We start from the raw sequence: 54,309 nt of genomic DNA on the forward strand, positions 1-54,309 counted from the left end.
TCGACTTGCATGTGTAAGGCATGCCGCCAGCGTTCAATCTGAGCCAGGATCAAACTCTTCAGTTCAAACCTGTTACTGTTTTTCGGTTCTGTTACGAACCGGTCGCTCACTCAACGTACTGACGAATGATCATCCTGCCAGCGTGTTTCCACCCCAGCAGGAAAACCTTCCTTTAATACTAGTGTGAGACTTGATACTTTCGCTTCCAGCAGACCCCGAAGAGTCCACTGCGCGTCGCGCATCAAGCGCCCACACTTATCGGCTGTTAATTTTTAAAGATCGATTACGCATTCACCACCAAAACCGCACCGCGCACTGCAGGCATCAACCGCCCGCCTCGCAACCACCGGTACCGCTTCGTTCTGCGTCGCTGCATCAGAAGCAGAGAAACGAGATTATGAAGATCGACCGACAGGTCGTCAACCCCCTTCTGTGAATTTTCTTTTGGGTAAGTGCGAATCAACGCCAGAACTTGCATCCCTCCTCAGCGCCCCTATATATAGTAAGGCAGCAGAATGCGAGCACGCCGTGTGAGGGTGCGCGACTTCATCTATAGTAGGAAGCCTGTCGTTAGGCGCGGCGAGCTGTCGACGCGCCGCCTGTGACAAGCATCCGCCCTATGACTAGCGGGGCGCGAACAGGCCGTCGACAGGAGCGCACGACGAAATCGTGTGCTCACAATGAGCGCGAAGGCGCAAGTTCGGATATACTACGAGCCGCGCGAATTTCGCACATTTCTATCGGCCCGCTTCGCGCGGGCTCATCTTTTTTGCTCCCCAAGAGCACAGCCAAACAACCGCGTTGAGTCACTCAGGTGATGTTGAGCCATGCTCGAAACGCCTGACGGTAGCGTCTTGCGTCTCATAGCGAAGCCTCTAGAGGAGAATACGTGAACCCTTTTGATCGCGAAGATTCGCAACACGAAACTGCCGGATACGCCGCCAAAGCGCCCGCTGGCCGTACAGCCAAGGGCAAGGGCGCAGGCAAAGCGATCCCCGTAGCGGCTGAACTGCCGCCGCAACAAGCCGAAGAGCGTCAACGCCAGATGCGCGCGCTGATCCAGCTGGGCAAGGAGCAAGGCTACCTGACCCACGCGCAGATCAACGACCACCTGCCCGACAACTTCGCGCAGACGGCGGCAATCGACAGCATCGTCAGCGCCTTCAACGACATGGGCGTGTCGGTCTACGAGCAGGCTCCGGATGCGGAAACCCTGCTGCTCAACTCGAACGCCCCCGCCGTGGTGTCGGACGATCAGGCAGACGAGGAAACCGAAGTCGCGTTGTCGACCGTCGATTCCGAGTTCGGCCGTACGACCGACCCCGTGCGTATGTACATGCGCGAAATGGGTGCAACCGAGCTGCTGACCCGCGCGGGCGAAATCGCGATTGCGAAGCGCATCGAAGACGGTCTTCACGAAATGGTGCAGGCGATTGCCGCGTGCCCGCTCGCGATCTCCGCCATTCTGGCGAGCGCCCAACAGGTAGCGGACGGCGAACTGCGGATCGACGAACTGGTCGACGGTCTGAATGAAGACACGCTCGCCGCGGAAGACGCCAACGCGAGCGCGGACGCCGCAGCAGACGTCGACGCCGACGCGACCGACGATGACGACAGCGATAGCGAAGACGACGACGACGCCGGTCCGGCCGACTCCTCGGCAGCGGACGAAGCACGTCTGAAGCAGCTCACCAGCGATTGTCTGGAAATCTTCGCGCAAGTCGGCATTCTGTCCGACCAGCAGAACGCCTCGCACACGCGCGGCGACGTCACGTCGAAAGCCTATCAGCGCGCCCGCGAAGAGATCCAGCAGCACCTCGCGAAGATTCGCTTCACGGCCCGCACGATCGACCGCCTGTGCGGCGACGTGCAAAGCCAGGTCGCGCAGGTTCGCGCGATCGAGCGCAACATTCTGCAAATCGTCGTGACGAAGAGCGGCATGCCGCGCGAGCAGTTCATCGAGTCGTTCAAGGGTCACGAAGCCGACCTCGGCTGGACGGAGCGCGCCGCGCGCGGTTCGTCGTCGTTCGGTGCGGCGCTGGAGCGCCATCTGCCGGCAATCCAATCGGAACAGCAAAAGCTGATCGACATCGAAGCGACCGTTTCGCTGCCGCTCAAGCATCTGAAAGAGATCAATCGTCAGATGGTTGCGGCCGAGTCGAAGATGCGCAAGGCCAAGAGCGAGATGATCGAGGCGAATCTGCGTCTCGTGATCTCGATCGCGAAGAAGTACGTCAACCGCGGCATGCTGTTCCTCGACCTGATCCAGGAAGGCAACATCGGTTTGATGAAGGCGGTGGACAAGTTCGAATACCGCCGCGGCTGGAAGTTTTCGACGTATGCAACCTGGTGGGTTCGCCAGGCCGTGACGCGCTCGCTCGCCGACCAGGCGCGCACGATTCGCGTGCCGGTGCACATGATCGAAACGATCAACAAGCTCAACCGCATTTCGCGCGAGATCCTGCAGCAGACCGGTCAGGAAGCCCATCCGTCAGTACTGGCAGAACGCATGGAACTGTCGGAAGAGAAGGTGCGCGGCATTCTGAAGATCGCCAAGCAGCCGGTGTCGATGGAAACGCCGGTTGGCGACGACGGCGACGCCACGCTCGGCGACATGATCGAAGATTCGGCAGCTTCCTCGCCGGCTGACGCAGCGATGCAAGCCGACTTGCGCGCCGCCATCGACGACGCGCTCGACTCGCTGTCGCCGCGCGAAGCGAAGGTGCTGCGTATGCGCTACGGCATCAACACGAAGTCGGACCATACGCTCGAAGAAGTCGGCAAGCAATTCGACGTCACGCGCGAGCGGATTCGTCAGATCGAGAGCAAGGCGATGCGTAAGCTGATGCATCCGAGCCGCGCAGACCGCCTGAAGTCGTTCCTCGACCGCTAAGCCGGTCGTTGCGCTTGTCGTGCATCATGCACGGCAAGTGCATGCCGTACACAACGCGCGGTTCAATCGCGAACCGTGTCGATCAGTTGGGCCGCGCCAGGCTTATCAAAAGCGAGGTGCGTCCAACTTACGCCGCTCTGGCGATTGGCAATTCCGGGCATCGTTCCGTCCGCCCTGCTCCCCCATCCGAAAAAGCACATACCAATAGCGGCATAGCAACTGCGTCCTGGCTACGGGCATAACCGTCGGGACATCGTCCTTCCATGGGTTACGGCTGATTGGTGCCGGGCTAAATGGAGTACCGCCCGAGTGCCGTCGGCAACCGCCGCATTTATCCACACAAATTGTTCGCAAGCCTGTGGATATCCTGCGCAAGACTCATGCAAGTCGTTGTGCGCGTTGAGATTTCATGCCCTGCTCGCACCGGGTCGCAAGCACCGGAGCGAGCGGCTCCGCAGGCAAAAAACGCACAGCGTTAGACTTAAGGCATCACAAACGTCTTCACGAGCGTCAGCTCGCCCGGCTTACGCATTGGCACCCGAATCGTTTCGCTCTTCTCGCAGGGCGTATTTTCGTTCGTGATGATCGTCACCTGCGCGACGGTCATATCGCTGCCGCTGTTTCCGTTGCCGTAGTAATTCACGTAGACGAGATACGTGCCCTTCAACGGCGCCGCCGACGAGTAAATCTCCGGCCCATAGCCGGTCGTCACATCCACGTCGAGCGCACCGCCATTCGGCGCAACGCGATCGCCATACCAGGTATGCACGCCGTCCGGCGAGACCACATGCAAGTCCAGATCGGTGCCGTCGGTGTCCCATGCGAGCACCACGCGCAACTTCGGTTGCGTTTTGCCGCTGTACGCGTCGTAAAACTGCACGCGCTTGCGCGAACCGTCCGGCGCCCGCAGTTCAACGCTGTTGCTGCCGGACGGAAACGCGTAAGGCCGCGAGAACTTGCCGTCCTCCTCAACGCGCTGCGGCAACGGCGTACCGTCGACCACCAGCGTGCCCACGGTGGTGCCCTTCTTCTTCGGCGCGTTACGGATTTGTCCCTCGATCAGCGCGAACTTCGACTGGCCTTCCGGCGTCGACACCGATACCGCCGGGTAATGCACATCCTGCGTATAGCGCTCGCTGTCGCCGCTGGTGTTGCGCCAGCCGTTCAACGGCGCGCCGAAGTCGATATCGCTCGCGTGCGCCGCCGTCGCAGCCTGCAAACAGGCGACGACGAGCATCATCCAGCCAGCCTTCACCCAACCCGTCGTCTTGACCTTCATCGTCACTGCTCCCATCGCGCTGTCAGAGTCGCTCGCTTTTCACGAGCAGCAGGTCGCCGATCTTGCGCAGCGGCACGACCATCGTTTCACGCCGCTCGTTCGGCGTGTTTTCATTGAAGACCAGCGTCAACGTCGCGGTAATCACGTCGCGCTCGTGCGCGGCGGCGTCGAAGTTGTAGCCGGTCGAATCGAAGTTGCCCCAGTAGTTCAGAAAGAACAGCCACGTCCCGTGCTCGGGCGCCGCCGACGAAAAAATCCCCGGCCCCGCGCCGTCCACCGAATCGACGTCGAAGCCGCTGCCGTCTTCGAGCGTGGGATTGGCGAAGAACGCGTGCAGACCATCCGGCGTGATCACGTGCAGATCCACCTGCGCTTTCGGATCATCCCACGTGACGATCGCGCGCAGCTTCGCTTGCGGCTTGCTGCGGTCGGCTTCGTAGAACTGCATGCGCTGGCGCTGCTTGCCGTCGGCGGAAATCAATTCGATGCTGTTCGAGCCTGCGCCGAATGCCCAAGGGCGCGCGAACGCGCCTTGGTCGTCGGTATAGAGCGGCGTCGGGTTGCCGTTGACGACCAGCGTCGGCGGCTTGCGCGCGTGTTTGTCGATGTGCTTCAGACGTCCTTCGATCAGCGTGCGATAGCGTTGCGCGCCACGGTCGACCGGCGGCCGGGGATACGCCGCGACGAAGTGCTCGCCTTCGTTCGTCAGTCCGCTGTGGCGCCAGCCGCCAAAAGCGCCGGTCAGATCGACAAGCGCGCCGCCACCGCCGCCGCCATCCGCGCCGGCAGCTTGTACATTCGTCGCCATACTTGCCGCCAGCGCAGCCGAGGCCACGGCAATTGCCATGTGCACTCGAACACCGCGCGTAAGAGATGGCAAGGTGACTTTCACGCGAACTCGAACGCACTGCATAAGCGGCGCCAAAGCAACGGCCGCAAGAATTCGAACCCGGCGCATCACAGGGAGCGCGCGGAGCATGGCGGAAAGCGAGCGCGAGACGGTATTCATTGGATCGGATTGTCGGTACGGATCAGCGTGCGGGCGGTACGTTCGACGAACGCTTCATCGAGGCCACGCGGATGATGCTGGAACGCGAGGTGAATATATTCATGCGCCAACGCAATGCGGTCCTCTTCGGTTTGCAAGCGATACACGTACACGCGATTGCGCTGCGCGTCCGCATAGGGCCGTCCTTCGCGCACTGCGCACACGGCCGGCAGATCAGGCGTCTCGTAGCCGGCCGCGCCGTCCATGCGCCGCGCCCACAACGGCGCGTTGCGCTGCAGCCATTGCTGCGCGCCGGCCACCTGGATGCAATCGCCAGACAGCGGGCTCTCGAACGACGTCAAGGTCGCTTGCGGCCAGGTGCGCGAGAGAATGGCATCGAAAGTGAGACCGGTTTGCGCGGACGCCTTCGCGGCAAGCCAGCTCATCTGACCGGGTGCGGCCTTGTCGTGGTGATACTGAACCGGCACGCCCGTGAGCACCAGCGCGTCGGTCAGATCGGCCGCACGGCGCGCGGCAGCGGTCGGGGCGCGCGGCAGGACGCGCTGCGTGCTGCTGCTGTCGTCGATACGGAAGCAGCCGTGATCGTGATTGCCATGCTGCACGACATAGGAGCGCGCCGCCACCGCCAAAGCTTTCGCCGCTTCCGGCTGGCTCGTGTCGCCTTCCCGCTCGACCACCCGCGCGACGTAGTCATTCATGCCGAAGCGGCCGACCACTTGCGGCGCACCTGCGGCGTCGCGATCGAGCCGCAGTTCGCCGCGGCTTTCCACACGCGCCCAGTTACCGTTGGCGAAGCCGATCCGGAAATCGCCACGCAGCGGACCCTCGGGCGCCGCTGCCGGCCCTTTGTCGCCGAGCACCTGACGAATCGGATAGCGGCTGAAGAAGTCGACCAGCACACAGGCGTTGTCGTCAGGCACGGTGACTTGTGTGAGCAACGGCGCGATGCGCGGCGCGGCCGCCGCCAGCACGCGCGCGCTGCCGCCGGGGCCGCCCAACCACACCGGCGTGCCGTCGGCCAGCCAGCCTGCCGCGCCGCCAATCGATGCCCCAGGCCGAGCCGGGTCTGGCATGGTCCAGGTTTTGGCGCGCAGCACGCTGCCGTATAGCGACACGGTGCCTTCGCCGCGCCCACTGGTCAGCACCGACACCAGCGTGCTCGCCGCCGCTTCGCGCGGCCGTGCCGGCATCGCCTGCAATGCGGCGAGCAAGCCGGTCACCGGCACGCGGTGCGTGGGCGTCATCGCGTGGAGGTCGCGCAACCAGACGGGCGCATGCGCGGCCGTCCAATACTTGCGCCAGTCGGCGGGATCGAGTTGCAGGCGTGCCGGCTCGAAAAAGCGTCCGCACGATTGCACCAGCGCATGTTCGCGGTCGACGTGGCCGCCCGTCATGCAGCAATACACTTCTTCAGGATCGCCGCCGCTGCAGGTGTAGTCCGGCGTGGCGATGTTGCGATCGACCAGATAACCGTAGACGAACAGCTTCCACACGCTGCCGAGCGGCGTTTCCAGTGTCGCCGGCAAGGGGCGCGCGGACTGCGGCGCGAGGCCGTCCGCGGCAGCGCCGGCGTTGAATTGCCAAAGCTGCAATTGACCGTCGCGCAACCAGGCGAAGTGCAGCATTTGCGCAGAGGACGCGGTTGACGGAGCGATCAGCGACGAGCTTGACGCCGACTCTGCCGATGAGCGTGGCGACGACGTTGGCGACGCATTTGGCAACGAGCTTGGTGCCAACCTTGACGACGCAATTGGCGATGGGCTTGACGGCGAAGTCAGCGGCACAATCGGCGCCGACATTGACGGCGCGGCTGACAATGCAGCCGCAGCAACCACGCCCCCATCACCCAAAACACATCCCGCTCCCACGGCGAGCGCAACCCGCAGCGCAGCTGCCAGACGATCGCGCGAGTGCCAAAGAGCGGAGAACATAGCGGTCTCGCTTACTGAATACGCAGGGTCGTCACGCGATCGCTCTTGCCGCCTTCGAACGCCTTGGCGTCCGGCTGATACATGCGGAAGTAGCGAGCCGGCGGCAACGCGAACGTGCCCGGTAACGCAAAGCGCACCAGTTGCCGCAACGTCACCGGACGATCGAGCAAGGGCACCGGCTGGTGATAAGCCAGCTCACCCATCTCGTACGACGCGGCGCGCGCGAACGGCTGCGGACCGCTTACCCCTTCCTTCTCGCCCGGCAAACCGTCGATCGACACGCCCCAGCTGGTCGCCTCGACATCGCCGCCCGGCGGCAGCGGCACGTCGAGCAGACCGTAGTGGTATGCGTTGCCGGAGCGCGGCGTGAGCGTGACTTCATCGACGTACAGCGCATTGCTGTCGATCGCATCGCCTGACTTGACCAGGCGCGCGGTGAACGCCGAGCGACCCAGCTGGCTCTCGGCGCCGCCCGCCTTCTTCGGATCGACCGTCACTTCGAGCGGCTCCAGCTTGTAGAAACGACGTTCGACCGTGATGTTCAGACGGCTGTCCTCGCTCGTATGGCTGCGGAACGAGACCAGCGCGTTCACGTCGGTGCGCGCGCCACCTGCATCGAGCGTGGCCGGCAAACCTCCCAGGGGGCTCCCTTCGGCGCGTGCGGCACCGGTCCACTTCCAGAGCGGCGTACCGGTCGGCGTCGCAGCGCGCGTCCAGCCTGCGACTTGCAGCGACGGCAGCGAAGCCGGCGTCGTGTCGCCGCCGAGCGCTTTGCGCACCCACAGCAACGTCAACGCACGATCGAGCGTCGGGTAGTCTGCGCTGCTCTTCGCGAGCAAGGCCGATGCATCGACGGCCGCGCCACTGTCTCCACCCGTCATGTAAAGCAGGCTCTGTACGAGCGGAGCGGGATCGTTAGCCAATGCCGCGCGTACAGCGCTCGCCGCAGCATCGAAACCGTCCGGCAGTTGAGCATTCGTGCTGCGCGCCATGTTGGCGATCAGCAGCGTTGCCATCTGCTTGCCGCGCGGCGAATCGGCTTGCGCGAACACGATGCTGTCCGACGCGCCATACGTGGCGTTACCAGACGGCGCCTTGCCGGTGGCCGCTGCATCGCTCATCAAGTCCGCCGCTACGCCCGAAACCGGCGTTGCGACCGGCAAGCCCATCTGCTGCATGAACCACAGCGCCAGCGCGCGATGCAACAGCGGTTCTTTCGCACCGGCATCGCGATAGACGTCCATCGCATGCTGCCAGTTGTCGGCGGGCAGCGTAATGCCGAGGCTGCGGCTCGCGAGCCAGTCCGCGTAGTACGCGTAAGCGGTAATCAGCGAACTGCCGCCAGTCGTATCGCCCCACCAGCCGAACGTGCCGCCAACACCCGCCAGCATCGCCAGACGTTGCCGCTGATTGCGCAACAGCGCTTCGAGCCCCTGCGTGGAACTCGCGCCGCCGTCACCGCCGAGGCCGCGGCCGATGGCGTCGTGGGCGAGCGCCAGCGGAATCAGGCGGCTCGACGTCTGCTCGGCGCATCCGTATGGGTAATTGATCAGATCGTCGGCGACGCGTGCGAATTGGCTCGCGGCACTGCCGACAAAACGCACGCTAATATCCTGCGCATCTTGCGGCAGATTGAGCGGCTTGTTCGAGCCGTCGAGCGCCACCGTGTTCTGATGCAGATCGAGCCAGCCGCTCGCATCGAGATGGATAGTGGTCTGCAAGCGATCCACGTCCTTACCCGTACGGCGCAAGCTCGCGTTGATCACACCCGCCTTCAGCGCGCCACTCGGCAGACGCAGATAGTTGGCGCCGCGCTTGAGCGTGACCTTCTGGTTCAACGAGAGGCCGCCACCGTCGACCACCCACTCGGCGTCCATATCCGCGTCGGTTTGATTGAAGGCGATCATGTCGATGGCCGGCTGATCGTTGACGCGGAAATGCGACGGCCCGCTCCACTTGAGATACAGCGCCTTGTCCGAGCGCACATACGCGGTACGTTGACCGACCATACCGTCCGGCGCCGCCGCGCGCACGGTGATGCGCCAGCGGGCCAGCGAGTCCGGCATCTTGAACGTCATGGTGGCGTGACCGTTCGCGTCGGTCTTCAGCGTGCCTTCCCACGCGGCGGTGTCCTGATCGTCACGACGCGGCCGTTCGAGCACCTTCACGCCGCGCTCGTTGTAGTTGGCGCGTTGCGGGCCGCCCGGCGCGCCCTTCAACGGCGAGCGCGCAAGGTCGTACGTAATGAACGACAGACTCGACGACGTCCGCACATTGTTGCGGCGCGGGTGATAGAAAAAGTCGACGATATTCGGCGCGATTTCCGGCTGCAACACGTAGACCATTTCATCGACCACGCTCACCGTCAGGTTCGCCGCTTCCGGCTTGCCGTTCAGCGTGCTATCGAAGTTCAGCGTGACCGTATCGCCCGGGCCGTACACCGGCTTGTCGCTCTTCACGTTCAATTCGAACTGCGGCTGCGCGACCACGATGCCCGCGTTCTGGAACACGTATTCGCCGGCATGCACGTACAGCACCGAAAACGTCATGTTCGGCGCGAATTCTTCGCCGACCTTGATGCGCGCTTTCCATTGCGACGGGGCCACACGTTGCAATTGCAGCCAGTCGCCGCCGGCTGTCAGCAACGCACGGTGTTCGACGTTGTCGCGCTCCAGCGTCAGGAGTGCATCGTCGACCGGCATCGGGAAGGTGATCAGCGCTTCGGCGGTATCGCCGATCTTGTACTTGTCGCGATCGAAGACGATCTCAACGCTGCCCGGAATCGCTTTCAGGCCATCGCCTGCAACCCAATGACTCGCGGCGGCGAGCAGGTTGCCCGTGTCGTCCTTGACGGACAGCATGTACGACCCCGGTTCGTCGAATTGCACCGGGAACGACAGCTTGCCGCCTGCCGTTGCGCCTTTGAGTGCGCCTTCGCCATGAGTTTGCGATTCGAGGCGCGTCCATTCCCACTTGGCCGGCGCGTGTGAAGACGGATCGATTGCACCGAGCGCTTGCAGATCGAAATTGACCGCTTCCTTCGGCTGCGAAAACGACTTGGCCGTCGACAAGCGATAAGGCGTCGCGCCGCGCGCGATCAGCACCTCACGCGTCACACGCACCTTGTACGCCGCGCCGTCCTGCGCGAACAGCGTCAACGCATAACGGCTCGGTTCTTTGGCGGCGGGCAGCGTGAGGCTCGCGTTGCCGTCGCTATCGGTCGTGAGTTCCTGCTGTTCCAGCTTGACCGGAAACAACCCCGCATAGCGCAGTTCACCGTCGACGATCGTCACTTTCTGCGCACGCAGCGTGACCGAAACCTTGCTGTCGCGCACAGGCTTGCCGTCCGGATAGCGCAACTGGATCTTGCCCTTCAGTTGCTCGCCGGTTGCATAGTCGGTTTTATCCATCGACAGGTTGACGTCGAAATGCGGCTTCACATATTCGGCGACGCGAAATGCGCTGCCGTATACATCGCCGTTGTAATCGAAGCGCAGCGTATAGCCGCCGGCGGTGGCATCGGCGGGCAGCGTGAACGAGGTATCCGCGCCCGTATCGGAAGCAAAATGCACCTTGCTGGTCGCCACCGGCGAGCCGTTCGGATCGAGTACGTCGAGCTTGATATCGGCATCGGCCGGCGCGGTCGATTGCGTCGCGTTCTGGAACGTGCGGCCGATGAACTTCACATGCACCGCGTCACCCGGCCGGTACATCGGACGGTCGGTCACCGCGTAGATCTTGGTGTTGTAGATCTCGCTGTCGTAATAGAAATTCTCCGAGACGAACACGCCGCCTTGCGGATCGGTGCCCAGAACATAGCTGCGCTCGGGGCTCACGTGTTGCAGCACCAGTGCGCCGTCGCTGCCGGTCGCGCCGCTTTGCAGCACGCCGACGCCGTCGGTCCAGCTCACGTCGGTATTCGGCACCGGCTTGCCGTTATCGCGCCGTGTGGTCCACACCAGCATGCCGCTCGACGCCGCTTTCACGACCGCGACCGTGTCCGACACGAACAGCAAGGTATGCGCGCGATAGTTGCCGATCACAGCCTCGACGATATACAGCCCCGGCGGCAGCTTGCCGACCGGAATCATCACGTTGCCTGAACTCGCTTCAATGAAGTTACTGCTGCTGCCTTCGAGATTCACTCCCTTCGGCGGCTCGATCACCTTCGCGTCCCAGATCGGATAGCGAAAGCGCGCGACCATGTCATAGCCTTTCAGCGGCGCGAACTGCGAGTTCTGCTGGAATTGCGTCTGCTTGCCGGTCTCTTCGCCGAGCTTGAATTGCGGCTCGGCTTGGGTCGCCTTGCTGCGCGTTGCGAACGACAGCACGCGCTGCCACGCGCGGCGTGCCTCGGTGAACCAGCGGTCCCACAAATAAGCCAACGTATTTGCCAGCCCTTCGCCCTGGTAATTCGGCGCGACATTCAGTCGATGCAGATTCTTCTGCGCCTTCAAAAAGTCCAACGGCTTCGGCACGCGATAGACGACGATGTCCGCGCCGCCGTACGCCTGCAACGCATCCTTAAACTCGCGGCCGGGTGCTTCCAGCCGCACCTGCGCCAACTGATCGCTGCCGAAGCTCGCATCCGACAGCAGGAAGAACGGCTGACCGTCGACCTTCTGCGAAGTGAAGTTGCTCGACGGCGCCGATTGCAGCGTCGGATTCGCGGCGATGTTGGTATCGGCGGCGGTGCTCGAGGCGTCGTCGTCGGCATAGGCCGTTGGTGCGATGACGAGCGTCATGGCCGCGAAGAGCGCGACCAGCGCGACGCCCGCACGACGATGTAAGTTGCCGAGCCAGGCGCGCGACGCGGTGACGGAATTCAATCGGGTCATGGTGTCAGAAAGTCCAAACGAAACACGCCAACGAAATTCGGATTGCCGTCGAGCGGCTGCCAGCGGGAATCTTTCCATTGCATCAAGTCGGAGACGGCGACGGCGCGCAGACCGGTATCGGTCGGCGTAACGGTGCCTGTGTGATAAGCGATGTAGCGATCCAGCCAGATCATCAGATGCTGGTCGTCGCCCTGGTCGAAGAACAGCAAGTCGCCGGGCAGCGCCTGATTCACGTCCTTCGAAACAAACCGGCTATTGCGTTGAATCAGCGCGATCGCCGACGCGTACGCGCCGGTGGAACCGTCGAGCTGGGTCCAGCGATTCGCGATTCCGCGTTGCGATGCGGACAACTGCAGTTCGGGCGGCATGCTGCTGGTGTCCGCGAGACTGGTCATGCCATTCGCGCGCAGCCATTTGCTGTCATGCGGCTTGAGCGTCTCGCCGACGGCAAAGCGCACGAGGCCCGCACAATCGCGTTGCGTCCAACGCGGTGTTGGGCCGCGGCGCATTTGCTGGTCGACGATCCGCACGAACCAGGCGCGAAATGCGGCGGATTGCTGAGGCGAGAGCGCGTCGGGGTCGGGCGATGCGGTTGCGGTGGTGAGCGCGTTTGCGTAGGGCGCAAGGCTGGCCATCGCGAACGCGGAAGCCGCCCGAGCGAGCCAGATGCGCCGCGTGACAGCGATGGTACGGAGCATCGGCGAAGAAGAAGTAGCAGTCGCGTCAGTGGTGGCGGATGCGTCGCCCGCGCCAGTGGCGAAATGCGCGGCTCGTGCGCGCTCACGCGTCGCACATTCACGCGCCTGCGCCTGCACGCGCGCATCCGCCGCGAACGCCACGTCGGAGACGTGAAGGCGGCGCATTCAATCGCCCTCGGTGCCGGGCTGATCCACCGGTGCATCAGCCGCACCGGCATCCGCATCGCCACCCGCACCCGCCTTCGCGCGATCGAACCACCACTCCACCGGCACCCAACCCGTCGAACCCGGCAAGTTCTGCGGCAGTGTCAACGAAACCGGCGGGTAGTGTGCAAGCGCATGCAGCTTCGGCACGAGATGGGTGCGCGACGCATTGCGGAACACCGCTTCCTGATCCGGCGGCAGCGCCGCGCCCGCTTCGCGTTCGATCAACGCAGCCGCGGACGACGGCGTCAGCGTCAGAATCGTGCGCGGCAGCCGCTGCGGCGCGAGCGTATCGGCGAGGGCCGGATAGCGCTTGTCGAGCACGGCGAGCGTATCGTCGACCAGACGTGAATCAGGGGAGAAAATCAGATAGCCGTGCGCCAGTGCGAGCGTCACCGGGAAATAGCGCTCCGCCGACAGCTGCGACGCGAACGACGCCTTGCTGGACAAAGCGGTACCCGAGCGCGCACTGACCGGCCGTTGCCACACGGTGACGCCGGCGCCCTGGTCGTGCTTCGTGACCGGCAAGCGGCGATAGCCCGAATCGGCGTCGCCGGATTTGGCGGCCTTCGCCTCGTACGCGCCGATCACGCCGCCAAAGGTCTTACCGAGCGAGGCCTTCAGCGCAGCGATGCCCGCCGCGTCCTGCGTCTTCACGCGAGCGACGAACACCGGCGCGACCAGCGCGGACTTCGCATACCAGCAGACGGCCGCAGGGCCGGCGAGCTGATCGCCGATCGCAGCAGCGCCATCCGCGCCAACATCCGCAACCTTGCCCAACAGGCCCGACGCCTCTTTCCAATCGGCCGGCAAGCTCGCGCACGCTGCCGGATTGGCCGGCAACGCGCGCCACAAGTCGGCGCTATTCCACTCCTCGGGCAACTTGCCTGGCTCGATCAAAGCGGACGTCTGCCAGTTCGCCGCCGAGTTGCCGGTCGGCGAAAAATCGAATCGCAGCGCGTCGATACCGGAGAAAAATGCCTGATAGCCAAACGACAAATAATTCGCCGACACCACCAGCCGATGTCCCTTCGGCGCATCGCCGGGCGCGTCCAGTTGATAGGCGCGCGCCGCATCGTCGCGGCCAGACGAGAGCATCTCGGACACGGCGTCGGCCCGCTCGCTCAGCAAGCTGCCTTTCGCGTCGAGCAGCACGCCGGGTGCGGACATCACAACAAGGCGGTCGTCCTTCGTCGCGAACAGAATCGTGCGGCCAACCGCCAGCTTCAACGCATAGACGGGCACGTCGCCGGAGAGTTTGGCGACCTGGCTCAGCTGCGAGTCGCTCGCGACAACGTTGCCGAAGCCTTGCAGCAGCTTCGCCAGACCGTTACGGTGCATTGACATCACCCAGTAACCGAGGCGGCCATCTGGCGAGCGCCACAGCAACACATGCGCGGGTTCGTCGAATACGCGGCGGATCAATTCATCGCGCCAGTCCAGTTGATGTTCGAATGCGAGACGCCGCAACGCGCCTTCTGTGGACAGCCGCGTGTCGTTCGATTCGTAATAGTCGACGAAGTCCTGAGTCAGCACGTCGTGCAACAGCGGCACACGCAAGATGTCGCGCGGCAAACGCGAGAGCGCTTCGCTGTCGATCACTGCGTCCGGGTGATGAATATCGAGCACGACTTCGCCGTTTTCAGCGGCTTTGCGATGCGCGAATGGACGCCACACCGCCTGAATGACGATGCCGGCCACGACCAGAAGACCGACTACCAGGATTGCAATCTTTTTACGCGACATCTTCATCTGATTTTTTCTGGTTCGATGCGACGGTATTAACGTGGATTGCCGATGAATTAACTCATCGGGATCATTCGCCGAAGGCAGCGATGATAACCGATATTTTTAGCTCAAAACCGGCGGCACTCTCCATTTAACAATTAGCCATGTTTCAGGAGTTTGACGGAAATACTGGGCGAATGGAATTAAATCATTAGAAAGCACGCCCATTCGAAGCAGCGGCTTGAGTTAAAACGGCGGGCCGAGCAGGCGATGGCATACAAGGTAGGAAGCGCTTACGCCTGCTGCCGCCCTGAACGGGACAGAGGAGAGCGTGCGAGCATAGTCTGGCCGCGCGTGGCCTTATGTCGCTTTACCGGACCTGGATGGTTACGCTAAATCTCCGCGATTTAGCGTCTGCATAAAAAACCCGGCTGCGCACCGCGTGCTCACCGGGTTATTTCAGGCATTGCTCTTACTGCTTTTCCGCAAATACAGCGTTAGCCGCCATCAAAAGAGTGTGAGCGCCTGCTTCATTCTCTGCACACCGGTTTCGATATCGGCCACGCCCGGCGCCGCAAATGACAAGCGCAACGCCGCCAGATCAATACTGTCTTTATAGAACGCAAGGCCCGGCACAAACATGACGTTGCGCTCGATACACGCGCGCAAATAATCGGACGCATTCTGCCCACCCTTCAATTGCGCCCACACGAACATGCCGCCGGCAGGACGATGAAACGCGATGGCGTCACCCAAATGCTCATCGAGCGCATTGCACAACGTGCGGCACTTCCCGGCATAGGCGTCGACGATCCGTGGCAGATGTCGCTCCAACGCGCCGCTCGCGAGATAGTCGGCGGCGATCGCCTGGGTCCACGGCGAGCTGCACAGGTCGACCGTTTGCTTGGCGATCACGCAACGGCGCAAGATTTCCGCATGCGCGATCATCCAGCCGACCCGCAAACCCGGTGCGACGATTTTGGACAGACTCGAAAAATGCACGACCCAGTCGCGCGAACCCGGCACCTGATCGCTCAACGCGAGCAGCGACGGCAACGCCGCGCCGCTGAAACGCAGGTCGCCATAGGGATCGTCTTCGACGATCAGAAAATGGTAGCGCGCCGCCAGCTTCAGCAACGCCATGCGGCGCTCGAGCGACAAGGTCGCGCCGGTCGGATTGGCAAAGGTCGGGACGGTGTAGAGCAGCTTCGGCGGCCGCGCGAATGTGCCCGCTGCGGTGCCCGCTTCCGTGTCCGCCTCGAGCAACGCGGCGAGCGCGGCGACATCGAGCCCGTCCTGGTCGACCGGCACCGTCACCACGTCGGCCCCTTGCAGCTTCAGTGCCTGCAAGGTCGCCGGATAGGCAGGCTGTTCGACCAGCACCACGTCGCCCGGCGCGACCATCACGCGCAGTAGCAGATCGAAGCCTTGCTGCGAACCAGTCGTGACGAGCAATTCCGGCGGCGTGCAAGGCGTACCGCGCCGTGTCATCAAATGCGCAAGTTGTTCCTTGAGGACGGCGAGGCCATCCGTCGGACCATATTGCAAACAGAGCGTGGGCTGCTGCGACGCACGCGCCGCGGCCGCGTCGAGACCTTCGCGGTCGAACAAATCGCTCGCCGGGTAGCCGCCGGCAAACGAAATCATGCCGGGCTGCGCCAGATACTTGAACAGCTCGCGGATCGGCGAACCGGTCGGCGCTTCGAATGCAGGATTGAACGTGAACATGGTGACGGGCCGTTTATCTTGTCGATGGAAGATCGGCGTCGATTGTGGCCATCGTCCGGGTAAGGGGCAAACGATATCTACGCACTACGTATTGCGTTTTCCGCATTACCTCGAACACGCCGGCTAAACCACGTTCTTCTCCACGATCGGCCGGTTTTCGAGTACGCGTGTAAAGCTCAGCGAACCCAGATCAAGCGTCGTGTAGCGGCCATGCAAAATCAATTCGCTGATGCCGCGGCCGGTTGCCGGGCCCTGTTGCAAACCGTGCCCGCTAAAGCCATTGGCGAAAATGCAGTTATCGACGTCCGGGTGATGTCCGATGATTGCGTTCTGATCGAGCACGTTGTATTCGTAGTAGCCCGACCAGCAGTTCTGCACGCGCAGCGCTTCGAATTGCGGCACGCGATGCGCGAGCGTTGGCCAGATCACGTCGTCGAATATCGCGTGATCGACTTCGTCGAGCGGCAAATCGTCGGGGTCGTTATCCGCGGACGGTGACGTACCGCAAATGAACGATGCGCCTTCAGGCCGGAAATACACGCCGCTCGGATCGATCAGCAACGGACAATGGTCGAGCCGCGCTGGCGATGTGACATTAAAAATACTGCGGCGTCGTGCGAACACCGGAAGGTCGATGCCGGCCATCTGCGCGACTTTGCGCGACCAGGCGCCCGCAGCGTTCACTACCACGTCGCAGGCGTAGACCTCGCCATTCGCGGTTTGAACTTGCGTGACGTGTTTGCCGTCGCGATGCAGCGCGGTGACGTCGGCGGCAACATAGCGTGCGCCGAGCGACTGTGCTTTTTTGCGCAGCGCCTGCACGAGACCATAGCCGTCAAACCAACCCTCGCCGCTTTCGCCGTAAGCGCCGGCAATGAGGTCTTCTGTGTTGAGCCAGGGAAAGCGTGCTTGCAACGCGCCTTTGTCGAGCAGACTGATATCGGCGCCGAGACTCTTTTGCAGCGCATGATTCTCACGCAGCGTCGCCTCACCGGCGGGAGTGGCGAGAAACAGATAGCCGCCTTCGTGCAGATCGATCGACGGTTTCGCACCATCAATCTCGAGCCGCTCGCCGATCGAGCGCAGAAACTCGATGCCGAATAGCGACATCTGAATGGAGAGCGGGGTAGAGAATTGCTGGCGAATAGATGCCGCCGATAATGCCGACGACGAACGCGCATACGTCGGATCGCGTTCGATCACCGTGACGCTGACCGTCGGGTCCGACGCCCGCAGAAAATACGCAATCGAGCTGCCGATCACCCCACCGCCGACGATCACGACTTTGGAACTCACGTCTTACTCCACGAGTAGCGTGGCCGCTCAGACACAGCGGGCGGCGCAAACGGATTGCTGAAAGAAGTTGTGAACAGCGGCGAGTGAATGCGCCGCTGTTTTCTACTGAATGCTCTACTGCTTTATGGCTACGTTGCGGTGCGGCTACTGACCGGATCAGTCGATATTGAAGTCGATGCCCTGCGCGAGCGGCAACGCCGACGAATAGTTAACCGTATTGGTCGCGCGGCGCATGTAGGCTTTCCACGCGTCCGAACCCGACTCACGACCGCCGCCGGTTTCCTTTTCGCCACCGAACGCGCCGCCGATTTCCGCGCCGCTCGGTCCAATGTTCACGTTAGCGATACCGCAATCGCTGCCCGAGTCGGACAGGAAGCGTTCGGCTTCGCGCAGATCGGTCGTGAACACGCACGACGATAAACCGTGAACCGCTGCATTGTTCGCCTCGACCGCATCCGCGAAATCCGAATAGCGCAGCACATAGAGAATCGGGGCGAAGGTTTCTTTCAGCACCACCGCCGTTTGCGACGGCATTTCAACGATGGCCGGACGCACGTAATAACCGCCTTCATGGCCCTTTACCTCGACACGCTCGCCGCCGAACACCTTGCCGCCTTCGGCCGTAGCCTGCTGCAGCGCTTCCTGCATGCGAGCGTACGATTGCTTGTCGATCAGCGGCCCCATCAGCGTGCCCTTTTCGAGCGGATTGCCGATCGGCACCTTGCTGTACAGCTGCTTCAGACGTTCGATAGTCTTGTCGTACACGCTTTCGTGCACGAACAGACGCCGCAGCGACGTGCAACGCTGCCCCGCCGTACCCACGGCCGAGAACAGGATGCCGCGCATCGCGAGCTCGTGATCCGCCGTTTGCGCGACGATCCCCGCGTTGTTGCCGCCGAGTTCGAGCAGCGAGCGGCCGAAGCGCTTCGCCACTTCAACGCCGACCGTGCGGCCCATTTCCGTGCTGCCCGTTGCGCTGACGATCGATGCGCGTGGGTCGGCCACCAGCTTCGCGCCGACATCGCGGCCACCGTTGATCAGTGCGGTCAGGCCGTCCGGCGCGTCGCCGAATTCCTTCAGCGCCTCGCTGAGAATCTGGTTGACGGCGAGCGCGGTCAACGGCGTCTTTTCGGACGGCTTCCAGATCACCGCATTGCCGCACACCAGCGCCAGCGCCGCATTCCACGACCACACCGCTGCCGGGAAGTTGAACGCCGAGATGACGACGCACGTACCCATCGGATGCCATGTTTCAGCCATACGATGACCAGGGCGTTCCGAGGCGATCGTCAGACCGTACAACTGGCGCGACAGACCGACCGCGAAGTCGCAGATGTCGATCATTTCCTGCACTTCGCCCATGCCTTCCTGCAGGATTTTGCCGGTTTCGAGCGTGATGATGCTGCCAAGTGCCTGCTTCTTTTCACGCAGACGGTTGCCAAGCAAACGGACCAGCTCGCCGCGGCGCGGCGCCGGGACGTTGCGCCAAGCCGTGTACGCGTCTTGCGCATTGGCGAGGGCCGCGTCGACTTCCGCCACCGTGTTGCTGGCCACGCGGCCGATGAGTTCACCGGTAATCGGCGAATGAACCGCGATGTCGCCGGCTTGCGCCGCGTGGGCGATGCCGAGGTCGGCGAGGATGGTGGAAGCGTCCATGAGAATCCCTTTAATTTCCGATGCGAAACAAGAGTAAGTTCGGAAACTATACACGCGGGATTTTACGGCGGCAAGGGTATTTGCCCGGAGCTGGGCGGCGGACGGGGGTGGAAGGGCTTGTGAGCTTGACGTTCTGGGGGGATGGTTGGCGTCAGGGCATGGTGCGGGTCGTTGCTGCTGAGGCGCCGGCGGGGCGGCGTAGCTCGCTCAATCGTTTCTTATTGGAAATTATTGGGCTCGGCTCACGCGGCGCTGCTCAGACGCCGGCGACCAGCTTGTCGACCAGCACGCGCGCGAACGGCTTGCGGAAGTACTCGCCGGAAAACCGCTGGCATAGATCGCGCACTGCTTCGCGAATGTCCAGGAAGGAAACCTGTTGCGAGGTTTGCATAGTCGAATCTCGTGGAGTTCAGGCGAACGCAGCCGTGGCGCGCATGGTCAGATAGCCTTCGTGGTCTTTGGCCCACAGGTCGATGTTTTTGCCGTCGACAGAGGGCTTGCCGCATACCGTGAACGGCTGGCCCGCGAAAGTGGGACGCAGCGCCTTGAACGCGAAACTTTGCAGCGTCGCATCCGGTTGTTCGCGGCGGACCAGATCGACCAGCAAGGTGGCGATTAGCGGACCGTGGACGATCAGGCCGGGGTAGCCCTCGACCTGCGTCACGTACGGGTAGTCGTAATGGATGCGATGGCCGTTGAAGGTTAGCGCGGAGTAGCGGAACAGCATGACGGCGTCGGCGTCGATGGTGCGCCGCCACGTTTCGCCTTCCGGCGCGAGCGCCGGTTGTGACGGACGGGCACCCTCTTGCGGCGCGTCGCGGTAGACGATGTCGTGCTCTTCTTCGAGCTTCAATTCACCACCGGCCTCGATCGCGTGCTGGACGGTCACGAACACGAGACGGCCTGAACGGCCGGTCTTGTCTTCGATATTGGCGATGGTCGACGTACGTTTCGCATGCTCACCGACTTTGAGCGGCGCATGAAACGTCAGACGCCCACCGGCCCACATGCGGCGCGGCAACGGCACCGGCGGCAGAAAACCACCGCGCTTCGGATGACCGTCAGGCCCGACCTCGGACATCGGCGCGATCGGCAGAAAGTACAGCCAGTGCCAAAGCGGGGGAACCGTATCGCCACTTCCTTCCCGGTCCAGGGTCGCGGCCATTGCCGTCAGCGGAAAAGCGGTGATGCCGTCTTCGGTCACTGCTTCCTTGTAAAGCCAGTCGTCGAGTTTCTCTGGGGAAGCAGACATGGGCAAGGTCTCCGAATACGCTTGTTGGGCTAAATAGAGTCTTACTATGAACCTTGCGGCACATTTCGCGAAGTTGGCATTGTCGAATCAGGCCTTTGCTTTTGCTTAAGACGCCCCCGACGCCTGCGTGGCAGGTTCGAGCGGCCCGGCCGTAACGATACGGGAATTGAAGAGCAAGAGTCGGAGTGCGAGGCCTTAGGCGCTTCCTTACACTCAGTCATGGTTCGATGAATCGCCTTACGGAGAATGCTCATGAATACGGTCGCGAAAAACTCGCACTTGCAGTCGCCGGAGTTGGAACTGGAGTTAGGGTTCGAGCCCAAACTGAAACACGCGGGCGCACTGGAGTCAGGCTTCGGCACCGTCACCGGCTCGCTTACGCAGCGTGTCGACGCGATCGACTGGTTCGATGTCGAAGCAGAACTGAACGGCTACGGCTGCGCGATGCTGCGCAATCTGCTCAGTGCGCCGGAATGCGACGCGCTGACCTCACTCTATCCGCGCGATGACCTGTATCGCAGCCGCGTCGTGATGGCGCGGCATGGTTTCGGCCGTGGTGAATACAAGTACTTTGCGTATCCGCTGCCGCATCGGGTGGCGGAATTGCGCGCCGCGCTCTATCCGCACCTTGCGCCAGTCGCGAACCGCTGGAACGAGGCGATGAATATCGATGTGCGCTATCCAGCCGCGCACGACGAATTCATCGCCCGCTGCCACGCCGCCGGTCAGATGCGCCCGACACCCCTGATGCTTCAATACGCCACTGACGACTTCAACTGCCTGCATCAGGATCTATACGGCGAGCACGTCTTCCCGCTTCAGGTCGCGATTCTGCTGTCCGAGCCCGGTGGAGATTTCACGGGCGGGGAGTTCGTGATGACGGAGCAGCGTCCGAGGATGCAGTCGCGCACGGAAGTCGTGCCGCTCGGCAAGGGCGATGCGGTGGTGTTTGCGGTCCATCACCGGCCGGTGCAGGGCACGCGCGGCGTGTACCGCGTGAATCTGCGGCATGGCGTGAGCCGCCTGCGGTCGGGCCACCGGCATACGCTCGGGGTGATTTTCCACGATGCCACCTGACGCGGACTGACTACGTGGGCCGCTCCAGGCGGCGCCGCTGTATGCATGCGGCAGACCTCCGTCCGCGCGGGCTGAAGCGCTGCTGCGCCGCCACCCGTTACCGCTGGAGTCCCCCGCCTTGATTGCTTGCAGCGCTGCTGCGCCGCCGCAAAAATTCGACAAGCGTAATTTTGACCCGGTATCATCCGGGAAAACCCGAACCTGCCGGACACGCTGCGCCACCCTTTGCAGCGCGTTTGGCTTGCCTGTTCGCGTGTTATTGCCCGTCGTCGGACGGGGCTTCCAGCCGGTGATCCCGGCACGGCAGCCTCATTCGACGATACGAAGGTGGCGGGCTCGCATGCCCGCCCTGTCGCAATCGGCCAAAAGCCGGTGGCGGCCATTTAGCCTGGATATCATCGATCATGATTGCTGCCGCGTTTTCGCGCGTCGCCGACCGCCTGCTGGTTGCGGACCCGGGACTCGTGCGTCTCCATACCGCGCTACGCGTTGCGCTTGCCTGCCTGCTAACCGGCATTGCCAGCATCGCGTGGACCGTCTTTCGTCACCAACCGATTACCCTCGCCGCACCCGGCATCCTCTTTGCGATGGTGGCGCCGCTGTTCGTCCGCGATGCGCGGCGGCCGGCGTGGTTCGGCACAGTGTTCTGTCTTTATCTCTGCGCGTGCGTGTGCTTTGCCGCAGCGGGCGTCCTGAGCCGTTATCCGCTGGCTGGCGATGCGGGCTTCCTGGTCGTGATGTTCGTCGGCATGCTGGTCCAGGCCTGCGGGCCGCGTGCGCTGGGCTGCGCGATGCTGGGCGTCGTGTGCTTCTATCTTGGGCTGTACCTGCATCCCTCGTCCTTGCACGTTGTGCAGTCGCTGTTGCTGTCCGCATTCGGCCCGCTGATGGTCGCGCTGGTCGGCCGTGTCATCGTGCCGATGCGGGCGGCTGCCAGCTTCCGGCTTGCTATTCATACGGTGACGTTGCGCGCATCGCGTGTGCTCGCCGCGCCGAGCGCGGTGCATCTGTCGGCGCTGAACGAAGCCGCGCTCTCGCTTGAAGAACAGTTGGCGTTATTGAATCCGCCCGATGCCGAGAGGATTCGTGAGCGGATTGTCGAAGTGGAAGTCGCGGCGGGGCAGCATGCGTTTGCTTCAGCGCCGGCACACGGCAGCGCACAAGCGAGTGCGGACGTGCTGCGTCACGCGATTGCCCGGCTCAAAGAGCTCGCGCATCGGGGCCATGCGCGACACGCTTCACCTTTTTCCGCAGGCAGTGCAGGCGCTCAGTCGATGGCGCGATGGTTTGCCGATTTGCGCACCAAGCTCTGCTGGCTGCCCGCCACGCGCGCCACGACGGCAGCTTTTCTCGCGATGCTGATCGGTCACTCGCTGTCTCCTGAGCGCTGGTTCTGGGCAGTCATCACGACGTTCGTGGTGTTTCTCGGCACGCGGTCACGCGCTGATACGGTTTATCGCGGCGCGCAGCGCCTCGCCGGGACGCTGGCGGGCGCGCTAGTCAGCGTGTTGCTGGTCGCGCCGCTGCACGACTCGCCCGTGCTGCTCGTGGCTGCGATGGTGCTGTGCGTGTTCGGTTGGGCTTACTACATCCTGAGTGCGTATGCGCCGGGGGTGTTTTTCATTACCGTGCTCGTCGGGCTCGTGTATGGCGAGTTGGGTTTCGCGATGGGGCCGCTGGTTGAGTTGCGGATCGAGGAAGTGCTGGTCGGTTGCCTCGTGTCGTTTGCGATCGCGATTTTGATGATGCCGCTTGCGGCGACTCGGCATGTCGAGGCGAGGCTTGGGTCTGTGCTTGGCGCACTACGCGAGGTAGTACGGCTCGCAGGCGCCACCGCTCAAGCGCCCGGGACAGCGCCAGCCATGCGCAAGCTCGATCGCGCCTGGCATGATTTGCGGATCGCGTTGAAACCGCTGCAGACGCAGCGGGTGGTGGTGTGGAATCCCGGCGTTGAACTTGCTACCGGTTCGTTGCTGTGTTGTTTGCACTGGGCGCGGGTGTTGACTGATCCTTCGCGGCGCGGCGCGTCGTCGGAAGATGTGGCGCTCAATGCTGCCGATGTGGGCGCTGCGCATGTGGAATCGATCGTTGCGCGGCTGGATTCGTTGATCGCGCGGTATAGCGGTGACGTGGCACGCGCTGCGCGTGACGGTTTGGATAAGCGTGTGTCGGTGACTGCTGCCGTTGACGTCGATCCGGCAAAAACACCGGCACTCGCTCAGCTAGATGGCGCGGTCGCGCAGTTGTTTGATCGGCTGACGCAGCCGGTTGTCAAAACGCGGAGCGTCTTCAATTGGGCGCTTAGGGGTAGGAGCGCGTAAGCGGCGATGGGGTCTTGGTTTTGTCCGCCTACGGCGTTTGGGGGATGGTTGCTGTGGTGAACTTGTCCACAGAAAATGTTCGCAAGCCTGTGGATAACACCCCCACAACAACCCCAACTGATTGATCCACTTAACTTCCTAAGCGCTGCACGCCGCGCGCAGAACAACGCCGTCCATCACCCCGCAGCGATCTCGAACCACGCACCATGTGTGCGATCACGATCGAGCACACGCGACTCCGCATTACCGTCGGCGCGCAGCGCAACACCCAACACCCCTTCCCCACGCGTGGCGAGTTGCCGGCGCAACGCCGCGCCTTCGGTGGTGACGCTCGCCGCGTCGACACGCACGGGGCTCAACAACACAACAGACGCATCGCCAACCGACACCGTCGCCGACACTGCCCCTAGCCCCGGCAAAGCCACCGCCCGCGTCTCCTGCTCACTCGCACCGAGCAACGCCCGATACCGCTGCACACTCACCTTCAGATCCTCCACGGCGACCGTCAAACTCGACACCCCTCGCACGCCGTTCGCGTGTTCACGCACCGCGCCTTCAGCCACACGCAGATCACGCGGCGTGATATCCCCGCACAGGAATGGCAAATCGCTGGTCTGCGGCCGGCCGGTCTGCCACTCGAGTCGCGCGCCGTCCGGACGTATACGCCCGCCCGCCTGCGGACCGTCGTATCGCAATCCGCGCCCATGCGCGGCATCGATCACGGCGCCCACGCTCGACGGCAACAACGCGTAATCGACAAAGCCATCGCCATGACGCTGCCCCACGTCCCACCAACGACGCTGCGGCGCCGCCTGCAAGAACGCGATCAGCTCGATGTAGCTGCCATCGGCAAAACCGATCAGCGCGTTGTGCGTCACGCCATCGGCATGGGTGCCGCCTTGCTGCACGGTGAAACCGAGCGCCGTGAAATCTTCAATGGTCTGCGCCAAGTCGTGGACGCGAATCACGATGTGATCGAGTAAAAGGCTCATGGCTCAAATGTCGTGGATGTCGTGGATGTCGCGGATGTCGCGGATGTCGCGGATGATCGGATAGTTCGACGGACGTTGGGATGCCTACTTCTGCACAACCGTCGCCTTGCTCTCAAGCAACGCCCACTTGTCGTTCTTCACCACCACGTTGATGTTTTTCACGCCGATCACGCGACGCGTCGCCGGATCGAAATTGGCCTTGCCGAACACGACGCTCGGAATGTCATGCAGCTTCGGCAGCGCATCGCGCACGGCCTTGCGGTCAGGGCCACCAGCGCGCAGCGCGTAAGCGGCGATGATGACAGCGTCGTACGCATAGGCGTTGAACGCGTCCGGCTCGCGGTGATATTTCGCTTCGAAGCGTTTGACGAAGCTTTGCACCTCAGGCCCGGATTCGCCGGGGAAGAAGCTGGTGTTGGTCGCCACGCCGTTGACGGCATCGCCGCCGAGTTCGAGAAATTTCGGCGAATACACGGAGCTGGCCGCGGCGATCGGCAGGTTGATGCCGCTCGTCCGTGCCTGGCGAGCAATCTGCGCGCCGTCGGAGTAGTACGAGATCAGCACGATGCCATCGGGGTTGGCAGCGCTCACCCGCACCAACGTCGCGCGGAAATCTTTCTCGGCCGGCTGATAGCCTTCAGCCGCAACGACTTGCGCGCCGCGTTCATTGGCGGCTTTGACGAAGACGTCTTTGCTGGTGCGTCCCCAGTCGGTGTTCAGATAGAGCACGGCGATGCGTTTGAGGCCGAGCGTTTTCACGGCGAGATCAGCGAGCAGCGGCTGGGCGTCGGCCTGACTGACCGAGGGGCTCCAGATGTAGTCGCCGCCTTTGGTGAAGTCAGGATGCGAGTTGGTGAAGCCGAGTTGCACGAGGCCGGCATGCTGGTAAATCGGCGAGGCGGCCATCGAAGCCGGACTGGAAAAGTCGCCGAGTTCGATCAGGATGCGCGGGTCGCTGACGAATTTCTGCGCGATCGTGATGGATTGGCGCGGGTCGCTCTGGCTGTCCTCGAAGACGTAGTTCAGCGGGCGGCCGTTGATGCCGTTGTGGCTGTTGATCTCATCCAATGCGAGATCGAAGCCAGCCTTCCATTGAGCGCCGTACTGAGCGTTCTGGCCGGTCAGCGGGCCGCTGACGCCTATCAGGATCGGATCGCCCGAAGGGGGTGCTGCTGTGGCCGCTGTTGTCGTCGTTATTACCGATGCGGCGAGCAGCAAAAGTGCGGTGAAGTGAGTGGCCCATGATGGGCGCAGGCTTGATGGGTTCGACATGGCTCCAGGCTCGGTTTGCTTGAGATTGGAGTGAGTGTCGGATTTGCCTCGGCTTCGGGCAACCAAGCGATTCGCATATCGTTATGCAGCTGTGGAACTTGTCCACAGAAAATGTTCATAGGGTTGTTGATAACAACGGGGCTACGCACCTAAGTGCTTGACGCAGATCGGATTGTTGCTTGCGGTGCCGGTGGATGCAGCGATGCTCGCCCACGCAGTTCGCGAGGACGGGCGCATTGCGGAGGCGCGGCTTATCCACAGTTTTTGTTCGCAAGGCTGTGGATAACATTCTGGCAAACGCGCCAAGTACTTGATGCAGTTGGCTTCTCTTACGCTGCACGTCGGCGCGGCCGCTTTCGCGGTCGCGCCTTTAGCGTCAAAGAGTAAGCGGCTTCGCCGCGGCCTTTACGGCCGCGCCTCTTACATCAAAGATAAGCGGACTTCGCCGCGCTGCGGCCCGCGGGAGTCAGCAATTTACTCTGCTCAACCATCGCGCCAAACAGCAGCCCAATGGTCGTCCACATAATCACCTGCATTCCGATTGCCGCGACGCGGAACTTCCACAACAGCACCGCCGGGAAGGCCGCCGGCACTTCGTTGATCGTCGGCATCGACAGCTGCACGGCAGCAATGATCACGACAAACACCACACCGGCTACGATCGAGCCATTCCACGCGCCCAGCTTCAGCGCCGCGCGCCGCCGCACCTTCAGCGAAAACACCAGCGCGGCTAGCGAGATCGCAATCATCAGGAAGAACAAGCCGGTGCGCATCCCGATCGTCTCAGGGTCGCCCACCGAAGGTGGATTCGCCGGATATTTGACGTTAGGGACGATCACCAGCGCGATAAACGCGCCAAGCGCCAGCCATGCCGACAACGCGCGCGCACTCAACGCGCCGACCCGACCGTACGCATACGCGAACACCAGTGCGAACAGGCCACCGAACGCGGCGCCATACGTCACCACGCCCGTCAACAATCCCAAGCCCGATTGCGTGTCGCGGCTCACCAGTTCGGGTTCGGGCGCTTCGCCTTTGGCGGCGTCGGCCCTTTCCTCGAAAGAGATCGCCTGATCGACCTGCGGCTCGCCCACCAATCTGGCGAAGCCGAACGTGAGCAATCCCGCGGCGATGCCTGCAAGCATCCCGCGTACCAACAATTTACCAACCATGTTCGACTCCGTTAGTGGCAGGGAAAGCCGAGCAGATGGCGGCCGTCGTGCACGAATTCATGCACATACATGCCAGGCACCAGCGACGTGGCGCCTTCTTCCGCACCAACGAAATAAATCGCGAGCAACAGCAGCAAGCCGCCGAACACGACCCAAGGCAGCAGTTCACGCAGTGGAATCGGCGTAGGTTGGGCGACGGGCTGCGTCGCGGCATCGAAAACAGCGTTGGTCATAATGGACATCTCCTGGGGGTAACGCGCCCCGATAGTCGATTGAAGAGGGATGGTGCGAAGCTCAGGTCTGGCTTTCGGCTCGTGAATGCCGATTACAGTGGCGCGACCGCGCCGGGCTCTCACCGGCTTCCGTGCTTCGCAGTGTCGCTATTCTACGCGCTAAACTTTGGCTCCCGGCAACGCAAAAAGCATGCGTCACAAGCGTCCCGCTTTAGTCTGGCCACAATGGAAATGAACTGAATGGACACACGGCTGTTACTGATCAGCCACGCATCGACCGCGGCGATGCGCGCCGGCCGCTTCCCCGCCGACGATCCGCTCGACGCACGCGGCCTCGCCGAAGCAGGCGCCGCGTGCGCGCCTCTGTCGATTCCGGACAACGCGGCAATTTTCGTCAGCCCTGCCGTCTGCGCGCGTGATACGGCGTCGGCCTTGGGCGTGGCTGCAACGGTCCACGAGGGACTGGCGGATATGGACTACGGCCTGTGGCGTGGCCGCCGCCTCGCCGATCTCGCCGTTGAAGCGCCGCAAGAGCTCGCCGCATGGACACACGATCCCGACGCTGCCGCGCATGGCGGCGAGTCATTTACTCAACTCGTAAAGCGGGTGGGGCAGTGGCTCGACGCGTTAGACAATGCGTTGAGCGAAGAACCGCGCAATGCGCAAAATATTGTGGCCATCACGCACGCGCCGGTAATCAGAGCCGTCATCGTTCATGCGCTCGGGGCGTCGCCGGCCGTGTTTCCGCGCATCGAGATCGCACCGCTCGCGATGGTCGAGTTGCGACGCTCGCGACGCGGCTGGGCATGGTGGCCGGCATCACAGTAACGGCGGCCGCAATGTCTGCCGTGCGCGGACCGCCGAGTCGAAACTCATGTCATACGCGGAGGCAAAAATCCCCTTTGCATCATGCCCGATGCCGTCGATCACAAACGTTCGATGCCTCCGTGGCAGACACCGCACCGTCACGCAGATTCGAGCTCGCCTCGCTCATTGCTCGCATCCTTTGGTGTCGAACATCGCCGACAATGCGCAAACGGACGTCAGCATGCGCGCGCCATCGTGGCCGACGCCCGGCACGATATGCAAGCTCTGCTTCAAGCCTTCCGGATGACGCGACTGGATGTACCGGTAGTACGCCTCTGCGCGCGCGAAGCGCTGCGGACCTTGCGCTTCGGCGGCACAGCTTCTATCGAGCGCGCTTTGCTGCGGATCGGTGTCCGCGCCGCCGACCAGGTAGTCGATCCGGCGCGACGCATAGGTCGCTTCGAGTTGCGCGGGCGAGCGGTCGTCGAGGTACGGCGGCCGATTGTCCATGCCGTATTTCCACTGATTGAAGTCAGCGCATTGCGCGGCGTCGAACGGCGCCGCGACACCTTGCGCGTTCGGCCGTTGCGCATCGAAGTACGCATACGTTGATGGGTTCGCCACCACGTAGCGCACGTCGATGCCTTCACGGGTCAGGGCGTCGATGTTACGCGCCGCCACAGCATAGCGCTGCACAACTTGCCCACCACCCGAATGCCCTGCGACCACCACATGCTGCAGATTCGGAAACAGCTTGCGATCCGCGAGGCGCGTAACAATCGCGTCGAGTACCGCGTACGAGCTGATGGGCAGCGGCCCTCGCGCCGCTTCGCCGCCCATCCACGCGTCGCCCTTCCAGCGCAGCAGATCGGCCGGTTCGTTATGCACGCGCGTGTCGAGCGTGGCAAGGAATTGCGGCGCGATCAGGAGCGTGCTGTCGGTATCCGCATGCGCGGCGTCGCGTGCATTCTGCGCGGTGCGGAAGTACACGTCCGCGTTGCGCAACTTGCCGTGAATCACGATTACTGCACGCGTCACCTGCGGTTGCGCGACGTTCCAATCCTTCGACAGATACAGCGGAAATTCAGCTTGCCCTTGCGGCGTGTCGATCGCGAACCGTGTATCCGAGATCGTCGCTACCGGTTTCAGATGGGACTCGTCGGGATGCACCGCGAATGCCGGTTGCGTGAGCGATACCAGCATGGCGGCGCCGGCTGCCGCGCACCCGATCGCCAGACGTCGTGAAAGATTGAATGTCATGCAGCTTGCTCCTGATCACTGTGCACTGTCTTGAACGCGGCGCATCGTCAAATCCGTCGTTGATAAACTCAAAAACCCAGAACTGGTGAAGCGCCGCGAAAAGCCCGCGTAACGCGCGCCGCCCAACGACGCAGGCAAACGGCGACCGCGGGCATACAAATTGCATCCACAGCGTACCGGCAAAGAAATCAGTCCACTAATTGACGCCAACCCGCTCGCCATGTCAAACAGACCTGCCGCCGGCACACCGGCCCGCCTTTCCAGCGGAATAGAAGGAATCGACAATGTCCTCGGCGGCGGCTTAACGCCGCACCGCATGTACCTTGTCGAAGGTGCCCCCGGCACAGGCAAAACTACCCTCGCGTTGCAATTCTTACTCCAAGGCGTGCACGAAGGCCAGGCGGGTCTATACATCACGCTGTCAGAAACCCGCGACGAGTTGATCTCAGTAGCGGACAGCCACGGCTGGGACCTCAGCAATTTCAGCATCCTCGAACTCCTGTCCGACGAAGGCCTCGACCCGCAATACGAACAAACCGTGCTGCACCCGGCCGAAGTCGAACTCGGCGAGACCGTACGCAACGTCATCGAGCAGGTCAACGCGCTCAAGCCCACGCGCATCGTGCTCGACAGCCTCTCCGAATTGCGTCTGTTGTCGCAGAACCCGTTGCGCTATCGCCGGCAGATTCTCGCGCTCAAGCGCTATTTCGCCACCCGCGAATGCACGGTGCTCCTGCTCGACGACAATACGTCGGACCCCGGCGATATCCAGCTGCACAGCATCGCGCACGGCGTGCTCAGCCTCGACAACCTCGTGCACGACTACGGCGGCAACCGGCGGCGCATGCGCGTCGCCAAGATGCGCGGCATCAAGTTCCGCGAGGGCTATCACGACTTCACCCTCGACACCGGCGGCATCCATGTCTATCCGCGCCTCGTTGCAGCGGAGCATCATACGGAATTCAATGCGGCAGTGCTCAGTACCGGCACGACTGGCCTTGACGCGCTGCTCGGCGGCGGATTGATCCCGGGCACCAATGCGCTGATAATCGGCCCGTCCGGCGTCGGCAAAACCACCACTGTGGTGTCGTGCCTGATCGCCGCGCTGGAACGTGGCGAGCGCTGCGTCTACTACGTGTTCGACGAGACCCTCACCACGCTGATGATCCGTTGCGCGACGCTCGGCATGCATCTGGCGCCGCACGTCGAGAGCGGTCTGCTGACGCTGCGCCAGATCGATCCGGCCGAGATTTCGCCCGGCGAATTCGCGAGCGACGTGCGCAAATCAGTCGAGAAGCAGGGCTGCAAGTACGTCGCCATCGACAGTCTGAATGCCTATCTCCAGGCGATGCCCGGCGAGCGCTATCTGCTGCTGCAGATGCACGAACTCCTCGGCTATCTGAACCAGCAAGGTATCGTCACGATGCTCGTGCTGGGCCAGCACGGCATCATCGGCGATGTGCAGAACGACATCGACATCAGCTATCTCAGCGACGTCGTCGTCCTGTTCCGCTATTTCGAGCACCACGGCGAAGTGTTGACCGCCGTGACTGCCGTGAAGAGCCGCGCAAACGCCCACGAGCGCTCGATCCGTCAGTTCCGGCTTGGCAGCGGCGGCGTGGAAGTCGGTGAAGCGCTGCGGGACTTCGAGGGCGTGCTCTCCGGCCTGCCGTCCTACCGCGGCGGCACCGCCCTGCTCGGTTCAGCGGAGCGCGTCATCGACACGTCGACGCGATAACGTCATGGAGCAACGCGTCCTTATTCTTGCACCGTTTGGCCGCGACGCCGATGTGATTGCCGAGGTCCTGCACAAGGACGACCGCGAATGCGTTGCTTGCCGCGACGCCGACGCGCTCACCGAAACGCTGGATGCCGGGGCGGGCAGCGCGCTGATCGCCGAAGAGGCGCTCGCGAACGGCCATGCATCGCGCCTGTTCGGCTGGCTCGAACAACAGCCGGCGTGGTCCGACTTCCCCTTTATTCTGCTTGCGGCCAATCGCGTCGGGCACCGTTCGGCACGCAGCCTCGAAGTGCTCGAACGGCTCGGCAACGTGGTGGTGCTCGAGCGGCCGCTGAACTCGGAGACGCTGCGGCGCGCGGTGGGGTCCTCGCTGCGGGCGCGCGCGCGGCAGTACGAATCGCGCCGCCATCTGGCCGAACTAATGGAGGCGCAAGAAGCGCTGGTGCAACTCAACGATTCGCTCGAGAGCCGCATCGCCGAGCGCACGCATGAACTCGCTTCCGCCAACAACCGGCTGATGATGGAGATTCACGAGCGCGCCAAAGTGCAGGCGGTGCTGGTGCAGTCGCAGAAGATGGAAGCGCTCGGGCAACTCACCGGCGGCATTGCGCACGACTTCAACAATCTGCTGAACGTCATCATGGTCAACTCGGAGCTGATCGCGCGGGTCGGCAGCGACGATCGCATTCGCGCAATGGCCGCAAGCGTCAAACGCGCGACCGAGCGAGGCGCGAAACTGACCGGCCAGTTGCTGACCTTCTCGCGCAACAGCAATCTCGATCTCAAAGCGGTGGACGTGGTCGCTTTGCTGCACGGCATGCGCGACATCGTCACCGTGTCGCTCGGTTCGAGCATCCATTACGTCAACGAATCCGATTGCGAAGAGATGTGGACCGAGGCCGATGCCAATCAGCTCGAGCTAGCCATCCTCAATCTGGCGATCAACGCTCGCGACGCGATGCCTGGCGGCGGCCAACTGGGCATTCACGTGAAGGAGCGCATAGCCCCCGATGAAACCCTCGAACCCGGCCGGTATGTCGTGGTCGAAGTCGCCGACACCGGCTCGGGCGTGTCCCGCGATATCGTCTCGCGCGTGTTCGATCCGTTCTTCACGACCAAGCCAATCGGCAAGGGCACGGGCCTCGGCTTGAGCCAGGTCTACGGCATTGCGCGGCAAGCCGGCGGCACCGCGCGCCTCTTCAGCGAGGAAGGCGTCGGCACCACGGTGGAGATCTGGCTGCCGTTGCGCGAGCGCGTGACGCCACAAACCGAAGCGGTATTCGATGTGGAAGAGAACGCGGTCGGCGTACAACGCGTGCTGGTGGTCGAAGACGACGGCGAGGTGCGCGCGATGCTGGTCGATTGTCTGAGGAGGCTCGGCTACACCGTAACCGAAGCGGCGGATGGACGGGCCGGGCTGAACCGTTTGAAGGACGACAACCCCGACTTACTGATGGTCGACTTCGCGATGCCGGGGATGAACGGCATCGACGTCATCGCCGAGGCTCGCAAGATGCGCGAGGATCTGCCGGTGATCCTCGCGACGGGTTACGCGGACGTGGATATTTCGGGCCTCGCCGTCAAGCGCTGCACGATCTTGCGCAAACCATTCCAGCTCGACGATCTGGCGCGTACCGTACGGCTCGGCCTCGTGGCCTGAAAAGGGACCGCAGGGCGCCTCGGAGAAGTTGTCACATTACGGCGGCAAGCTGCTGCCGAGTACGTCTTTACAAAAATCTCCAATTCAATAGTTTGCTAACGAATATTTAGGCAATACAATATCGGCCATGTCGAATCTCGATGCCTTGCGCCGCACCGTTAGCAGCACCCTGGTCGTCGCTGCCAGAAAATGGCGGCGCACGAGCCATGGCGTGCTCGCGGCCTTCAACGTCTCAGAAGCGTGCGCCACCCCGCTACTGACCGCCAGCCGGCTTGGCGAAGCGGTGCGGCAGGTCACGCTGGCCGATCACATCGGTATTGAAGGGCCCTCGCTCGTGCGGCTGCTCGATCAACTATGCGCCGCCGGCCTGATGCGCCGCGACGAAGATCCCGAAGACCGGCGCGCCAAGACCGTGGTGCTCACCGATGAAGGCCGCGCCGTCACCGCGAAAATGGAAGAAGAACTCAATACGCTGCGGGCGCAAGCTTTGAAAGGCATCTCGCGCAGCGATCTCGAAGCGACCTTGCGGGTGCTGGCCGCTTTCACGGCCGACGCAGCTGCACCGCACAACGCCGGGGATTCCGAGTAACGGTTTATGGTCTATCCCTCCATCCGCGACTGGCTGTTCTCCGTCAAGACGTTTGCCGCGGCGATGATCGCGCTCTACATCGGTCTCTCGCTCGAATTGCCGCGGCCGTACTGGGCGATGGCCACCGTCTACATCGTGTCGAATCCGTTTGTCGGCGCGACCCGCTCCAAGGCGCTTTATCGTGCGCTCGGCACCGCGCTCGGCGCGTCCGCGGCCGTGTTGCTGGTGCCGCCGTTTGTCGAATCGCCGTATCTGTTCAGCGTGATCGTCGCGTTGTGGACCGGCACGCTGCTGTATCTGGCGGTGGCTGACCGCACCGCGCGCAGCTACGTGTTCATGCTGGCGGCCTACACCATGCCGATCATCGCCCTGCCTTCGGTAACGAATCCAGGCGGCGTGTTCGATCTGGCGATCAGCCGCACCGAAGAGATCACGCTTGGCATCGTATGCGCGAGCATCGTCGGCAGTTCGCTGTTTCCTAGCCGGCTTGCGCCCACCATCATCGAGCGGACCGACGCGTGGTTTCGCGACGCCGCGTTCTATGCGACCGAAACGCTGTCCGGACGCATTGCCAGCGCGGCGATCTCGGGGGCTCGCCAGCGGATCGCGGGCACCGTCAACGGCTTGGAGTTGCTGCTCAGCCAGCTTGCCTACGACCATACCCGGCCGGACATCCTGGCGCGCGCTTATGAGTTGCGCGGGCGCATGCAGTTGCTGCTGCCGATGATGTCGGCGCTGGCCGATCCGTTGATCGCCCTCTACAACAGCGGTCGGCAGACATGGCCCGAGGGGCTCGAAGCGTTGCTCAACGACGTCACCAAGTGGTTCAATGCGCCGCTTCCCGCAGCCAGCGGGGGCCATCACCCCGACGCGGCAGCCAATGCATTACGCGAGCGTATCGCCGCCATGCAGCCAACGCCGGCCGCGCTGGCGAACTGGGACGGCGCGCTGCTTTCGAACGCGCTGTGGCGCTTGAAACAGGTCATCGATGTATGGCAAGACTGCCGCTCGCTGCGCATCATCATCACGCGCGAAGAAGGCTCGTGGCGGCCACGTTTTCGTCACTGGCGGCTGGGCGGCACCGAACGGTTTTTCGACCGCGGCATCATGCTGTTTTCGACGGTTTCGGCAGGCGCTGCAGTGGTCATCGCGTGCAGTCTGTGGATCAGCTCAGGCTGGGCGGACGGCGCCAGTGCGGTGACGCTGGCGGCGGTCGCCTGCTGCTTCTTTGCCGCGCTCGACGAACCCGCGCCCATGGTGTTCAAGTTCTTCGTCGCGACGGCGATCGCCGTGGTGGCCGCCGGCATCTATCTGTTCGTCGTGCTGCCACACGTGCATGACTTCCCGATGCTGGTCATCCTGTTCGCTGCGCCGTTCATCCTCGTCGGCACGCTGATTCCGCGTCCGCAGTTCAACATGGTGACGGTGCTCGTGGCCGTCAATACCGCCACCTTCATCAGCATTCAGGACGCCTACTCGGCCGACTTCCTGATCTTCCTGAACAGCAATCTCGCGGGCCTCGCAGGCTTGCTGTATGCCTATCTGTGGACCCGCGTGACGCGGCCGTTCGGCGCTGAACTCGCAGCCTCCCGGCTGTTGCGCTCGAGCTGGGCGGACGTGGCGCTGACCGCGTCCACACGGACCATCGAAGACCCGCGCAATCTCGCCGCGCGCATGCTCGACCGCCTGATGCAGCTGATCCCGCGCCTGGCCGCCACGGACGACCATCGCCATCCGTCGATCGAAAGCTTCCGCGATCTGCGCATCGCCTTCAACGCGCTCGATCTGCGCCGCCTGACCGCCAAGCTCGGCGGCGAAGCGCCGGCCGCGATCGCTCATGTCCTCGAAGACGTGTGCCAATACTTCGAAACGTGCATCGACCAGCGCGCGCGCCAACCGGTGCCGGAGAGCCTGATGTCCTCGATCGACGCTGCCGTGGCGCGCGTCACGGCGCAAGGGCTCGCCCATGCCGAAGCGCCGAGCGCGACCTCGCAAACCTCGGCGCGCCGGCTACGCGAGGCGTTACACGCGCTGGTCGGCTTGCGTCTTTCGCTGTTTCCGGCCACGCTGATGACACCCACGCCGCCCGAACCGGAGGCTGCAGCCTGATGCGCCCGTCCCGCAACCCAATCCACCCCTTTGCCAGTTCCCGCGATGATCGGTGAAATCGATATCTTCGGCGTGTTCGTGCCGGCCGTGCTCGTGCTGATGTTGATCGCCTATCTGATCAACCTGGCCATCCGCACGGTGCTCGCACGCGTCGGCTTTTACCGCTTCGTCTGGCACCGTTCCATCTTCGATCTCGGCATCTATGTGCTGGTGCTGGGCCTTGTCGTCGTCGTTTCGCACAGACTAATAACGTGAAAAAAACCTGGTTCTCCGTCGGTCAAATTCTGCTGACCCTGATCGTCGTCGTGGCTGCAGCCTTCGTGCTGTGGAAACTGGTCGACTATTACATGTTCGCACCGTGGACTCGCGACGGCCACGTGCGCGCCGACGTGATCCAGGTCGCGCCGGATATCTCGGGGCTGATCTCATCAGTCGAGGTGGTGGACAACCAGCAGGTCAAGCAGGGCCAGGTGCTGTTCGTGATCGATCAGGCCCGCTATGCGCTCGCACTGCGCCAGGCGCAGGCCACCGCGCAGCAACGCCGCGCCACCCTCGATCAGGCGCGCCGCGAAGATGCGCGTAACCGCCAGCTCGGCAACCTCGTCGCGGCGGAAGTCGCCGAAGAAAGCCGCTCGCGTGTCGAAACGGCAGAAGCCGCGCTCGCCGATGCGAATGTCGCGATCGATACGGCCAAGCTCAATCTGCAACGCACCACGATCGTGAGTCCGGTCGACGGTTATCTGAACGACCGCGCGCCGCGTACCGGCGAGTTCGTCTCCGCCGGCCGTGCGGTGCTGGCGGTGGTGGATATGCATTCGTTCCGCGTCGACGGTTATTTCGAAGAAACCAAGATGCGCGGCATCGACATCGGCCAGCGGGTCGATATCCAGGTGATGGGCGAGCCCAAGGTGCTGCGCGGTCACGTGCAAAGCATCGTCGCGGGGATTGAAGATCGCGACCGCACGCAAGGGTCGAATCTGCTGCCGAACGTCAACCCGGCGTTCAGCTGGGTGCGGCTCGCGCAACGGATTCCGGTGCGCGTTGCCCTCGACGAGGTGCCTGCCGACTTCCGCATGATCGCCGGACGCACCGCGACGGTGTCGGTGCGTGATCTGTCGCCGACCGGCAAGCCGCGTCCGGCTGCGGGCGCTTCGGGTACGGTGGATGCCTCGGCGGCTTCGACGCCGGCTACGTCCGCGGTTCCGGCTGTCTCGGCTACGTCTGCTACGCAGCCGGCATCGGCTGCCGTCATTTCGGGCGCGTCGCAATGAAGCTGTCGCGTGCCCTGCCCTTATTGCCGCTGCTGCCGCTATTGCCGTTAGCCGTTGCGCTCAACGGCTGCATGAACGTCGGCCCCAATTACTCGCTGCCGAAGCAGGCGCTGGTGAACGCCCCGCTCGCCAATGCGCCGATCGAAGGCGCCGATACCAAACTGACCACGCGGCAGAACGTGCCCGCGGTCTGGTGGAAGCTCTACGACGATCCAGTGCTGAACAGCCTCGTCGACGAAGCGCTGCAATCGAACACCGACTTGCGCGTCGCGGCGGCGAACCTCGCGCGTTCGCGTGAAGCGCTGGGTGTTGCACAGGCGCAGGGCGGTTTCTCCGGCAAGACGTCGGCGCTCGTCGAGCGGGCCCAGGAATCGGCCGAGCAGTATCTGCTCTTCAACAAACTGCCGGTCGAATACGAAGGCGATATCGGTATCAGCATCTCGTACGAACTCGATCTGTTCGGCAAGCTGCGGCGTGGTGTCGAAGCGGCAGCGGCGGATACGGAATCCGTGCAGGCGGCCGGCGATCTCGCGCGGATCACGGTGGTCGCGGATGTGGTGCGCTCTTACGTCGAGCAATGCTCGGCCGCCGAGGAGCTCAGGATCGCGCAGCAGTCGCTGACCTTGCAGAAGCAGCGTGTGGACGTGTCGCGCCGGCTGCGCGACGCGGGCCGCGGCAATCAGCCCGATGTGACGCGTGGCCAGACCCAGGTCGATACCCTGGCGGCAGATATTCCGCGCTACACGGCGCGCCGCCAGATCGCGCAATACCGGCTCGCGGCGCTGCTCGCACGCGCACCGTCCGATTTACCGCCGGCCGTGCTGGCCTGCAGCACACTGCCGCGGATCCGTCAGCCGATTCCGGTTGGCGACGGCGCCGCGCTACTCAAGCGCCGTCCGGACGTGCGCGAAGCCGAGCGTCAACTGGCGGCTTCGACGGCGAGAATCGGCGTGGCGACGGGCACGTTATATCCCACGGTGAGCATCGGGGCATCGACCGGTTTTACGGGGATTCTGGAAGACATCGGCACGTCGCCGACAGCGCGCTGGGCCTTCGGTCCGCTGATCAGCTGGACCTTCCCAACGAACGGCGCGCGTGGCCGTGTACGCGAAGCGGAAGCGTCGAGCAACGTCGCGCTGGCCAAGTTCGATGGCGTGGTGCTGACCGCGTTGCGCGAAACCGAAACCAGCCTCGCCACCTATGCGTCCGACTACGCCCGCGCCGAAGCTTTGCGCGCCGCGCTGAAGTCGGCCACCGAGTCGGCGGATGAAACGCATCAGTTGTATCGCGCCGGACGCGAGTCGTTCATTTCCGATCTGGATGCAACCCGCACGCTGACTTCGACGAAGTCTCAGGTGGCGGCCGCGGAGGGTCAGGTGGCGATCGATCAGGTCAACCTGTTCCTCGCGCTAGGCGGTGGGTGGGAGACCGATGCGCAGGCGGCGCCTGCGGCGGCGGTGCCTGCGGCTGCGACATCTACCGCTGCAACAGCTGCGGCGATGCCTGTCGCTGAGGCACCTGCCAAAGCCACGCCGACGGCGGCGACCAAGGCGCCTTGATTCAACGTTAGGCGCTTCCAAAACCTCGGCTCGCGCAGCGCCACCACGCTAGCCGGCCCAAAAGTTATTTTTGACAAGCTTTCTTTTACCTTTCAATTCAGGTTAAATACGAGCCTCAACATCACGTTACGGGGTCACGTATGTCGCATTTCATGCAAGGCGCAGCCACACTGGGCGGTTGTATCGGCGTTTTTACGGTGGTCGTCGCGGTCGTGGAGATGCTGGCGAACTGAGGGCGCCGGGCTCGTGATTGGCCGGCGGGTGACAGGCTTACGCAAGTGCCTGCGCCTGCCTCGGCGTTGTCCGCCCTACGCGGGCCGCCGCTTCGCGGCCGCCTGGTGAATCGCGGCCCGCACCCTCGGATACGTGCCGCAACGGCACACGATGTTGGACATCGCCGCGTCGATGTCTGCATCAGTGGGATTGGGCTTCTCCTTGAGCAGCGCGCAGGCCGCCATCAGCTGCGCGCTCTGGCAATACCCGCACTGCACCACATCGAGATCAATCCACGCCGCTTTTAGCGCCTGCGCTTCGGCGCCCTGCACGCCTTCGATGGTCGTGATCTTCTGCGAGTGCAAGCTCGACATAGGCGTCTGGCAGGCAAGGCACGCCTTGCCGTCCAGATGGATCGTGCACGCGCCGCAAATGCCCACGCCGCAGCCGAACTTGGTACCAGTCATGCCGAGGTCGCAGCGCAGCACCCACAGGAGCGGCATATCCGGCTCGGCTTCCACCGCCACCGCCCGGCCGTTAATGTTTAGCGATCCCATGCTTTTCTCCGTCAATCCGATGCGGGTCACGCGAGCCGCAACGGCAAAGCGCGCAAGCGCTGGCCAGTCAGCGCGAATACCGCGTTGGCCACCGCCGGCGCGACCAGCGGCACGCCCAGTTCGCCGACGCCCTGCGGATGCATCTGGCTCGGCATGATGTCGGTTTCGATCACCGGACAATCGTTCATCCGCACGACCGGGAAATCGACGAAGTTCTTCTGCGCCACCTGCCCGCCGTCGATGGTGATTTCGTCCTGCAACGCAGTCGACAAGCCGAACACGATGCCGCTCTCCATCTGCTGACGAATCAGGTTTGGATTCACCGGCAGTCCGCAGTCGATCACACAGACCACCCGATGTACGCGAATCTGCTTGTTCGGGCCGACCGATACCTCGGCCACCTGCGCGACGACACTGCCGAACGCTTCGTGCAGCGCGACACCACGCGCCTGCCTTGTGCCGTCGGCGGCGTGCGTCATGGGACGTCCCCAATCCGATAAGGCTGCAACGCGCCTTAGCACCGCCAGATGGCGCGGGTGCTGCGCGAGCAGCGACGCGCGAAACGCAATCGGATCCTGGCCAGTGGCTACGGCGAGTTCGTCGGTAAAACCCTCGGTGAAAAAAGCCTGATGCGAATGGCCGACCGAGCGCCAGAACCCAACCGGCACCGGCAATTCAACGATCTTGTGCGCCACGCGTGCGGTGGGCCATTCGTAGGGCTGGTCGAACGCACCCTCGCAAGTGGTTTTGTCGATGGGAATGCGCGGCACGCCGTAGTAACGCGCGAGCGCTTCCGGCACGATCGCCTGACTCGCGGACGTGGCATGCCATGCGACCAGCTTGCCGTCTTTGTCGAAACCGGCCTTCAGTCGCGACACGCACGCCGGACGATAGAAATCGTGGGTGAAATCCTCCGCGCGCGACCAGATTGTCTGCACCGGATGGCCGCCGCCCTCGCGCGCAATCGCCGCGGCCTGCGCGATGAAATCGAGTTCGAGACGGCGCCCGAAAGCACCGCCGAGCAGTTGCGTTTGCACGTCGACCTTGTCGGCGTCGATGTCCAGCACTTTCGCGACGTGCTGCCGCGCGAGGGCCGGCATTTGCGTCGAGACCCAGACGGTGGCCGCGCCGTCCGCGACCTGCACCGTGCAATTCACCGGCTCGACCGCGCCATGCGCGAGGTACGGCGCGTGGTACTCGGCGGTGAGGGTTCGCGCCGCGCGGCTCAATGCGGCGTCGACGTCGCCGCGATGGTAGTAGGCGTGGCCGTCGCTGTCGTCCAGTGCTTGCGCGAGCTGGGTATCCACGCCCGCGCTCGACAGCGTGGCCGCGGGACCGTTGTTCCACACTACGTCGATGGCGCTGACCGCGTTCATCGCGCGAAATGCGTTGTCGGCGATGACCGCGACGCCGCCGCTGCCGCCGGCGTATGGCGCCAACGCGAAGGCCTTGATGAAACCCGGCATGTTCGTGGCAGGCGAGTCGTCGAAATGCGCGACCGTGCCGCCCAGCGTCGGGCACATCACCACGCTCGCGTAGATGAGACCGTCGGGTAGCGCGTCAATGCCGAAGCGCGCCGTGCCGTTGATTTTCGATGCGGCTTCGATGCGTCGCATCGGCTTGCCGATCAGTTTGAAGTCAGCGGGATCTTTCAGCGCGACCTTGCGCGGCAGCGGTTGCTGTGCGGCCGTCGTGGACAGTTCGCCGAAGCTCGCCTTGTGGCCTGACGCGTGCAGTACGTAGCCGCCTTCCGTACGGCATTCGCCGGGTGACACTTTCCATTGCTCGGCCGCCGCACCGATCAGCATCGCGCGCGCCGAAGCGCCGGCTTCACGCATCGGCGTCCATAGATCGTTCATGCTCGATGAACCGCCTGTCATCATCGTGCCGGCGTCGCGCACTGCCTTACGGGTCATCCAGACCGTAGCGCGCTTGCCCGTGCTGTCGTCGTCCGGACGAAACGGCAGATCGTCGATGATGTTCTGCACGCTGTTGTAGATCCTGTCGATCGGCGAATTTTCCACGCGAACCTGCGACCAGTCGGCGTCGAGTTCTTCGGCCAGCAGCATCGCGAGGCCGGTGTGGATACCCTGCCCCATTTCCGCTTTGCACATCATGATCGTGACGCTGTTGTCGGCGGCGATTTTGACCCAGCCGTTGAGTGCGGCCTGGTTGCCTTCCGTCGGCAGGGGTGTGGAGGGGGTCAGCCGCTGACCCGGTGGCAGAACCGACCAGCCAACCAGCAACACGCCGAGCGCGCCGGCGCCGCCCAGCAGGAAGGTTCTGCGCTTTAGCATCGTATGGCTCGATCAGCTTGCACGGTGGCGGGAACGCTGTGAAAGCGCGGGCGGGCGCGGGGTTTTGTTTAGTCGGAACAGTAATAAGACGGGAGAGTGAGTGGGGGACTGAAAGCCAGGGGTTTCAGCCATTACGCGCGGCGCAGGCGGATGCCCTCAGAAAAAAGGGCGGGTGCATGCCGTATGTCAGTTCATTAAATGTTATTCGCGGCGTGGCGGCACGCTGCAGTGCAACTGGCTTGAACGGCGGAGGATGCGGGAGGTGGCGGATTTATGCTAACAATTGGAACATTCATCGCCGATTGCACGGCGCATGGAATGGCCCCACTAGCCGCGCATGCAACACGTCTGCGATTACTGAGCGCAGCCTTGCAGATTGCTTGCGTATACAAATTTTTGTATAATCCGCCTCATGATCGATGCAAAGCCCCTAACGTTCTGCGGTAGCTCACTGGACGACTTGCGCGAGTTCCCACTCTCGGCTCGACGTGACGCAGGCTATCAACTCGATCAAGTCCAGCGCGGTGGGGATCCCGACGATTGGAAGCCAATGAACACGATAGGCCAAGGGGTGCGTGAAATCCGGATTCGGGACGCGAACGGTGCGTTCCGGATCATTTACCTGGCCAAGTTCGCCGACGCGATTTATGTGCTTCATTGCTTCCAGAAAAAGACCCAGAAGACTAGCCAAGCAGACCTGGATCTAGCCGCCAAGCGCTATCGCGAATTGAAAGAGGTTAAGCCATGAGCAACCAAACATTTTCAAGCGTCTGGGACGCCATCGAAGACACGCCCGAACAGGCGCAAAGCATGAAGCTTCGATCGGTGCTGATGATGGCGCTCAAGGACCATATCACCCGTGCCGGAATGAGCCAGGCAGAAGCCGCTAGGCATTTCTACGTCACTCAGCCGCGTGTATCAGATCTCATGCGTGGCAAGATCAATCTGTTCTCGCTCGATGCCTTGGTCAATATGGCGGTAGCGGCAAACATGCGTATCGAGATGCGCGTGTCAGACGCACCAGCCAAACGCACTGCTAGCAACGCGAGCGCCAAAGCAGCTGCGCGCAAAAAGCCAACAATACCGGCAAAAAAGCCGGCTGTGGCAAAGAAGCCGGCTACAAAGGCGCCGGCTCGGCGCAGCAAGAGCGCCACCTCTGCTGTCGCGCATGCACGCTGATTGGCTGCGGAGTCGCGGCAAGACACAATAGCTACGCACCTTGCTCCGAGTAATCGCAGAGTGCGCCAGCATTCGCTCGGCGCACCTTTACTTCATCACCGCCGGTTCGACCCCGACACGACATCGATCCACACAGCCAGCACAAGAATGCTGCCCTTCACGATCATCTGCCAGTATGCGTCGACGTCGAGCATCGACATGCCGTTGTCCAGGCTCGCCATCACCAGCGCGCCGATCAACGCACCATAGACCGTTCCAGAACCGCCGCGCATCGACGTCCCGCCGATAAAGCACGCGGCGATCGCGTCGAGTTCGCCCATCGACCCCGCCGACGGTGAGCCGGCCGCGAGCCGCGCCGTATTGACGATCCCGGCGAACGCGCACATCAGACCCATCAGCGCAAAGATGGCCAGCTTCACGCGGTTCGTATTCACGCCGGAAAGCCGCGTCGCCTCCAGGTTGGAACCCACTGCATAGATACGCCGCCCGAAAACGGTCTGCGTCGCAATCCACGTGAAAATGCCTAGCAACGCGAGCAGCAGCAAAACCGGCACGGGAATCCCACCATATCGATCGAGCGTGGCGACAAACGCGGCCAGAATCACACCCGCCCCAACCACCTTTACGACGTCCTGCCAGACCGGCACCACCCGCAACTTATAACGCTCGCGGTTGCTTCGTTGTCGCACTGTCAGAAAGGCCAGCACGACAAACAGCACCACGGCAAGCGTATCGCCCGCAAGGCGCGGCAGATACCCTTGGCCGACAAACACGAAACTGTCCGAGACCGGTGCAATCGTCGAGCCACCGGTGACACCGAGCAGAATGCCGCGGTACGCGAGCATGCCGCCCAGCCCGACAATGAACGAAGGCACACGCCGGTAAGTCGACCACCATCCGTTGAACATGCCGACCAGCACGCCGAGCAGCATCACCACAGGCACGGTGACGCCGATCGGCCAGTGCCGGTTCACATCGAGAATCGCCGCGACACCACCGAGCAAACCAAGCAATGATCCAACCGAAAGATCGATCTCGCCCGCGATGATCACGAACACCATGCCGCACGCGAGCATGCCGGTAATCGACATTTGCCGCAGCAGATTCGACAGATTGCGCGGCGTCACAAACGCGCCGTGCGTTAAAAAAGAAAAGAACATCCAGATCACGGCCACGGCAATCAGCAACGCGAGAATCTTGTAGCGCGCGAACAGTTGCTGAATGCGCTGCGGGCCACCGAATGCGCCTCGCGGCACGGCACCTTCTGCGGATTGGGAAGTGACGTCGGGAGTCATGCGGCACTCGCTGCGGTTGGGTTCGGGGATCGCTGCACAGGACGGATCGCGGCGCTGAGAATGTCCTCCTGCGTGAGGCCGTCGTTGACGAAATCGCCGCGCAATTCGCCTTCGCCGATCACCAGCACGCGATCGCTGATGCCGAGCACTTCGGGCAATTCGGACGACACCATCACGATCGACATGCCGCGCTGTGCCAGCTGAAAAATCAGTTTGTAGATTTCGTATTTCGCGCCGACGTCGACGCCTCGCGTCGGTTCGTCGAGGATCAGCACTTTCGGGTCGGTTAGCAGCATGCGGGTCAGCACGGCCTTCTGCTGATTGCCGCCGGACAGACTCGCTATCGACAACATTGGATGCGCGGCACGCACTGAAAGCCGCTTCATCTCCGTGTGAATCGTATCGAGTTCGGCAGCGGAATCGATCCGGCCACCCTTCGCGAAGCGTTGCAACACCGCAAGCGTGATGTTGTGACCGACACTCAGCCCCGGCACGATACCGTGGCGCTTGCGATCTTCCGGCACCATGCCGATACCGGCGCGAATCGCATCGACAGGCGCGCGGATCTTCAACGGCTTGCCTTCTATCACCACCGCCGCCTCGCTCACACCCGGATACGCGCCGAAGATCGCCTGCATCAGCTCCGTACGCCCTGCGCCGACCAATCCCGCAACGCCGAGAATCTCACCGCGTCGCAACGCAAACGACACATCGTTCACACGCTTGCGGCGCGGATTGGTGACATCGAAACAGGTCACGTGGCGCGCTTCGAAGATCACGTCGCCGATTGGATGCGGTTCACGCGGAAACAGGTTCTTGATCTCGCGGCCCACCATCAGAGAGATGATGCGGTCGGTGGTCAGCGCGCGCATGGGCTCGGTCGCGACATGGCGGCCGTCGCGAATCACGCTGATCGTGTCGCATACGGCCGCTACTTCGTCGAGCTTGTGCGAGATATACACGCAGGCGACGCCGCGCCGCTTCAGATCGCGCACGATATCCAGCAGGATGTGTATCTCCGTAGCAGTCAGCGACGACGAGGGTTCATCGAGGATCAACAGTTTCGCGCGCTTGTTCAATGCCTTCGCGATTTCGATCAGCTGCTGATGACCGCCGCCGTAGTTCATCACCGGCTGCGCGGAGTTGATTCCGCTTATGCCGAGTTCGCGCAGCAGTTCATCGGCGCGCTGGTACATGGCGGCGTAATTCATCCGGCCGCCAGGTAGCGTGATTTCGTTGCCGAGAAAGATATTCTCCGCGACCGAAAGCTCCGGCACCAGCATCAACTCCTGGTGGATGATGATGATGCCCGCACGTTCCGTGTCTCTTATGCTCACGGCTTTCAGCGGTTCGCCTTCCCAGATAATTTCGCCATCCCAGGTACCGTAGGGATAGACGCCGGACAACACTTTCATCAGCGTCGATTTGCCCGCGCCGTTTTCGCCGCACAAGCCCACGCACTCGCCCGGCGCCACCGTCAGGTCGATACCGTCGAGCGCCTTCACGCCGGAAAACGCTTTGACGATGCCGCGCATCGTCAGTAATGGTTGCGTCATTCGCTATGCCTCGCTGCAAGGTGCGTGGCGGCGCCGGTGTGCCTGACGCATACCAGGCACACCGGCTCGCACCGCGCACACGTTACGCTCATTGGCTCGCGAGCTGGGCCTGGGTATAGAAGCCGTCCTTGATAACCACATCGACATTGCTCTTGGTGAGCAACGTGGGTTGCAGAAGCACCGTGTCCACCTTCTTCTTGCCGTTGTCGTACTGTGCATTAAAGGCCGGCTTCTCGCCCCTGGCAAGCGCGACAGAGAGTTTCGCCGCTTCACCTGCGATCAGTTTCAGCGGTTTGTACACGGTCATGGTCTGCGTGCCGGCGATCACGCGTTTCACTGCCGCAAGATCGGCATCCTGACCCGACACCGGCACCTTGCCCGCCATGTGCTGTGCGGCGAGCGCCTGAATCGCGCCGCCCGCGGTGCCGTCGTTCGACGCGACGATTGCGTCGATCTTGTTGTTGTTCGCCGTCAGCGCATCTTCAACAATACGCAGCGCCGTTGACGCGCTCCACTCCGGCACCCACTGCTGACCGACGACCTTGATATCGCCCTTGTCTATCGCGGGCTTCAACACTTTTAGCTGGCCTTCACGCAGCATCTTTGCATTGTTGTCGGTCGGCGCGCCGCCAAGCAGGAAGTAATTGCCTTTCGGTTGCGCGTTATAGACACCTTGCGCTTGCAGTTCGCCGACCTTCTCGTTGTCGAATGAGATATAGGCGTCCACATCGGCATCGAGAATCAGGCGGTCATACGAAACGACCTTGATGCCCGCCTTCTTCGCTTCGGCGACCACATTGCCGAGCGTCTTCGAATTGAACGGCACGATCACGATCACGTCCACGCCGCGCGAGATCAGGTTTTCGATTTGTGAAATCTGTCGCTCTTCGCTCGCATCGGCGGACTGCACCGATACTTTGGCGCCGAGCTTTTCTGCTGCCGCAACGAAATAGTCACGATCGCGCGACCAGCGCTCGACACGCAGATCGTCGATACAGAAACCAATTTCGGGGTGGTCCTTGCTTGCATGCGCGAGCGGCGCGACAAGCGACAGGCTGGCGAGCACCGCTCCACACACGAGCGAACTCAGTACGGTACGACGCGTTGCGAATTTCATGTCTCACTCCTTGTTCTGATAGCCGGCATACCGGATTGGACGGTCTGTGCTGCGAGCCACAGAACCGGACAAGCGACAACCTAAAGCTTCTTTTATTCGCGCGGTCGACGTGGCCGCGCGATTTTTTATATCTTGCTGCGTGCCCTGTTTCAGGCATTACTTCGTGACTGCCTTTTAGCGCCTGCTGTAAATCGCCTGATTCACAACGTTTTCCAACTGCTCCTGCCGGCCACTCGCGTGTTGCGGATTCAAGCCACGCGTCAATGCATCCGTGGCCAGAGTAGAGAGCGAATAGTCGCCCGCCAGGATCTTGCGACCGAACTCCGACTCCCAGCCCGCATAGCGCTGACGTTTGAATTGTTCGAGCCGGTCATTTTCGATCAGCGTCGCTGCACGTTCGACAGCGAGCGCCAGGTTATCGATTGCACCGATATGGCCGAAGAACAGATCTTCCGCATCGACGCTCTGCCGCCGTACTTTTGCGTCGAAGTTCATACCGCCTGTGGTGAACCCGCCGTGCTTGAGAATCTCGTAGAAGGCCAACGTGAGTTCTTCTACGCTGTTCGGAAACTGGTCCGTATCCCAGCCGTTTTGCTGATCGCCGCGATTCGCGTCGACGCTGCCGAAAATACCGAGTGCGTACGCCGTGGCGATTTCGTGATGAAACGAATGACCGGCAAGCGTCGCGTGATTGGCCTCGATGTTCACGCGGATCTCTTTCTCCAGCCCGTATTGCAGCAGGAAGCCGTGTACGGTCGCCACGTCGTAGTCGTATTGATGCTTGGTCGGTTCCTGCGGCTTCGGCTCGATCAGCAATGCGCCTTTGAAACCGATCTTGTGCTTGTGTTCGACCACCATGTGCAGGAAACGGGCGAGCTGATCGCGTTCGCGCACGAGGTCGGTATTGAGCAGCGTATCGTAGCCCTCACGTCCGCCCCACAACACATAGTTTTCGCCGCCGAGCCGTTGCGTCGCGTCGAGCGCGTGACGGACCTGCGTCGCGGCAAACGCGAAAATCTCCGGATCGGGACTCGTCGCCGCGCCTGCTGCGTAACGCGGATGCGAGAAAAGATTAGCCGTGCCCCACAACAGCTCGATGCCGGTATCCTGCTGCTTGCGCGCCAGATAGTCAGCGATGCGCGTGAAGTTCTCGCTATAGTCTTTCAGGCTGTTGCCTTCCGGCGCGACGTCGGTATCGTGAAACGTGTAGTACGGCGTGCCGAGCTTCGAGAAAAACTCGAATGCCGAATCGGCCTTCTGTTGCGCCCGCTCCATCGCGTCGCCAGCTTGCTGCCAGGGACGCCGAAACGTCCGTTGCCCGAAGATATCGACGCCCGGCCACACGAACGTATGCCAGTAGCACACGGCGATGCGCAGATGTTCTTCGAGTGTCTTGCCGAGTACGCGTTTGCTCCTGTCGTAATGGCGGTATGCAAGCGGATTGTCCGATTGCGGGCCTTCGTAGCGGATCTCGGGAATATGTTCGAAGTAGGACATCAGCGTCTCCTTTTTATGCTGCACTGCAACCGTGCGACATCGCCGCGCCGGCTGACAAGGTGACGCCATGCTGCCGCTTGCACGATGCATCGGCAATTGCGAAATTGCGCAGCGTGCTTGATGTTTCTTACCGCCCACGCGTTTGTTTCACACCGGCGCGATCTTCGCGGCCTAGAATAACCAGACGCTTAAAAACGGTGCGGCCTTCGGAGCGCATCCAACAGGAGACAAAGGCGCTGCGAATCCTGCCGATTCGCACGCCCCACTGCCATGACCCGTCCGCAAACACCACAGACGACCCATCGGATCGCGCTGCTGTTCAACGCGAACAAGGTCTACGACCGCGAGATCATCACCGGCATCGGCAATTACCTGCTGTCGACGCGCGTGGCGTGGGATCTCTTCCTCGAAGAAGATTTCCGTTGCCGGCTGACAGGTATCGAGCGTTTCGACGGCGACGGCATCATCGCGGATTTCGACGATCCCGCTGTGGGCGACGCGCTGCGTGATTGTCCGTTGCCGGTGGTGGCGGTCGGTTCATCGTTCGAAGATCCGGCGCACTACCCCCCGGACTTACCCTATATCGCGACCGATAACGCCAAACTCGTTTCGCTTGCCTACACGCATTTGATCGGCGCGGGTCTTGAGCACTTCGCTTTGTATAGCCTTCCGCAGGCACAGGAGAATCGCTGGGCGCAGCAACGTGAGTTGGCGTTCGCTCACCTGCGCAGCGCGGACGGCCACAGTGCCGAACAGATCGGCACCGAGATCTATCGCGGTCTGTCGACCAGCGCGCCGTCGTGGAATCAGGCAACCGAGCAGCTCACGGCGTGGCTGAGCCAACTGCCAAAGCCGGTCGGTATCATCGCCGTCACCGACGCCCGTGCGCGGCATCTGCTGCAGGCCTGTTTGATCGCGGGTATTCCGGTGCCCGAAGAAGTGGCGATCATCGGCATCGACAACGATCCGCTCACGCGTACCTTGACGCGCATTCCGCTTTCCTCGGTGATTCAAGGCACTGAAGAAATGGGCCGCACCGCTGCTCACTTGCTGCATCAGATGCTGCACGGTGCTCGTTTTCCGGGGCGGCGCATTCTCGTGCCGCCGGTCGGCATCAATGTGCTCGAATCGACGAAGCACCAGCCGCTCGCGAGTCCGTATGTGATGCGTGCGCGGCACTTCATCCGCCAGTACGCGTGCCAGGGCATTCGCACGGAACAGGTTGCCGACTACGTGGGCGTGTCGAGATCGTCGCTCGAAGAATACTTCCGGCGCGAACGGCAGTGCACCGTGCATCAGGAAATCCTGCGCCACAAGCTCGATGTCGCCAAAGCGCTGCTTGCCAGGCGCGATGCGTCGAGCGCCGAGGTGGCAATTCGTTGCGGCTTCACGTCGCTGCAATACATGTACGCGGTGTTTCGCCGCGAACTCGGCTGCACGCCGCGCGAATACCAGGACCGTGCGAATTCGACAGCCGCGCCTGGCTGAGCATGCCTTTCAACTTTTATCTCCACCGACGACATGATCAGCATCGCACCACTTTCTTCTGAGCCATGGGGCACGCTGCCTGGCGGCGATCCTGTGCGGCTCTTCACGCTGCGCAATGCACACGGCATGAAAGTCGCCATCAGCGACCTGGGCGCGACACTGGTCTCGTGGCATGCGCCGGACCGCGCGGGTCGGCTCGGCGACATCCTGCTCGGCCACGACACGCCCGCTGAATACGTTGCGGCCACAACCTACATGGGCGGACTGATCGGCCGGTGGGCGAACCGCATTGCCGAAGCGCGCTTCACGCTTGACGGTATCGAGTACACGCTCGATCGCAATGAAGGCGCGAATCTGCTGCATGGCGGCACGCAGGGTTTTCATCGCACACTGTGGGACGTGAGCGAAGATAACGGTGCGCTGGTCATGCGTCTGGAATCACCCGAAGGCGACGCCGGCTTTCCGGGCAACGTCACGGTGCAAGTGCGTTACACGCTCGACGACGACGGCAACCTGACGATCGCCTATGAAGCCATTACGGACGCAGCCACGCCACTCAATCTGACGAGCCATCCCTACTTCAACCTGACGGGTCGGCGCGGGGCCGACATTCGCGGCCATGTGTTATCGATCGATGCCGACCGGTTCTTCGAAGTCGATGCGGCGATGATTCCTTGCGAGCTTGCCGAAGTGGCTGGCAACGCATTCGACTTCCGGCAGAGCGCGCCGATCGGCGCACGGCTCGATTGGCCGCATGCGCAGCTTGCGAGGGCCGGTGGCTTCGATCATTGCTACGTGCTGCATGACGCGCCTGATGCCACGACGGCCGGGCGCGAGCCGCAGATACGTCAGGTTGCATGCGCATATGATCCCGGCAGCGGACGCGAACTGACCGTGTCGACTGACCAGCGCGGCTTGCAGTTCTATACCGGCAATTCGCTGAATGGCGACACGGGACGCGGCGGCATTGCGTACCAGCCGCACGCCGGACTGTGCCTTGAAGCGGGCGGCTTCCCGAATGAAGTCAATATGGCTGAGCAGGAGCAGGTTATCGTGCGGCCAGGCAGCGCATACCGACAGGTGACGGCGTATCGGGTGGGTGTACGTTCTGGAGTCTGAAGCAATTCTTCATATCTTACGACGTGCATTACATAACGCCGACTTATCGTTTGCTGCAAGACTGAATTACCCGTTTAGGGGTTTGCCCTAGATCACTCGCTTCCTAGAATCCCTCCATAGGCACCGAACACGTGTTGCGGCGCCGGATAAAACTATATCGGAGGGAATCATCATGAAATCGCTGATCAAAGCAGTCGCACTGGTCGTTGTTATCGCAGCCCCGGTGGCTTCATTCGCACAGTCTGAGCAACCGCTGACCCGCGCGGAGGTCAGGGCGCAACTGGTCCAGATTGAACAGGCCGGCTACAACCCCGCCGTTGCAACTGACTCCACCTACCCTGCGGACATTCAGGCAGCCGAAGCACGCGTAGCCGTACAGCATGACACCACCGGCTATGGTTCTTCGGCAAATGGATCGTCGCAAACCGGCGCAACTGCGCCCGCGGTCCAGCCCGCGCCGATGGACGGTCAGTGAAACGCTAACGTTGTCTGTCGTTGCGTAGTCGATGCGAGCGCATGCTTGTTGAAGCATGCGCTCGCATGTGCGCGTTCCACTGTGCATGACTATGACAGCGCGTTGTCAGAAAATCCTTTGAAGAAAATAATGTCTCATATATCCTAGGGCGGCAGTTTGGTGGTTCTCGCAGCGCAGTCGATCTGCATCAGCGAGGACTTCTACTCAACGTCGCTTCGGGTTCCATCGTGAAAGTCCGTGGTCCATTGGTGAGATATCAGCCTGGTCGGGAAAGAACGTTCCTGTCCGGCTGTTCGATCGCTCATCAGGGGAGCAACTGCGCTTCGCCATCCCGCCCCCTGTCCATTGATACCGTGTTGTCGCGGCGCTCTGTCCGCCGGCACAACGTCATCGCCGCACCCGCAGTCATTGGCGTGCGAACTGACGAAATCGCGTCGCTTCTGCCTTAGCCCCCCTCTCTCTTTTCGCGAGCAAGTGTTGCGTGCGATTGGACCGCTTTATTTAGCGGTCGAACGTCTGCAATGCGTTTGCCTGTCCGCGCTTTGCAAGCTGTCTTGCTAGCGTTGGCCGGCTTATAGCGCTCGCCTATCTACGTCCCATTTAGCTCTGCTGTGCGCTTGCGCTGCGGCAGGCGGCGTCGCGTCCCGTTCTCGCCCGCATTCGTGCGGGACAGTCGGACGTGTGGGTCGTCACGCTCGTGCATTTGCGCCTGCGCTGCGGCGAAAACTGAAGATCGAAATCAAGGAGATAGTCGAATGAAGATCCGTCATGCCAAGCTTCTCTCGCTCACCGGCACGATGCTGTGCTCGCTGACCGCTTTATCCCCAATGAACGCTGCACGCGCAGCGGATACGACGATCAACGTCTACAACTGGTCGGACTACATTGCCAAAGACACGATTGCCGGCTTCGAAAAGCAATCCGGCATCACGGTGAAATACGATAGTTACGATAGCGACGACACATTGCAGGCGAAACTGCTCGCAGGCAGCTCCGGCTATGACATCGTTGTGCCCACATCGAGTTATATGGCGCGCCAGATCGAAGCGGGCGTGTATCAGAAGATCGACAAATCGAAGATGCCGAATCTCGCGAACCTCGATCCCGGTTTGATGAAGCTGATTGCTGACGCGGACCCCGGCAATCAATACGGCGTGCCTTGGGCTTGGGGCACCGACGGTGTCGGCTATAACGTTCAGGCCGTGAAAAAAGCACTCGGTGCCGATGCGCCGGTTGATAGCTGGTCGCTGGTGTTCGACCCGGCGAATCTTTCGAAGCTGAAAAGCTGCGGCGTGTCTTTCCTCGACGCGGCTGCCGATGTTTTCCCGGCCGCACTTCAGTACATGCACAAGGACCCGAACAGCACCAATCCCGGCGACTACCAGGCTGCGTATGAAATGCTGAAGAAAGTACGACCGTATATCACGCAGTTCAATTCCTCCGGCTACATCAACGATCTGGCGAACAACGATATCTGTGTGGCGCTGGGCTATTCAGGCGATGTGGGGATCGCACGGCGACGCGCTTCAGAAGCGAAGCGTTCGTATGAGGTACGGTTCTCGAACATCAAGGACGCGGGCCTGATATGGATGGACGTGATGGCGATTCCGAAAGATGCCCCGCATCCGGAAGCGGCGATGAAGTGGATGAACTACATCGAAGATCCGAAGGTGAGTGCGGCGATTACTAATGAAGTTTTCTATCCGACTGCGAATCGGGCTGCGAGGCAGTTTGTGACGCCGGCTATTGAGCAGGATGCGAATGTGTATCCGCCTGAGGCTGTGCTGAACAAAATGACGTTGATGCGGCCGCAGCCTGCGCCGATCATGCGGCTTGAGAACCGGCTGTGGGCGCAGTTGAAGTCGGGGAGTTGAGGGTTCGTTGTTGTATTGTGCTTTGGTGATGTTAGGTGACTCCTTTGAGCGTAGCGCATGCAGTGGGTGTGTGCGCTACGCGCTTTTTGAAGCTTTGATTTCTAACTCTGTTTGCATTCGAGACATTATGAGCATTTTGAACATCGTAGATTTTTCGCAGCCTGCCAAGGAAAGCGTTGAGTACATGCCGAAGGCGGAAGCCGTGCTTAGCGGTAATCCTTCGCAAGCGGTTCACACGCATTTTGCTAGCCCGTGTGGGCAGCTTGCGGCTGGGGTTTGGGAGGGCGCTTGCGGGCAATGGACGGTGAACTTCACCGAGAGTGAGTATTGCGAGATTCTTGAGGGTGTGTCGGTGATTCGGGATGCGGATGGGACGAGCAAGACTGTGCGGGCTGGGGATCGGTTTTTGATTCCGGCGGGTTTTAAAGGGACGTGGGAAGTGATTGAGCCGTGCAAGAAGATTTTTGTTTCGGTGGAGTTTAAGGAGTAGGTTGCGGCGGCGGTGCGTTTGCGATGGTGGTGAGGTCGTAGTTGGAGAAAGAGGCGCGAGCTATCAACCGCGCCCCCGTGGGCAGGTATCCAACTTGTCGGGGGGCGGTTTATCTATTGCCGCCGCCGAAGCGTAACGCGATGGCTCGTCATCGGCCGTTTCGGTCATCTGCAAGTAGTTCTATCCGGCACTCAGTGAATGGCTGCTTACGGGCAAGGCCTAGGACCCTAGCCGACCCGGAAGAGACCACGGCGATTCCCCAAAACAGCCATTCGCAGGGATTATGCTGGAGGAACCCGAGCATGCCTTTTAAGTACGGCGGCGTAGCTTGCGCTGCTGCAGCGACACCATCCGTTCGATAATTTCTTCCGGCAGTTTGCGTTCCCGCGCGATCGCTACGCTGTCGCGACCTACCGAATCTGGAATCGACGGGTCTGCCCCGGCGTCGATCAACAAGGCCAACGTAGCGAGCCGCTGGAGCCTCGCCGCATAGAAAATGGGTGTCTCGCCATGCGCCCTGAGATTCAGTTCCGGTTTGGACTGCAACAGTGCACGACATACATCGTCGTCGTCGCGC

At 62.3% G+C, this 54,309-nt stretch carries 40 protein-coding genes, 1 rRNA gene, 1 pseudogene and 1 riboswitch; of the genes and pseudogenes, 18 read left to right on the forward strand and 24 right to left on the reverse strand.

Going from position 1 to position 54,309, the window contains the following annotated elements; translation table 11 throughout:
• A 16S ribosomal RNA gene (locus HHL24_RS37830) occupies positions 1 to 65 on the reverse strand; the annotation flags it as partial.
• A gap of 824 nt (positions 66 to 889) precedes the next feature.
• Between HHL24_RS37830 and rpoD the strand changes: the two genes are divergently transcribed.
• On the forward strand, positions 890 to 2,893 hold the full coding sequence (gene rpoD / locus HHL24_RS37835) for an RNA polymerase sigma factor RpoD (RefSeq protein ID WP_169490420.1): 2,004 nt from the start codon (positions 890 to 892) through the stop codon (positions 2,891 to 2,893).
• A gap of 481 nt (positions 2,894 to 3,374) precedes the next feature.
• Here rpoD and HHL24_RS37840 read toward each other — a convergent pair whose 3' ends face one another.
• The 11 genes from HHL24_RS37840 to HHL24_RS37885 all read right to left on the reverse strand — a co-directional run bounded on the left by HHL24_RS37840 (position 3,375) and on the right by HHL24_RS37885 (position 20,512).
• On the reverse strand, positions 3,375 to 4,172 hold the full coding sequence (locus HHL24_RS37840) for a YfaP family protein (protein WP_169490421.1): 798 nt from the start codon (positions 4,170 to 4,172) through the stop codon (positions 3,375 to 3,377).
• Between the two features lie 22 nt (positions 4,173 to 4,194).
• Positions 4,195 to 4,980: a YfaP family protein gene (locus HHL24_RS37845; RefSeq protein WP_230417741.1), complete on the reverse strand. Its 786-nt coding sequence runs from the start codon at positions 4,978 to 4,980 to the stop codon at positions 4,195 to 4,197.
• A gap of 197 nt (positions 4,981 to 5,177) precedes the next feature.
• On the reverse strand, positions 5,178 to 6,806 hold the full coding sequence (locus HHL24_RS37850; protein WP_169490423.1) for a DUF2300 domain-containing protein: 1,629 nt from the start codon (positions 6,804 to 6,806) through the stop codon (positions 5,178 to 5,180).
• 317 nt (positions 6,807 to 7,123) lie between these two features.
• On the reverse strand, positions 7,124 to 11,950 hold the full coding sequence (locus tag HHL24_RS37855; RefSeq protein WP_169490424.1) for an alpha-2-macroglobulin family protein: 4,827 nt from the start codon (positions 11,948 to 11,950) through the stop codon (positions 7,124 to 7,126).
• On the reverse strand, positions 11,947 to 12,648 hold the full coding sequence (locus HHL24_RS37860; RefSeq protein WP_169490457.1) for a DUF1175 domain-containing protein: 702 nt from the start codon (positions 12,646 to 12,648) through the stop codon (positions 11,947 to 11,949). The genes HHL24_RS37855 and HHL24_RS37860 overlap by 4 nt, the downstream gene beginning before the upstream one ends.
• A gap of 165 nt (positions 12,649 to 12,813) precedes the next feature.
• Positions 12,814 to 14,604 (reverse strand): DUF2138 domain-containing protein, encoded by a 1,791-nt coding sequence (locus tag HHL24_RS37865; RefSeq protein ID WP_169490425.1) that lies wholly within the window; start codon positions 14,602 to 14,604, stop codon positions 12,814 to 12,816.
• A 483-nt stretch (positions 14,605 to 15,087) separates the two neighbouring features.
• The gene (locus HHL24_RS37870; protein ID WP_169490426.1) at positions 15,088 to 16,308 is read right to left on the reverse strand and encodes an aminotransferase-like domain-containing protein; all 1,221 of its coding nucleotides are present in this window, start codon (positions 16,306 to 16,308) and stop codon (positions 15,088 to 15,090) included.
• 123 nt (positions 16,309 to 16,431) lie between these two features.
• The gene (locus HHL24_RS37875; protein ID WP_169490427.1) at positions 16,432 to 17,604 is read right to left on the reverse strand and encodes an NAD(P)/FAD-dependent oxidoreductase; all 1,173 of its coding nucleotides are present in this window, start codon (positions 17,602 to 17,604) and stop codon (positions 16,432 to 16,434) included.
• A gap of 156 nt (positions 17,605 to 17,760) precedes the next feature.
• The gene (gene amaB / locus HHL24_RS37880) at positions 17,761 to 19,260 is read right to left on the reverse strand and encodes an L-piperidine-6-carboxylate dehydrogenase (RefSeq protein WP_169490428.1); all 1,500 of its coding nucleotides are present in this window, start codon (positions 19,258 to 19,260) and stop codon (positions 17,761 to 17,763) included.
• Positions 19,261 to 19,516: 256 nt separating this feature from the next.
• Positions 19,517 to 19,651 (reverse strand): hypothetical protein, encoded by a 135-nt coding sequence (locus HHL24_RS44695; RefSeq protein ID WP_268966774.1) that lies wholly within the window; start codon positions 19,649 to 19,651, stop codon positions 19,517 to 19,519.
• Positions 19,652 to 19,669: 18 nt separating this feature from the next.
• A complete protein-coding gene (locus tag HHL24_RS37885) occupies positions 19,670 to 20,512 on the reverse strand; it encodes an FAS1-like dehydratase domain-containing protein (protein WP_169490429.1) in 843 nt (280 codons plus the stop codon).
• 252 nt (positions 20,513 to 20,764) lie between these two features.
• On the opposite strand from HHL24_RS37885, the gene HHL24_RS37890 reads away from it, so the two are divergent.
• Together HHL24_RS37890 and HHL24_RS37895 are read left to right on the forward strand one after the other, a co-directional pair.
• On the forward strand, positions 20,765 to 21,589 hold the full coding sequence (locus HHL24_RS37890) for a 2OG-Fe(II) oxygenase (protein ID WP_169490430.1): 825 nt from the start codon (positions 20,765 to 20,767) through the stop codon (positions 21,587 to 21,589).
• A 404-nt stretch (positions 21,590 to 21,993) separates the two neighbouring features.
• Complete coding sequence (locus HHL24_RS37895; RefSeq protein WP_169490431.1) at positions 21,994 to 23,910, forward strand: FUSC family protein; 1,917 nt, start codon at positions 21,994 to 21,996, stop codon at positions 23,908 to 23,910.
• Between the two features lie 176 nt (positions 23,911 to 24,086).
• Here HHL24_RS37895 and HHL24_RS37900 read toward each other — a convergent pair whose 3' ends face one another.
• The 4 genes from HHL24_RS37900 to HHL24_RS37915 all read right to left on the reverse strand — a co-directional run bounded on the left by HHL24_RS37900 (position 24,087) and on the right by HHL24_RS37915 (position 27,579).
• Positions 24,087 to 24,902: a VOC family protein gene (locus HHL24_RS37900; RefSeq protein ID WP_169490432.1), complete on the reverse strand. Its 816-nt coding sequence runs from the start codon at positions 24,900 to 24,902 to the stop codon at positions 24,087 to 24,089.
• Positions 24,903 to 24,986: 84 nt separating this feature from the next.
• Positions 24,987 to 26,174, reverse strand: coding sequence for an ABC transporter substrate-binding protein (locus HHL24_RS37905; RefSeq protein ID WP_169490433.1), 1,188 nt, complete (start codon positions 26,172 to 26,174; stop codon positions 24,987 to 24,989).
• Positions 26,175 to 26,599: 425 nt separating this feature from the next.
• Positions 26,600 to 27,346, reverse strand: coding sequence for a CbtA family protein (locus HHL24_RS37910; RefSeq protein ID WP_169490434.1), 747 nt, complete (start codon positions 27,344 to 27,346; stop codon positions 26,600 to 26,602).
• A gap of 11 nt (positions 27,347 to 27,357) precedes the next feature.
• Positions 27,358 to 27,579, reverse strand: a complete 222-nt coding sequence (locus tag HHL24_RS37915) for a CbtB domain-containing protein (RefSeq protein ID WP_169490435.1) — start codon at positions 27,577 to 27,579, stop codon at positions 27,358 to 27,360.
• A 53-nt stretch (positions 27,580 to 27,632) separates the two neighbouring features.
• Positions 27,633 to 27,720, reverse strand: a riboswitch (adenosylcobalamin (AdoCbl) riboswitch).
• Positions 27,721 to 27,819: 99 nt separating this feature from the next.
• On the opposite strand from HHL24_RS37915, the gene HHL24_RS37920 reads away from it, so the two are divergent.
• A complete protein-coding gene (locus HHL24_RS37920; RefSeq protein ID WP_169490436.1) occupies positions 27,820 to 28,407 on the forward strand; it encodes a histidine phosphatase family protein in 588 nt (195 codons plus the stop codon).
• Positions 28,408 to 28,569: 162 nt separating this feature from the next.
• On the opposite strand, the gene HHL24_RS37925 is transcribed toward HHL24_RS37920, so the two are convergent.
• Positions 28,570 to 29,646: an alpha/beta hydrolase gene (locus HHL24_RS37925; protein ID WP_169490437.1), complete on the reverse strand. Its 1,077-nt coding sequence runs from the start codon at positions 29,644 to 29,646 to the stop codon at positions 28,570 to 28,572.
• A gap of 220 nt (positions 29,647 to 29,866) precedes the next feature.
• Here HHL24_RS37925 and HHL24_RS37930 point away from each other — a divergent pair, with 220 nt between their 5' ends.
• The 7 genes from HHL24_RS37930 to HHL24_RS37960 all read left to right on the forward strand — a co-directional run bounded on the left by HHL24_RS37930 (position 29,867) and on the right by HHL24_RS37960 (position 38,575).
• Entirely contained in the window at positions 29,867 to 31,384 is a 1,518-nt protein-coding gene (locus HHL24_RS37930) for an ATPase domain-containing protein (protein WP_169490438.1), read from the forward strand.
• 4 nt (positions 31,385 to 31,388) lie between these two features.
• Positions 31,389 to 33,047, forward strand: coding sequence for a response regulator (locus HHL24_RS37935; RefSeq protein WP_169490439.1), 1,659 nt, complete (start codon positions 31,389 to 31,391; stop codon positions 33,045 to 33,047).
• Positions 33,048 to 33,174: 127 nt separating this feature from the next.
• The gene (locus HHL24_RS37940) at positions 33,175 to 33,636 is read left to right on the forward strand and encodes a MarR family winged helix-turn-helix transcriptional regulator (protein ID WP_169490440.1); all 462 of its coding nucleotides are present in this window, start codon (positions 33,175 to 33,177) and stop codon (positions 33,634 to 33,636) included.
• 6 nt (positions 33,637 to 33,642) lie between these two features.
• Positions 33,643 to 35,745 carry an FUSC family protein gene (locus tag HHL24_RS37945; protein WP_169490441.1) on the forward strand — a complete coding sequence of 701 codons (2,103 nt, stop codon included), beginning with the start codon at positions 33,643 to 33,645 and terminating at the stop codon, positions 35,743 to 35,745.
• Between the two features lie 45 nt (positions 35,746 to 35,790).
• Positions 35,791 to 36,000, forward strand: coding sequence for a DUF1656 domain-containing protein (locus tag HHL24_RS37950; protein ID WP_007176114.1), 210 nt, complete (start codon positions 35,791 to 35,793; stop codon positions 35,998 to 36,000).
• Positions 35,997 to 37,016, forward strand: coding sequence for an efflux RND transporter periplasmic adaptor subunit (locus HHL24_RS37955; RefSeq protein ID WP_169490442.1), 1,020 nt, complete (start codon positions 35,997 to 35,999; stop codon positions 37,014 to 37,016). Before HHL24_RS37950 ends, HHL24_RS37955 begins: the two co-directional genes overlap by 4 nt.
• Complete coding sequence (locus HHL24_RS37960; RefSeq protein ID WP_169490443.1) at positions 37,013 to 38,575, forward strand: efflux transporter outer membrane subunit; 1,563 nt, start codon at positions 37,013 to 37,015, stop codon at positions 38,573 to 38,575. The genes HHL24_RS37955 and HHL24_RS37960 overlap by 4 nt, the downstream gene beginning before the upstream one ends.
• Before the next feature lie 308 nt (positions 38,576 to 38,883).
• Here the strand turns inward: HHL24_RS37960 and HHL24_RS37965 are convergent, their stop codons facing one another.
• Positions 38,884 to 39,345: a (2Fe-2S)-binding protein gene (locus HHL24_RS37965; protein ID WP_169490444.1), complete on the reverse strand. Its 462-nt coding sequence runs from the start codon at positions 39,343 to 39,345 to the stop codon at positions 38,884 to 38,886.
• Positions 39,346 to 39,371: 26 nt separating this feature from the next.
• The gene (locus HHL24_RS37970) at positions 39,372 to 41,642 is read right to left on the reverse strand and encodes a xanthine dehydrogenase family protein molybdopterin-binding subunit (protein WP_169490445.1); all 2,271 of its coding nucleotides are present in this window, start codon (positions 41,640 to 41,642) and stop codon (positions 39,372 to 39,374) included.
• Positions 41,643 to 42,054: 412 nt separating this feature from the next.
• Between HHL24_RS37970 and HHL24_RS37975 the strand changes: the two genes are divergently transcribed.
• Together HHL24_RS37975 and HHL24_RS44355 are read left to right on the forward strand one after the other, a co-directional pair.
• Positions 42,055 to 42,390, forward strand: a complete 336-nt coding sequence (locus tag HHL24_RS37975) for a type II toxin-antitoxin system RelE/ParE family toxin (RefSeq protein WP_169490446.1) — start codon at positions 42,055 to 42,057, stop codon at positions 42,388 to 42,390.
• Positions 42,387 to 42,662: pseudogene (locus HHL24_RS44355) on the forward strand (helix-turn-helix domain-containing protein); the annotation flags it as partial. The gene HHL24_RS37975 and the pseudogene HHL24_RS44355, both read left to right, overlap by 4 nt.
• Positions 42,663 to 42,916: 254 nt before the next feature.
• Here HHL24_RS44355 and HHL24_RS37985 read toward each other — a convergent pair.
• The 4 genes from HHL24_RS37985 to xylA all read right to left on the reverse strand — a co-directional run bounded on the left by HHL24_RS37985 (position 42,917) and on the right by xylA (position 48,286).
• Positions 42,917 to 44,116, reverse strand: a complete 1,200-nt coding sequence (locus HHL24_RS37985; protein ID WP_169490448.1) for a sugar ABC transporter permease — start codon at positions 44,114 to 44,116, stop codon at positions 42,917 to 42,919.
• Complete coding sequence (gene xylG / locus HHL24_RS37990) at positions 44,113 to 45,672, reverse strand: D-xylose ABC transporter ATP-binding protein (protein WP_169490449.1); 1,560 nt, start codon at positions 45,670 to 45,672, stop codon at positions 44,113 to 44,115. The genes HHL24_RS37985 and xylG overlap by 4 nt, the downstream gene beginning before the upstream one ends.
• Before the next feature lie 88 nt (positions 45,673 to 45,760).
• The gene (xylF, locus tag HHL24_RS37995) at positions 45,761 to 46,789 is read right to left on the reverse strand and encodes a D-xylose ABC transporter substrate-binding protein (RefSeq protein WP_169490450.1); all 1,029 of its coding nucleotides are present in this window, start codon (positions 46,787 to 46,789) and stop codon (positions 45,761 to 45,763) included.
• A 174-nt stretch (positions 46,790 to 46,963) separates the two neighbouring features.
• Complete coding sequence (gene xylA, locus HHL24_RS38000) at positions 46,964 to 48,286, reverse strand: xylose isomerase (RefSeq protein WP_169490451.1); 1,323 nt, start codon at positions 48,284 to 48,286, stop codon at positions 46,964 to 46,966.
• A gap of 270 nt (positions 48,287 to 48,556) precedes the next feature.
• Between xylA and HHL24_RS38005 the strand changes: the two genes are divergently transcribed.
• From HHL24_RS38005 to HHL24_RS38025, 5 genes are all read left to right on the forward strand, one after another.
• A complete protein-coding gene (locus HHL24_RS38005) occupies positions 48,557 to 49,774 on the forward strand; it encodes a XylR family transcriptional regulator (protein ID WP_169490452.1) in 1,218 nt (405 codons plus the stop codon).
• Between the two features lie 33 nt (positions 49,775 to 49,807).
• Positions 49,808 to 50,893, forward strand: coding sequence for an aldose epimerase family protein (locus HHL24_RS38010; RefSeq protein ID WP_169490453.1), 1,086 nt, complete (start codon positions 49,808 to 49,810; stop codon positions 50,891 to 50,893).
• Positions 50,894 to 51,065: 172 nt separating this feature from the next.
• Complete coding sequence (locus tag HHL24_RS38015) at positions 51,066 to 51,368, forward strand: DUF4148 domain-containing protein (RefSeq protein WP_169490454.1); 303 nt, start codon at positions 51,066 to 51,068, stop codon at positions 51,366 to 51,368.
• A gap of 797 nt (positions 51,369 to 52,165) precedes the next feature.
• On the forward strand, positions 52,166 to 53,242 hold the full coding sequence (locus HHL24_RS38020; protein WP_230417743.1) for a polyamine ABC transporter substrate-binding protein: 1,077 nt from the start codon (positions 52,166 to 52,168) through the stop codon (positions 53,240 to 53,242).
• Between the two features lie 70 nt (positions 53,243 to 53,312).
• A complete protein-coding gene (locus HHL24_RS38025; RefSeq protein WP_329606806.1) occupies positions 53,313 to 53,732 on the forward strand; it encodes a cupin domain-containing protein in 420 nt (139 codons plus the stop codon).
• A 309-nt stretch (positions 53,733 to 54,041) separates the two neighbouring features.
• On the opposite strand, the gene HHL24_RS38030 is transcribed toward HHL24_RS38025, so the two are convergent.
• Positions 54,042 to 54,309, reverse strand: a 268-nt coding sequence (locus HHL24_RS38030; RefSeq protein WP_206003039.1) for an ankyrin repeat domain-containing protein, incomplete at its 5' end; no start/stop codon positions are given.

Origin of the sequence: Paraburkholderia polaris (assembly GCF_012927345.1) — a bacterium.
In the GTDB taxonomy this organism is placed as follows: Bacteria; Pseudomonadota; Gammaproteobacteria; order Burkholderiales; family Burkholderiaceae; genus Paraburkholderia; species Paraburkholderia polaris.

Coding starts and splice junctions, on each gene's coding strand:
- HHL24_RS37910 (WP_169490434.1), bottom strand. CDS start 27,346: ATGGTTGGTAAATTGTTGGTACGCGGGATGCTTGCAGGCATCGCCGCG.
- HHL24_RS37925 (WP_169490437.1), bottom strand. CDS start 29,646: ATGACATTCAATCTTTCACGACGTCTGGCGATCGGGTGCGCGGCAGCC.
- HHL24_RS37935 (WP_169490439.1), top strand. CDS start 31,389: ATGGAGCAACGCGTCCTTATTCTTGCACCGTTTGGCCGCGACGCCGAT.
- HHL24_RS37960 (WP_169490443.1), top strand. CDS start 37,013: ATGAAGCTGTCGCGTGCCCTGCCCTTATTGCCGCTGCTGCCGCTATTG.
- HHL24_RS37860 (WP_169490457.1), bottom strand. CDS start 12,648: ATGCTCCGTACCATCGCTGTCACGCGGCGCATCTGGCTCGCTCGGGCG.
- HHL24_RS37970 (WP_169490445.1), bottom strand. CDS start 41,642: ATGCTAAAGCGCAGAACCTTCCTGCTGGGCGGCGCCGGCGCGCTCGGC.
- HHL24_RS37915 (WP_169490435.1), bottom strand. CDS start 27,579: ATGACCAACGCTGTTTTCGATGCCGCGACGCAGCCCGTCGCCCAACCT.
- HHL24_RS37920 (WP_169490436.1), top strand. CDS start 27,820: ATGGACACACGGCTGTTACTGATCAGCCACGCATCGACCGCGGCGATG.
- HHL24_RS37885 (WP_169490429.1), bottom strand. CDS start 20,512: ATGTCTGCTTCCCCAGAGAAACTCGACGACTGGCTTTACAAGGAAGCA.
- amaB (WP_169490428.1), bottom strand. CDS start 19,260: ATGGACGCTTCCACCATCCTCGCCGACCTCGGCATCGCCCACGCGGCG.
- HHL24_RS37905 (WP_169490433.1), bottom strand. CDS start 26,174: ATGTCGAACCCATCAAGCCTGCGCCCATCATGGGCCACTCACTTCACC.
- xylA (WP_169490451.1), bottom strand. CDS start 48,286: ATGTCCTACTTCGAACATATTCCCGAGATCCGCTACGAAGGCCCGCAA.
- HHL24_RS37975 (WP_169490446.1), top strand. CDS start 42,055: ATGATCGATGCAAAGCCCCTAACGTTCTGCGGTAGCTCACTGGACGAC.
- HHL24_RS37945 (WP_169490441.1), top strand. CDS start 33,643: ATGGTCTATCCCTCCATCCGCGACTGGCTGTTCTCCGTCAAGACGTTT.
- HHL24_RS37895 (WP_169490431.1), top strand. CDS start 21,994: ATGATTGCTGCCGCGTTTTCGCGCGTCGCCGACCGCCTGCTGGTTGCG.
- HHL24_RS44695 (WP_268966774.1), bottom strand. CDS start 19,651: ATGCAAACCTCGCAACAGGTTTCCTTCCTGGACATTCGCGAAGCAGTG.
- HHL24_RS37845 (WP_230417741.1), bottom strand. CDS start 4,980: ATGGCGACGAATGTACAAGCTGCCGGCGCGGATGGCGGCGGCGGTGGC.
- HHL24_RS37870 (WP_169490426.1), bottom strand. CDS start 16,308: ATGTTCACGTTCAATCCTGCATTCGAAGCGCCGACCGGTTCGCCGATC.
- HHL24_RS37930 (WP_169490438.1), top strand. CDS start 29,867: ATGTCAAACAGACCTGCCGCCGGCACACCGGCCCGCCTTTCCAGCGGA.
- HHL24_RS38010 (WP_169490453.1), top strand. CDS start 49,808: ATGATCAGCATCGCACCACTTTCTTCTGAGCCATGGGGCACGCTGCCT.
- HHL24_RS37850 (WP_169490423.1), bottom strand. CDS start 6,806: ATGCTGCACTTCGCCTGGTTGCGCGACGGTCAATTGCAGCTTTGGCAA.
- HHL24_RS38005 (WP_169490452.1), top strand. CDS start 48,557: ATGACCCGTCCGCAAACACCACAGACGACCCATCGGATCGCGCTGCTG.
- HHL24_RS38020 (WP_230417743.1), top strand. CDS start 52,166: ATGCTGTGCTCGCTGACCGCTTTATCCCCAATGAACGCTGCACGCGCA.
- HHL24_RS37900 (WP_169490432.1), bottom strand. CDS start 24,902: ATGAGCCTTTTACTCGATCACATCGTGATTCGCGTCCACGACTTGGCG.
- HHL24_RS37965 (WP_169490444.1), bottom strand. CDS start 39,345: ATGGGATCGCTAAACATTAACGGCCGGGCGGTGGCGGTGGAAGCCGAG.
- HHL24_RS37950 (WP_007176114.1), top strand. CDS start 35,791: ATGATCGGTGAAATCGATATCTTCGGCGTGTTCGTGCCGGCCGTGCTC.
- xylG (WP_169490449.1), bottom strand. CDS start 45,672: ATGACGCAACCATTACTGACGATGCGCGGCATCGTCAAAGCGTTTTCC.
- HHL24_RS37985 (WP_169490448.1), bottom strand. CDS start 44,116: ATGACTCCCGACGTCACTTCCCAATCCGCAGAAGGTGCCGTGCCGCGA.
- HHL24_RS37890 (WP_169490430.1), top strand. CDS start 20,765: ATGAATACGGTCGCGAAAAACTCGCACTTGCAGTCGCCGGAGTTGGAA.
- xylF (WP_169490450.1), bottom strand. CDS start 46,789: ATGAAATTCGCAACGCGTCGTACCGTACTGAGTTCGCTCGTGTGTGGA.
- HHL24_RS37855 (WP_169490424.1), bottom strand. CDS start 11,950: ATGACCCGATTGAATTCCGTCACCGCGTCGCGCGCCTGGCTCGGCAAC.
- HHL24_RS38015 (WP_169490454.1), top strand. CDS start 51,066: ATGAAATCGCTGATCAAAGCAGTCGCACTGGTCGTTGTTATCGCAGCC.
- HHL24_RS37840 (WP_169490421.1), bottom strand. CDS start 4,172: ATGAAGGTCAAGACGACGGGTTGGGTGAAGGCTGGCTGGATGATGCTC.
- HHL24_RS37865 (WP_169490425.1), bottom strand. CDS start 14,604: ATGAAGATGTCGCGTAAAAAGATTGCAATCCTGGTAGTCGGTCTTCTG.
- HHL24_RS37940 (WP_169490440.1), top strand. CDS start 33,175: ATGTCGAATCTCGATGCCTTGCGCCGCACCGTTAGCAGCACCCTGGTC.